The sequence below is a fragment of the Vibrio sp. Vb1554 genome (genome assembly GCF_033344235.1).
Window position 1 is genome coordinate 1 of the sequence record NZ_JAWPOJ010000003.1, and the last position, 57,671, is coordinate 57,671.

A 57,671-nucleotide genomic window follows, 5' to 3' on the forward strand; every position below is an offset into this window, starting at 1 on the left:
ATCTCTGCGTTTTTCATTCTTCTATTTTTCCTTTTCTACACCAGCTCAGGTTTGGTCGCAGGGGGCAAACTGTTTGAGACGGTATTCGGTCTAGATTATACCTACGCTGTTATCATCGGTACGGTGTGTGTCGTTTCTTACACACTATTCGGTGGTTTCCTAGCGGTATCTTGGACTGACTTAGTGCAAGGTCTGCTAATGGCGGCTGCACTAATGATTGTTCCTGTAGCAGTAATGGACGGTGGTTTAGGTCAGCTAAGTTCTGATCTACATGACATCAACCCAGAACTTGCAACGCTATGGAATGACGCGAAAGGCGAACCATTATCTGCGATTGCTATTATCTCTCTAGCGGCGTGGGGCCTTGGTTACTTTGGTCAGCCACACATCCTAGCGCGTTTTAAAGCGTCTCGTTCAAACAAAGATCTAACGACTGCACGTCGTATCGCAGTGATTTGGACGGCACTATCTATGGTTGGTGCAATGCTTGTTGGTCTTGTTGGTCTGGTTTGGGTTACGGGTCATCCGGGTACTCAACTAGAGGACGGTGAGAAGATCTTCATGCTATTGGTTAACGCAGTATTCCACCCTGTCGTTGCGGGTATGTTGTTAGCAGCAATCCTAGCGGCGGTAATGAGTACCGCTGACTCACAGCTCCTTGTTTCATCTTCAGCGCTTGCAGAAGATTTCTACAAGCAAGTATTCAAGCCAGAAGCGTCTTCTGAAGAAATCGTAATGATTGGTCGTATCGGTGTTATCGTTATTTCGCTTGTTGCGCTATTCCTAGCGATGACGCCTGATAGCTCAGTACTTGGTCTTGTATCTTACGCTTGGGCTGGTTTTGGTGCGGCATTTGGTCCTGCGGTTGTACTTAGCCTTTACTGGAGCGGTATGAACCGTAACGGCGCGTTAGCAGGTATTCTTGTTGGTGGTATCACTATCGTAGTTTGGAAGCAGCTAACTGGCGGTTGGTTTGATGTGTACGAAATCGTACCGGGCATCATCTTCTCTACGCTTGCCATCATTGTGGTAAGTAAAGCAACGGGTGGTGCTGCGCAAGACGTGTTAGACCAACACCAGTCATTCGAGAAAAAACTGGTTGAACTAGACTAGTAACTTCCCGTATATGAACACAAAGCCCGCTATTTTAGCGGGCTTTGTTTTATCTGAAACTTAATTAACGTTAATGGTGGTAGCTTGAGATCAAAGCTTAGCATTGCTCGGTTAGATTGGAGTGTTAGTCGCGATGAATTTTGGCGTAAACAACGGTGTTACTCAGCTCTCCCGATGTAGTCAGACGTTCGTTTCTGAGCTCTCCTTCGAACTCATAACCACAGCGCTCGGCTACAGCTCGGCTCTTTTGGTTGGTGCTATCAGCATGAATTGCGATTCTCTTGGCACCCAAGTCATCAAACGCATAGCGCTCAACTTCGAGCACAGCCTCAGCAACATAACCATTGCCAACGGCAGCATTATCTAACCAATAACCTATCTCAAAGGATGGCACATCGGGATCTCGAATCATTAAGCCGACCGCACCCAGTAAGCGATCGCTTTCCTTTTCAATCATGTAGTAACGCAGCTCTTCTTCGAAGTTTTCAAAGTTTGCGATGGCTTTCTCTGTCCCTTCTATCATCGCTTCTAATGTCAGCACATGAGGCACCCACGGCAGATAGACTTCGAGAGTCTTTTGGCTGCGAACGACAGCTTGATGCGCCTCTTCTGCTCGTTCTAAACAAGCAGGGATGAGTTTGAGACGTTTCGTTTCCATGCCGACTCTCCTATGGGTGAAAAATGAACGGAAAATCATTTAAACAGATGTACTTAGAATGATCTAGTCAACGCCGTCATATTATTCACTTGGTTTGCCAGAGAGAAACTGAGAGAATCGAACCGTTATCAAACCAACTAGGTTCATTATGAAACTTTTAGTAAGAAACTTGGCTCGTCACATGACCGAGCAAGATATCCGCAAATTATTCTCAGCGTACGGCAAAGTAGAACTGTGTTCGCTAGTGCTTGATCAAGACACGGGTTTGTCGAAAGGCTTCGGTTTTGTCATCATGCCGGACGAAGCAGAAGCCATTTCTGCTCTTGAAGCACTGAATTTGACGAACGTAGAAAAAAGCAAAATTCGCGTGAAAGTCGCACAAGACTAATACAGAGAAAAGCCAGCGTTATTGCTGGCTTTTTTGTCTTTCTATTTAGAGACCAAATTGGCAACATTCTAGAATGTCTTCTCTTTTCGTTTTAGCGAGATTGATCATCAATTCTTTCTTCAAGTTGTTTCATTAAATCCTTTAACTGTAGAGAATCGAAATTGTCTGAATTCGGCACTTGGTAAGCGTCGTTGACTGTGTAGAGCATCAAACTTTTGCTAGAGAGGAACTCTTTCTGTATTTGGACTTTGACAATGTCATCAAGAGGTAGACGGAAGTAAACCGTTGAGCCCTGGCGGTACTTCAAGGTGTTGGTGCTTGCATCGATATCTAGCGTTTTAGGATTGAACGCGCGGCGCGTGAAGTACGTTGAGAGCAGTTTCAATCCTATTATTGTGAGTGCTACGAGTCCAAACTCGACGATCTTGTCTGCTAGGTAGGAAAAATAGAACAGCGACAACAATACAGTTCCTAGCAAGAAAGGGTTGTTCTTGGACAGATTTTGTGAAGTTTCATGGATGATCATCCGACATATCCCTCTTCTATACGCGGTAAACTCACTGCACCAAGTAACTCCCCAGTGTTTCGCAAGGTAATAGCGTACGCCACGCCTTGATGCTGCTGATACATCGGATCGTGCCTATCTATCCATGCTTGCGCCATCGGTCGCTCATAAGGATGAGGGATGTTTGCTGTCATGTCGGCAATTCGCTTATCTCCAGCGAGTAAAGCCACTTGTTGGCGGTCATCGATATTGAATGGCCGGAGGACGAGTCTTTCGGTAGTGAGAATCGGTTGTATCGTCATGCATTTCTTCCTTGATGAGACCGCTATAGCTGCTAGCAACTGGTTTGCGGGGTAAATCAAGATAACAAGGCGTCTCGAAAGCTCGATCTAGCCACCTGTAAAGTTGTCATGCGCCTTACTAAATAATAAGCCCGAACAATTGCTTATGTGTAATGTGTCGTATTATTACACACATAAGCACGTTTGCTCATATTGATGGTACAAAAGTTGAGGTCTGACCAATGTCTCAGTTTTTTGATACTTTCGTTCAATTTTTTGAAGATAGGGCACAAAAAATTAAAGGAGCTTTTTAATTGTGGAATTATTTTGAACAAAATATGTCAATTGTCAGTAGGACGAAAAAGTAGGGAGAAGAGAAATGCCGGATATATATTGCGCAGCTTGTAGAAAATCAACGCAACATAAAGTGATTATGAAGCGTTGCGAGCCTCAGTCTGTTGACTCGTTAACAGGCAAAATGGTGAGTTTTACACAGCTGATGGCGAAATTTGTATCAGGTGAACATTATTACGAGATGGAGCCTCAATACTACTGCCGTTGTTGTAATCATCGTGCAATTGGAGAGGTTGTTCCACATCCTACACGGCATACATCGGCCGCACTCTAATTCTGAGTGATAGCCATGATTAATGGCTAAATAGGGCAGTGTTGCCCGAACGACATATCTATACAGGCGTGTCATGCGCTTTCAAATTTGCGACTCCGCGGGAGCCGCTAGGTTGCTTTTTCTCTTCATATCACGGTTACTAAGTGAGCGGCAATAATCATAGCTCTTTCCCTCCTTCGTTGTTTTCTGGTTATTCTCTGCTGAATTTCACATGCTGTGCATTTGATGGTTTGCAATTGTTTGAGCAACGATTAATGTGATGCTTTCTAAGTGGTTACAAGGAAGTGGGTTAATGAGTTATCAATTGGACCGGATTGATTTACATATTTTGAGAGTGCTTCATTCGAGAGGCAGAATTCCAGTTGTAGAACTAGCAAAGCTGATTAACTTAACGACTTCTCCATGTTCTGATCGTGTAAAGCGGCTAGAAAAAGAAGGGTATATCAATGGTTATCATGCGGAGTTGAATGCGGAAAAGTTGGGGCTGGATGTGCAAGTATTCATCCATATTCGTTTAGACCAAACCAGTTTTTCTATTTTTGAAAAGTTTGCGAAAGCGGTGGAATTGATGCCTGAAATTGAAGAGTGCTACTCGCTCTCTGGAGATTTCGATACCATGATAAAAGTTCGTGTTAAGAGCATGAAAGCGTATCAGGAGTTTATGTCGAGCAAGTTAGGCACGCTTCCGGGCGTGATTCAAACTCGTAGTGAAGTGGTCATAGAAGAACATAAAACGGGATTTGGTGTTAATCCCGAGCTCCTTGGTTAGGCGAGGCATGTGTTGAGCCTCCTTATTTAGCGTGGCTTGGTATATTACTTTTTCACGATTAAAAAAGGAGCCGAAGCTCCTTTTTTAATAAATCGGTGAGCGATTATGCCCCGATAAAGGTGCTGATGACGCCAATTAAACCACCAAAAACACCGCCCCAAACGACTAGCCAGCCAAGGTGTTGTTTAATCATCTTTTGCACCATTTCTTTAACTAATGCCGGTGTTAATTCGCTTAAACGTTGATCGATGATACCTTCAATGTTCTGCTTTATCTCATCCATCATTGCAGGAGATTCGAATTGCTCTTTCAGTGCTTCTTTGATGTTATCGCTCTTGCTCAACTCAATGATGGATTCTTGCATCTTTTCGACGAAAGGTTGGCGCATGGGTTGTAGCGCTTCCGAGCCGCCAAACATCGCTAGCATGCCACCAAACTGAGAGCCTTCAATTACTTCCACTAGGGAATCAAATGCTGGATTTAAATCTACTTTCTCAATTACTGGTTGAAGATCGATGTTCACACCGCCCGCCATTTCTTTATTCAAGAATCGGTCAATGTTCGCTTCAGTAAAAAACTGTTCCATCATCAGGTTTTTGATAGCCAGTTTAAACTCTTCAAATCGCGCGGGGATCACGCCAGAACCGTATAATCCAGGCACTTTCTCAAACAGCATATGGATGGCAAGCCAGTTGGTGATGGCGCCTGAGAACGCAAACAGCCCTGCATACCAAAGATAGTCGTTTTGTAATTGATGACCTCCAGCCATCAAAGCGATAGCGAGGACATTCGTTAGCAAACTTTTGTTCATAGTGACCAGTTATATATGAATATCGGAAAGAATAAGTGGGCCTGATTCTATACCTAAGTCACATTAAGATGCTAGGTTTTGCCGTGATGAGTAGTCTTGTAGCGAAGGGAAAAAAATGAATGCTCGGAAAAACAAAACCCGACAATCATTGTCGGGCCACTGCTTTTTCTTAGAAAAACTAAGATTCTATTTTTAATTTTAGATGCGGTAGATCTTACAACAAAGTTGGCATTTCCATCTTTCTGAGTAGCCGAATAGCTTGTCAGCCCAACTTGGTTTGAGTTGTACTATCTGCATTGAACCACATTTACACATAAGCTAATTACCTTATTGTTAATATAATAACTAAGCCATCTATTGAGTATAGCTGTTTCTCAAAAAGTGAAATGACAAATGAAGACGGCTCAATACTCTGTATTGTGTTCATTGCAATGGATACGCAACGAGGCGGTATATTAGCAGAAAAAGTGTGAGCTTTATCATGGAGAGTGTTTCATATATGAGAAACCACAATGGCTATATGAGCATCTAGCCATGGATTAAAATAAAAAACGGCGCTTAAAGCGCCGTTTTTATTGAGCTTATCACTCGTTAAGAAGCGTGTTGATTGTCTAGTTCTTCAGCGATAAATCCGCCAGTTTGATGCGCCCAAAGCTGGGCGTAAATGCCGTTATTCGCAATGAGTTCTTGATGAGAACCTTGTTCAACGATGCTGCCTTTATCTAGCACGATGAGGCGATCCATTTGTGCGATGGTCGATAATCGGTGAGCGATAGCAATAACCGTTTTCCCTTGCATTAATTCATTCAAGCTTTCCTGAATCGCCGCTTCGACTTCTGAATCCAGAGCCGATGTTGCTTCATCCAATACCAGCAATGGTGCGTCTTTGAGTAGCACACGAGATATTGCGATACGCTGACGTTGGCCGCCAGACAGTTTCACACCACGTTCACCAACTTGCGCATCGTATCCGACATTACCAAATGGGTCGGTCAGAGTTTCGATAAACTCATGGGCATGCGCTTGCTTAGTGGCTTTCAGCAAATCTTCTTCTGTCGCATCTGGATTGCCATACAAAATATTGTCACGAATTGAACGGTGTAGCAGAGAAGTATCTTGGGTCACCATACCGATCTTTGAACGCAAAGAGTCTTGTGTGACTTCTGAGATGTTCTGTCCATCGATCTTAATGCTGCCGTCTTCGACATCGTGGAAACGAAGTAACAAGTTCACCAAAGTCGATTTCCCGGCGCCGGAGCGCCCAACCAAGCCTACTTTCTCTCCTGGTTTGATGTTGAGATCGAGATGGCTAATTACGCCTTTGTTCTCGCCGTAATGGAAGCTTACGTTATCAAAGTGAATGCCTCCTTCAGTGACAACCAAGTCTTTTGCGCCTGGTTTATCTTTAATATCAATAGGCTTAGAAAGCGTTTTCATTCCATCGACAACGGTTCCCATGTTTTCAAAGAGGGCGCCAACTTCCCACATAATCCACATCGACATACCGTTTACGCGCAATGCAAGACTAACAGCAATCGCAATCGCGCCAACGCTGATGGCACTATCCAACCACAGGTAAATCGATAAAGCAGCAACGGAAAAGACCAAAATATAGTTTGAGATCTCTACAGCGACGTCGAAGCCGGTCACTAGGCGCATTTGACGATAGACCGTATTTAAAAATCCTTTCATGCCTTGCTCGGCATATTGGGTTTCGCGCTGGCTATGAGAAAACAGTTTGACGGTTTGAATATTGGTATAACTGTCGACGATACGCCCTGTCATTGTCGAACGTGCATCGGCCTGCGCTGAAGCGACGTCTTTGAGCTTAGGGACAAAATAGATTTGGATAGCGATGTAAGCGAGTAGCCAGACGATCATTGGGATCATCAAACGCCAGTCTGCCGTCGCTAACATAATGATCATGCTGGTAAAGTAAACCGTAACGTAAACAAACACATCCATAGCTTTCATTACGGTTTCGCGCACAGCTAATGAGGTTTGCATGACTTTCGTTGCGACTCGACCTGCAAAATCATCTTGATAGAAGTTCAAGCTTTGATTGAGCAAATACCGGTGTGCAAGCCAGCGGATAGACATTGGGTAGTTGCCCAATAACGTTTGATGAACGAGCAACGAGTACAAGATCACCAATATAGGCATGACAACCAGCAATAAGGCTCCGTAGAAAATCAAATCCGATTTATTGTCTTGTAAGAACGTTTCTGGATTGCTGGTAGACAACCAATCAACCAGTTGTCCCATGGCGCCAAACAACATTACCTCAACAACAGCCACAATTGTGGCCATCAAAGACATGATGATCAAAGGCTTTTCATAACCACGAGTGTAATAACGCAGAAAAGCGAACATCCCTGAAGGAGGCTGATCCGGTGTAGATTTGGGGAACGGCTCTGTAAAGCCTTCAAATCGTTTAAACATAACTCATCCTAAAGTTAAAACAGTGCCATTTGGGGTGGCTAAATCCATCGATTCACGCTGCTTTGGACGAAACCGCGTGTATGAGAGTTTCTTGCCTGCTCCTCGATAAAGCAGACCGATTGACGAGAGGGGCGAAAAAATAGTCTAACCGATTGTGTCTTAAATGTAACTAGTTGGTTATGAGTGTGATTGTCTATGGTTCTGATTCTTATGATGAATTCTTATCATGTTCATCACGGTGCCATAAAATCTTAAACCTGCAAAGTGACAATAAAATTTAGGGAAAAATAAACTTAATGCAGCAAAAAACACTTTTGTGCAATTAAATTAATTGTCAAAACAGCAAAACTGAAGTTAACAATAAATTTACAATCTCCTCATTCTAGTGATAAGGAATATATTGGATGCTATTACACGAATCAGTGACCCAATTTGCTAATGGGAAAGAAGAAAGCACGCAAAGTGCTCAGCGCCAAACCGCAAACTGCGTAGTGATGGTGCCACCGAAAGAGTTTCGTTTTAATGAAGAAACCGCACAAGATAATGAGTTCCAACATAAAGTGTCACTCAGCCAAGAAGAAGTCTCACGTCGAGTAATGGCCGAGTTCGCGAGTATGGTTGCAACGCTGCGTCAAGAGGGCGTTCAAGTTGTTGAGTTTGATTATCCAACTTCAGATGTTGCGACGCCAGACGCGGTATTTCCAAACAATTGGTTTAGCACTACGCCAGATGGCACGTTGTACACCTTTCCAATGGCCTGTGAAAACCGTCAAAAAGAAGTACGTCCCGATGCGCTTGTGGCAGCACTAGCGCAAGCAGGGCGAGAAGTTCATCGACGCAGCAGTCTAACTGAATATCTTGACGAGCAAGCGTATTTAGAAAGCACGGGTGTGATGGTGTTTGACCACCTAAATAAAACGGTCTATGCCGCACTCTCACAACGTTGTGATCGTCTGGTTTTAGAAGATTACGCCGATCGTATTGGCTATGAACGAGTGATTTCTTTCCAAACTCGTTTGCCGTCTGGTGCGCCGATTTATCACACCAATGTGATGATGGCGGTTGGCGAACAGTTTTGCGTGATTTGTGACGAAGTGATCCCAGAATTTGAGCGTCGTTTTGTAATGAAGTCACTCGCCAAAGACAAGCAAGTCATCTCAATTTCGCTTGATCAGATGAACCAGTTCTGCGGTAACATTCTGCAACTGGAAACGATCAACGGCGACAAGGTGATTGCGATGTCGCAATCGGCGTACGATGCATTCTCACCAGCACAAAGAAACCAATTGGCGACGCACGGTAAATTGCTGCCATTCGACGTTTCTACCATAGAATCTATTGGTGGTGGTTCGGTTCGTTGCATGTTGGGTGAAGTGTTCTTACCGAATCGTAAAGCTGTGCTTTAATAAACTGCACATTTCTTTTCAGCCGCAGTGAAAGGCTGATGAAGCGTTCTCTTCAAGGGTTTTTAGCCGTTAGCTCTGTGGCAGTACAGACTAACGGCTTTTTTGCGCTTTTTAGTTTTCTGACGATTTGCGTAGGCGACGCTTGGTTTAAGCGCCTAAAATAGGATGGTCCACCTAGCAGATTGTGGTAAAGTCCGCGCCTGCGTTTTACCGCATCTTCATTATTTTTATTGCTTCTTCAACCCAAAGTACAAGGTTTTCGTTAATGCCATTTTCTACTCTCTCATTGAGTTCTGAGCTGATTCACGCACTGCCAAAAGACTTCAAGAAACCGACCGATATTCAAGCGTTGGCCATTCCTGAGCTGTTGGCTGGTCAAGATCTATTGGCTTTGGCAAATACAGGCAGCGGCAAAACCCTTGCTTATGGTTTGCCTTTGTTGGAAAAGCTGGGTGTCAATCCAGAGCAAAAAGCGCTGATTCTTGTGCCAACTCGTGAGCTGGCAATGCAAGTGAGTGAAGCAATTAACCAAGTTGGTCAAGTTCTTGAACTCAACGCAGTGTGTTTGTGTGGCGGCGTTGATAAAGAGCAACAACAGCAGGCGCTAGCGACAAATCCTCATATCCTTGTCGCGACGACAGGTCGTTTGGTTGATCTGGCAAACAACGGTTTAGACTTAAGCAATATCCATTACCTAGTGTTGGATGAGGCCGATCGTCTGTTGAATATGGGCTTTTGGCCTGACGTGCAAAATATTGCGGGGCTGATTTCAAACCAGCGTCAAACCGCAATGTTCTCGGCGACGTTTTCAGATGATTTGAAGGGTAAAGCGAAGCTGCTTATGCAGGCACCAAAGCAAGTTGCAGCGCATCAAGAAAACAGCACGAATCAAGACATCGTTGAAACGTTGTACATGGTCAATAAAGGCAGTAAAACCAAGGCATTGATTGAACTGATTCAAAAAAACGCGTGGACTCAGGCGTTAGTCTTTATTGGTGCGAAAGAGAACGCCGATGGCTTAGCGAAGAAGCTAAACAAAGCGGGCATCTCAACCAATGCGCTGCATGGCAATAAGAGTCAAGATGAGCGAGAAGAAGCATTGGCGCAGTTTAAATCTGGGCAAATTCAGGTGTTGATTGCCACCGATCTACTAGCGCGCGGCATTCACATTGAGCAATTGCCTGTAGTGATCAACTTTGAACTGCCAATGCATGCAGAAACTTATGTTCACCGAGTGGGGCGTACCGCTCGCGCTGGCGAGCAAGGTGTGGCGGTGTCATTGGTTTGTCATGGTGAAATGGACGCACTAAACGCGATTCGTCACCTGACTCAACGTGCATTACCAGTGCAAGATCTGGCAGGTTTTCCAGTAACGGATAAGCCATCAACTGGCGAGAGCAAACGCGCGCCACGCGATAAAAAAGCCAACCGTCGAACTCATGCTAAGAAGAGCATTAAGCAGTTTCAAGGTAAGTCGAAACGCCCAGCCCCGAGTGCGAAGTAAAACAAAAAACACGCTCTTGACGGCATAGTCGGTTCAGAGCGTGGCTTAAATTTTACTTTGGGGTGTTAACCCACAGTTGGGCCAACCAAGCGCATTTCCCAATCTTCAACTTCGCCGGTTTCTAGACGGCGCTCGACTAACTTGCCCCAAGACTCGACTAACGGCAGCTCAGACAGCTTAGTGAGTTCTTTTCTATCTAAACAGCCAGTGAAAACCGCACCCATGATGCGAGCCAGTGGCCATTCTGGATAAGGTCTTTCACACAGAATAATCTCGTCACCTGCACCGATATCGCCTTCTTCCAACACTCGGAAATACCAGCCTGTTCGAAGCGTATCTTGCAGTCTTCTCGCCATATCGTGTTGGTCAAAGCGTACGTTAAGTTTCCAACAAGGCATACGACCTTGCGACACTTCCAGTAGTGTTGAGCCGATGCGAATTTTATCTTTCAAGCAAATCGTGGATTCGGTGACGCCTTCGGAGCTGATGTTTTCGCCAAAGCCGCCGGCGGATTGGAAAATTGGTCTTTTGCCTAATTCTTGTTGCCAGATTGGGTAGTGCTCGCTTGGGTAAATATGAAGCGCTTTTTGAATGCCACCGTGAAAGCGCGGATCACCTTGCTCATCACTGGTAAAACCAAGCTCTGTTGCGTGCTGGCGCTCAGGTAGCACTTGTTTGTTGATTGCGCTTTGCGCTCCATGAGCATAAGGGACGGTTTTCCCTGCTAGCACAGCTTTTACGACGCCGATTTTCTTCATATAACCTCCTTATTATTTGATTGAATGAGAGATAAAGTGTTTACCTTCATTCGCGATGCGGAGCATGATAGCCTAGTAAACGTGTGTCGGAGTAGGGATGAAAAGACAACTAACAATGCTAACTCGCCAAATTGATTCGAAGTCAGGCGTCGTCACCTCCAATGAGATGATGGCCGCGAATCCCCATTCTCCTGTTTTAGTGAAAACCATCGACATGCCAAAAGGTCACATTGATTCGCTGCATCAACACACTTGGCATCAAATCATCTTTCCTATCAAAGGGTTATTGCAAACACAAACGGAGCATTATCAGCATTTGGTTCCGCACACCTCTGCGTTATTTGTTCCTGCGGGTGTTCAACACGAGTCGATTGCTCTAAGCAATACGATATTTGTTGGTATTTACCTCAACCCTGAGTTTGGTGCGACGTACAAGCCACAAGTGAGAACCATTGCTTTAACGTCGTTTTTAAATGAGCTTTTACAAGAGATCCGCAGACTGTGTGAAGGTGAGACAAGCCACGAAGAAGTGTTGCATTTGCTGGCGGTGCTGCATGATCAAATTTTGAAGCGCAACGTGCAGACATTTCAGTTATTGCTGCCACAAGACAGACGACTAAAACTGATTTTCGAGCGACTGACTGACGAGCCAGCGTTGAGCTGTTCGCTAAAAGAGTGGGGGGAGAAAATTGGGGCGTCTGAGCGTACTTTATCACGGCTGTTCGCCAAGGAATTCAACACTTCATTTCTACTTTGGCGGCAACAAATCCGGCTAATTTACTCGCTTTCTTTGTTAGATGAATCGTTGCCAATCCAAGCCATTGCAGACCTAGTGGGTTATCAAAATGACTCATCCTACATCAAAGCATTTAAAGCCTATTTTGATATGACGCCACAACAGTTTAGAGTGAACGGCGCATCGCGCAGGTAGAAATACAGAGCTTCGACTTCACTTAATGCTTTTGAGTAGAAGTCGCGAAACTTCCTTTTTGAATTTCAATTACATGGTATGAATAACAATGGCACCAACGATAAATACTCGAGTGAATCAATTCTGTTTTGGTCAACCCAAAACGTCGCTGTCGTTGGAAAAAGAGCCCCTCAAACCGCTTGAACAGGGCAAGGTTCGGGTGAGACTCGAAGCTACAAACATTAACCCAAGTGACTTGCTTTCCATTCATGGTGTTGGGCAATACCGCCGCGTTCACGTACCACCTCGCGTGCCAGGATTTGAAGCGGTTGGGCGTGTGGTGGAAGTCAGTGCAGTTGGTCAAACTGACCTTCAAGTTGGGCAAAAGGTGTTGGTGGCGATGAGTGGTACTTGGCAATACTACATAGATGCCTCGCCTGAGAATCTTTTTCCGCTACCTGAGAGTTTGGAGAACGACTATGCCTGTCAGTTGTACATCAACGCGTTAACCGCGTGGGTGATCACCACTAAAGTAGCTAAGTTGAACAAAAACGATGTGGTGATCATCAATGCAGCAGGGTCAGCGATCGGTAAGATATTTGCCCAGCTCGCCTATTCACTGGGTTTTACACTGATTGCTGTGACCTCAAAGCCAGACGAGTATCCGTACGATACTATTCCAGTCTTGGACGCGAAGAAAGACTTACAAGCGCAGCTGCAAACGCGCCAACTGCCACAACCAACGGTCGCTCTGGACGCGATAGGTGGTGAGGCTGGCACGGATCTCATTCGTACCTTGAAAGAAAACGGCCAATACATTAACTACGGAACATTGTCGTTAACGCCTTATACGCCTGAGTTTTTTGAATCGATGAAGGCCAACAACATCGACTTTAGTACATTCTTTTTGCGGTATTGGGAAGAATCGGTAGGTAAAGGCGGGAGAAAGACGGTGTTCGCTGAAATGTTAGAACATTTTATTAGCAGCGACATAAAGTTAAACGTTGCATATTATCTGCCGTTAGAGGACTTTCAAACAGCGATTGAAATGGTTGAGCGACGCTCGTCAGCAGTGTCAGGAAAAATCATTTTGACGCTGTGAATTACAGTGAGCCTGTTGAGAAAAGGGAGGATAAAATCCTCCCTTTTTTATGGGTTTACTTGTAATGATTGGGCTATTTTAGATGGAAGATTTGCTCTGTTTCGAGCGATGTCATCGCACGTACTTGACGCCAAATGTAATAAAAAATACCGAACATCATCAACATACTTGGGATGGCAATCATTGGGTAACTGTACAGCGTCATTTTCCCTAACTCTTCGTTAAAGGCAGCAGTACCAGAAGGGCTAGTCACAATCCAAGTCGCAAGGAAGTAGTTCATTGCAGATGAGAACGCAAAAGTACTTGCAAACAGGTAGTTAGAAGACATAAGGCAACGTTCGAACGCATCGGTTTTACCATTTTCTTTTAAACGTTGGTTAATCAACGCGAGATTCAACACTGTGTCATTCAGTACTAACTTCTGCATCAGTGGGTAGCGGGTAAACGTTGAACCCAAAACCGCTAAACCGATCAGGCCAGGAATCAGGGCTTCTTTTAGTGCTAACCAGCGTGTATCAAGCTCTAACAAGCCGATGCCACCAGTTAGTAGAACACTGATAAAGCCCAGAGCAGAAATAAAGTTAAATTTCTTGTTACGGACAAGGTCCATACCGCCATAAATGATAGGAAATAGCAAAGCGACAACCAGCGCCATTGCTGTCCCTAGATGCTCATCGCCACTAAACTTCATCAAAATGAAGGAAGGGATAAATACGTTGAAAAGGATTTCAAATAAGGGATTCGGCTTTTTCGCCGTCGTGTTACTCATAATGTTTTACTGACTCTACTCTATGTCGGCTGTTATTGTACTTTGACAAGAAGTGTTCATCTAGTCGCGCTTGATGTAAAGCGTTAAAGCGTCGAGTTGTGTAACGACTTATGAAATAGACCGGAGCATAGCCAGTTAGTTTACATGGTTGACTACTTTTTGTGTCTTAATGACTCTCCTTCTGTGCGATGATCTGATTACGCGCTCTGAATAATCGAGTCGCCACTGTGTTGTGGTTGAGCCTCAAGGCTTGGGCAATTTCATCATGATTCAACCCAGCGACTAAGCTCAAGAGCAACGGTTCTCGGTATTTGGGTTCGAGAATCATCATTTGTTTTTGAAGCCAATCTTGGGCCATGTCGTAGTCACTGCCAGGGTAGGTTTTTGTCTGTATTGCACACTCATCAATGTCGACAAAATCATACTGTTTTCTATCAAAGCGCCGAGCATTCTCACGACGCAAAATAGTAATGAGCCAAGACTTCGCGGCGTTGGGGTCATTTAATTTATCAAAGAATCGCCACGCTTTCAGAAAGGTTTCTTGCGCTAAATCTTGAGCAAGGTGGTGATCTTTGCATAACCAATACGCGAGACGGTAGATCTCTTGGTATCGCTCTTTCGTCAGTGCTTCGTAACGTTTACGTTTTTCCATAGCATTAAGATAAAAAGTTTGGAGAGCACGTTGTGTCTGCCAGATGAACGACAACCCTTTTATCGCTTTTACAGTGATAAAAAGGGTTGTTCGATTAGGAAGATAAATTCGAAGAGTTAACCTTCGAAATATCGAAGGGTGGCTCTGATTACTTTCTTACACGCTTAAAATGGTTGGTTGGAAAAACGTGAGTACTGGATGGCATCTGCGACTTCCTGAGCTTTAGACTCTGAAGTCATAAGGTGAAGTAGCTTAAGAGCAGCTTGATAGCTAACTAGGCTACCGTTCGAAGTGATAACGCCATCATCAATGACAAAATTCTGGTCGACTTGTACTTTGACTGCTGGGTAATCTCTTTGAAAGCCGTTTTCACCTCCGGCCCAAGTTGTTGCTTTTTTGCCGTTTAAAAGGCCAGCTTCGGCTAACAAATACGCGCCAGAGCAATTACTTGCCATCCAATCTGCCGCCTTTGAGGTAGTTTTAATAAAGTGAATGAGATCTTTATTTTCGATTAGTGCATCCATGTCATAGCTGGATGTTAAAACCAGTACGTCGAGTTCCGGCAGATCACCAATCCAAGCATCCACACCAATTTTTAATCCTTCTTCAGTGGTGATGGTTTTCTGATCGGAGACGGAAATGGTGAGCACGTCATAATCGCTAAACCAAGTGAGACGACTTGCGACGCCAAAAACCTCTAAAGGCGCAGTAACATCAGAGGTCAGTACGCCATCGTAAACTAGAATACCAATTCGTTTATCTTCGGCATGTGCTGTTTGAAGCACCCCAAAGAATAGGACTAGTGTTGCTATCAATAGTTGTAGTGCATTCTTCAATCCGTTTTTACCCATGGTCTTTTCCTCGCTAACAGAGCATCAAGTTATTGAGGTTCATTATATTTAGGCTAATTAGTGATTGAAGAGCCACTTGGTCTTTACTAAAGTGAATAAAATTCATGAATAGAGTTCATTGGTTATATGGATAAGATACGGTCCCTACGATTTTTTATTGCCACTTTAGATGGCGGTAGTTTTGCTGCGGCTGCCAAAGTGTATGGCACTGACCCTTCGACCGTGAGCAAAGCCATACATCGTCTCGAAAGCGATTTGGGTATACAGCTTTTTCAACGTTCTACGCGACAGAGCCGCCTGACAGAAGCTGGTCGTCGGTACGCAAATACTGCTAGGTTTGTACTGGAAGAGCTGGCGGCATGTGAGGATTCATTAAAAAGTCACAATGATGCACTTTCAGGGCAGCTTAAGATTAATGTGCCTGTCTCGTACGGTCGCCTCTATATTCGTCCTTTGTTAAAAGAGTTTTGCCGCCGCTACCCTAACATCACTATCGATATTCATTACGATGACGCCTACGTTGATATTATTGAGCAAGGTATTGATGTGTCGATTCGCTCTGGTGTCGCTCACGATAGTCAATTGATTGTGCGTCAGCTCAGCCCTATCGATTTTATCATTTGTGCCAGTCAGGATTACTTAGCGCGCCATGGTGTTCCGAGTAGCCCGGATGTATTCAATGACCATTCTTGGGTTCGTTTTCGTTTTAAACAAACGGGGAAACTGTTGCCGATTCGGATGCCAGAACCAGACGGTGCGAGTGAATATGACCCCGAAAGAAACTATATTGTAAATGACGGTGAATCCATGGCAGAGCTTTGCGCAGAAGGCTTAGGATTAACTCAGATTCCTCATTTTATCGCGAGAGACTGGCTTAAAGCGGGGCGTTTAGTGCCGATATTTCCGAGCATGCGCCAAGCAGGAAATGGCGTGTATCTTCTCTATGCCAACCGGGAATATGTGCCTGCACGAGTTAGGGTGTTCATCGATTTTATCACTCAAGCAATACAGGATATGGATGAAACGCCATTCCATACTTGGGCTGAAACGTTGCCGATTTATCGACCGAACCAAGGTGATTGAAAACTTCATGTGAGTCTTTGGTTAAAAACCCCTAAGCTATATGGTGCTTTTATTGGTTTTTGTTAGTTTATTGGGCGTTATTATCGAAAAGCGCAGTTTGCTCTTCGTCACTCATAAAGGAAAGACAATGCCAACTAAGATCTTAGTGCCTGCTTTGGCCCTACTTCTCAGCGCATGTGGCGGCGATGGGGAGTCGTCAGCCCCAGCAGAAAGCGGCTCACAAAACACAGGTTCCACATCGTCACAAGGCACATTTGCCGAGCAGATGCTTGCAGCGGTCAACAGCGCCCGCTCTACTACACAACAGTGTGGCGCAACCACCATGCCACCTGTTGGGGCCCTGACTTGGAGCTACGATTTGGAAAGCGCCGCTTATCGACATTCAAGCGATATGGCGAACAGCGATTTCATGAGCCACACAGGCTCTGATGGCAGCAAAATGTCAGATCGAGTTAACGCAACGGGTTATGCTTGGAGCGCCATTGGTGAGAATGTCGCCGTAGGGCAAAGCAGCATTAACGCCGTCATTAATGCTTGGTTATCGAGTGAAGGTCACTGCCTTAATATCATGAGTGCGGATTTTGATCAGATGGGCGCGTCGCTTGTCGAAAATCACTCTGCACGCTACGGATATTACTGGACTCAGGTTTTTGCCAAACAGCGCTAATGCGATAAAGAAGCCTGATAGATAAAATAAAACGCCAGCAGTCACTATCTGCTGGCGTTTTATTATTTACATCTCTTTTAGCTTGTCAGGTTACGAAGTTTTGGGTCATCCGCCAGGTATTCAACAAATTCAATCTCAAAACCGGCAGGGTCAACAAAATACACATTTTTGCGGTATGGTTCATCAGCACCAGGTTGGGCAATCGGATAACCTGCATCGGTTAGTCTTTTGATGATTGCATCGACGTTGTTGGTCACATAAGCAAAATGCGCTAGCCCAACTTGGTGCCCGCTCAACTCGCGGTTTTCTCCTTCGCCATGGTCACTCATGGCTATGTATTGATACTCGTCGCCAAAATGTAGCCAGTTTCTTGGTTTGCCACTCCATTCGCCTTTACCTTCATCACGCACGTACCAATGTGGAAATGCAGTTTGGTAAAACTTCAGCATTTCAGGGATATCTTTCACGACTAAGTTAATATGTTCTAGTTGGATCATGATGTGCTCCTTTTTGTCATTTTCTAGCCAACGATGAATATGCTAAAACCTCAAGTTAAGTTTAGGTAAAGGGCTTTTTTGATTTTATTTGTAGACGCCATGTATAAAGGTCAGGCCGCTGACACTGAAGAGTTGGCTCACACAGAAATCATTGAAACCTTGTGCAAGATTGGAAAGATGTTACATGATGGGGACTTCCAGTTAACCGTTTGATTTAAGTAAGCAAAAGATGAAGGTTTTTACACTTAATCATGATGTTGAGAATTTCCCTTTGTTACAAGAAACTCAACTAGAGATTTCTATACAATACTCGGATGGCGATTTGCGGGAGTTATATGGTGAGCGTGTCGCTGATACTTGGATGATTATTGATTTGGAGTGGGTGAGTGATAACCACATGCTTACAACAAAACCTGATTTTGCAATCTGGCGTGCAGGCGAGTTTGCTTGTTCTGAGTCCGCATATAATCAAATAAACGAAGCTCTTGATTCCAGTTGTGAGTTTTTGCCATTACGCGTCGCTGGCGAGCGTTGGTATGCCATAAACATACTCAAAACTTGCGATGCCATTGATAAGGATCGCACTGTGTTAAATGTAAGAGCTAATGGTAAGCCAAGTCGTGTAAAGCGGTTTAAAAAATTAGTGTTGAGTAGTAAATCAATCAAATCCGGAGGCTTGTTCAGGATTGAAAATAACGGAAGCGGTGTTTACTGCAATGATGAATTAGGTGGTTTGTATGAAATTTACCATCGTTGTCAGCTAAAAGGTCTGATATTTGAAGCAGTAGAAACGAGTTAAAGCCCGCAATGTTTCACCCTAAGTGTATTTCGGCAGCTTTATTTTACTCTGTTATTTCTAGTAATAATTTGTTTCCCCCCCCCCCAAAAAAAAACCAAAAAAGCCAGCAGTTAATACCTGCTGGCAAAGTCTTTGGGCTTCTAGGTTTTTTGATTTTATTTCTTGTTACTCATCGCTGTCACGGTGCCCCGATTGGTTTTCCGGGGAAGAAAACACAGCACCGTGCGCTTTGTGTTCAAGAAATTGGAGATTAACCTTGCTTACGGATTAGGTAGTCAAATGCGCCCAAGCTTGCTTTTGCACCTTCACCCATTGCAATGATGATCTGTTTGTAAGGAACGGTTGTTGCGTCACCCGCTGCGAACACACCTTCTAGGCTAGTATCGCCACGGCTACCGACTTCAATTTCGCCGCGCTCGGATAGCGCTACTTCTGAATCTTTTAGCCATTCTGTGTTTGGCACTAGACCGATTTGAACAAAGATACCTGACAGTTCAATCTCTTTGATTTCATCTGTGTTGCGGTCTTTGTACTTCAAGCTTGTTACGCGAGTACCGTCACCCACTACTTCAGTAGTTTGCGCCATGGTGATGATGTCTACGTTTAGTAGTGAGTTCGCTTTGTCGATAAGCACTTGGTCTGCGCGAAGTACGTCTGCGAATTCAAGAACTGTTACGTGTTCTACGATACCAGCAAGGTCGATAGCGGCTTCGATGCCTGAGTTACCACCCCCGATAACCGCAGTTTTCTTGCCTTTGAACAGTGGGCCGTCACAGTGTGGGCAGTACGCGACGCCTTTGTTGCGGTACTCTTGCTCACCCGGAACGTTCATTTCACGCCAGCGTGCACCAGGGCTAAGGATTACACTCTTACTCTTCAGCGTTGCGCCGCTTTCAAGTTGGATGTGAATCAAACCATCTTCTGTGTGTGCTGCGCCCATTAGCTTCTCAGCTTGTTGCTCAGTCACAACGTCTACGTCGTATTCTTTTAGGTGTTCTGCTAGGTCAGTCGCCAGTTTTGGACCTTCAGTGCGTTTTACCGAAATGAAGTTCTCAATTGCCATGGTGTCCATCACCTGACCACCAAAGCGTTTAGCAACCACACCAGTGCGAATACCTTTACGAGCAGCGTATAGAGCAGCTGCGCTACCGCCAGGACCACCGCCGACAACAAGTACGTCGTATGGGTCTTTTTCGCTCAGTGCTTTTGCGGCTTTCTCGCTCGCGCCGTCATCCACTTTGTTTAGGATTTCAGTCAGAGACATACGACCTTGACCGAATAGCTCACCGTTCACGAATACACTTGGTACGGCCATGATGTCGCGTTGTTTTACTTCATCTTGGAATAAGCCACCGTCGATCATGGTTGCTTTTACTTTCGGGTTGATCGCCGCCATCATGTTGAACGCTTGAACCACGTCCGGACAGTTTTGACACGACAGTGAAATGAAGATTTCTACGTCTAGATCTTTGTCTAGTGCTGCGATTTGCTCAATCACTTCTGGTTCTAGTTTGATTGGGTGACCGCCCGAATGAAGCAGTGCCAATACTAGAGAGGTAAATTCGTGACCCATTGGCAAGCCTGCAAAGCGTAGTGCTGTGCCTTTTGCTGGGTTAGTTACCGCCATCACTGGTTTACGTGCGCTTGCGTTGTCGTCACGTTCAACAGTGATTAGGCCGCTCATCTCTGCGATTTGGTTCGCTAGAGACAAAATGTCATTCGATGCTTTGCTTTCATCTAGACTAACCACTAAACGAACTTCTTCTTTTACATTAGCCAGATATTGTTTGAGTTGTTGTTGGATCGCTTGGTCTAACATAGTTGTTACTACCTTAATTAAAACTAAAAAGTGGTTACTGTAGATAAAACCTGAGGGGGAGAGAGCAAATCAGGCAGAAGGTCGTCAAGGTATCTAACCTGAAGTGCTCTCTAATTCAGTTCTAATCAGAAAAAGGAAATCGGGAACTGATTAGAACTTAAATTTCAGTGGCTTAGATTTTGCCAACTAGGTCTAGTGATGGAGCTAGTGTCTCTTCACCTTCTTTCCATTTAGCTGGGCAAACTTCGCCTGGGTGTGCTGCTACGTATTGAGCTGCTTTCACTTTGCGTAGTAGGTCTTCTGCGTCACGACCGATACCTTCAGCAGTGATTTCCATTGCTTGGATAGTACCTTCTGGGTCGATTAGGAACGTAGCGCGGTCTGCAAGACCTTGACCTTCACGCATCACACCGAAGTTGTTTGTGATGTTGCCTGTTTGGTCGCCAAGCATGTAGTACTGAATCTTACCGATTGTGTCTGAGCTGTCGTGCCATGCTTTGTGAGTGAAGTGTGTGTCAGTTGATACTGAGTAAACTTCTACGCCACGTTTTTGTAGCTCTTCGTAGTGGTCTGCTAGGTCGCCCAGTTCTGTTGGACATACAAACGTAAAGTCTGCTGGGTAGAAGAAGAATACTGCCCATTTACCTAGAACGTCTTGTTCTGTTACTTCAACGAATTCGCCGTTTTTGTACGCTGTAGCTGCAAATGGTTTGATTTGAGTATTAATCATAATTTACTTTCCTTTGAATGTTTTAAGCTGAGCTGTTGTTGCTTTCGGAAAGTATATTCTCATCGGAGTGTGTTTAAGGAAAATCGCTTGTAACTATCCTATTGATAGCCATTTCCTATTTCACTTGATAGGGAAATCCGATGTAAGTGAGTTTGCTTTGATAGGTTTTATTGAAGATGAACGCAGATTAGCAATAGAGAATACCGATGATTACTTTGAGTAGATCTTCTCGCTAAGATCGAAAGAGCCTGCATCTCGGCAGGCTCTTTCTAATAGGAAGTGGTGAAGCGGATGCTTCTATCTTGTTAGCTCAGATTGTCGAGCACTTTGCCACACAACTTCTTCAGCATGATCATTTCATCTAGCTCTAAGGTGATTTTACACATCATGGCGTTTGGCACTGACTTGGCTTGTTCTTTAAGGTCACGACCTTGTTCTGTTAGGTTGAGTACGCGAACGCGTTCATCGGTTTCACGGCGCCCACGCTCTACATAACCTTTTGCTTCTAAGCGTTTAAGTAGCGGCGTGAGTGTGCCTGAGTCCAAATGCAGTTGAGACCCCAATTCTTTTACGCTGGCACCGTCTTTTTCCCACAGCACCATCATCACTAAGTACTGCGAATAAGTCAGATCAAGCTCGTCCAGCAACGGGCGGTAAGCTCGGATCACTGCATTTGCTGCGCTGTAGAGCGGGAAGCAAACTTGGTTTTCGAGTAAGAGTTTATCGTCGTCGGTCATGGTGTTGTCGGTGTAACACTGGCTCATTGGTGTTGCCTACCTGCTTACAGAGAAAGAGAGTTATAAAATAAATTGTGCACAATATAGTTGCAAACTATCTTCACTTCGATATAAGATTGTAAGCAATTAAATTGTGCGCAACTTAAATTAAGAAGGACACTCGCATGACTACTCTATACAAAACTCAAGCTACCGCTTTGGCTGGTCGTAATGGTCAAGTAAAAACTGATGACGGTCTTCTCGACCTAGAGCTGTCATACCCGAAGGAAATGGGCGGCACAGGCGCAGCAACTAACCCAGAACAGCTTTTTGCAGCGGGCTATTCAGCATGTTTTTCTAACGCGATTCTGCACGTAGCGCGTGAAGGTAAAGTAGACCTGAAAAGTGCACCCGTAACAGCGCAAGTGGGCATCGGTCCTAACGATAACGGCGGCTTTGCACTGACAGTGAGCCTAGCGGTAGAGCTAGATATGCCACAAGAACAAGCATTAGAGCTAACGCGCATCGCACACCAAGTTTGCCCATATTCAAACGCAGTTCGTGGCAACATTGATGTCGCAGTAACGGTAAACGGCGAAGCAATTTAAGCGGTTCTTATCACTGCACAAAGACAAGAAAGCCTGCAAGTACGCAGGCTTTTTTGATTGGTATGAGTCGAGAATACTTAACGCGACTCTAGCGGGTAAGAGCGGTAGCTCCACATGCCGTATGTACGCAGTGCATCGCGGTAGATACCAAGCAGTTCGCTATCGCTGGCTTTGGCTAAGTCTTTAAGTGGCTTGTCTGGGTAGCTCACAGTGTCGAAAGTGATGCCTTGTGGGCCAGTTTGCCAGCTTGCGATTTCAAACAAGGTTTGACCACGACGTACGTGGCTCGCTGAGCTGATGATGGTCGCGTGCTTGATGTTATGACGTGCCAATGCGTAGCTGCTGAATAGGGCGTTACCTACCGTGCTGGTGGCGTAGTTTTCTTCAATGATGCGATCTTTGCTGATGCCTTTTTCAATCAGCCAATCCGCCATTAACTTGCCTTCGGTTTTGTGGTTCTTCGGTACACCACCCGTCAATACGATCAACGCGTCTGGGTTTGCTTTTGCCATGGCTAGCGTGGTTTCCAAACGCTCAACCAAGATTTGATGCATTGAACCATCTGGGTTCAGTGCGTATCCCAATGTGACGATTGCGCCTTTGTCATCCAGTTTGCCTTTATCGGCTTTCTCTTTTAGTGGCGTTGCAAGTACGCGGTCTACGGTGTCGAAGATGCGTTGGATATCTGCCGCTTTACCTGCATTGAGTTTAGTGAGCGTCGCCATGTGTTTTGCTGATTCCGCTTGGTTGCCCTCAAAGCGTTGCCATACCGCTAAGTAAGCGTGCAAATCCACATCGTCTGGCGCGACAGAAAGAGCTTGTTCAAACAGTTCAATCGCGCGGTCTGCATTCTTGTTGTAGATCTGCGCGTTTGCCGCAGAAATCAGTAGGTCAGTGCGGTACGGCTCAAGTTTGTAGGCTTCTAGTAAGCGGTCGGTAACAATCTCCATGTTGCTCGGCATTTTGGCGGTAAAACCTGCATGCGAGATACGCGCAGGGGATTTGAATGCTTGTAACGCGTCATTCAGCAGTTGGTCGACAACCTGACGTTTGGTGACGATCTGTGAGTAGTCGGCGGAAGATTGGACGGCAGCATCGTTAGCCGCGATAGAGTATGGGGCAGCAGTCAGCGCAATTACGCTACCAAGAGCAATGGCAAGTAAGTTCTTCTTCATGGAATGTCCTAGAGGTGCTGTAGTACCTAGTTTTTATTGTGCCTAGCGTTGTAGGTCGAACGGGGTCGATGGAATTTTTTCAGTCTAGGTTCGCTTCATGAATAATCTGTGAAATGAATCCCAACTCAGCCGAGCGAATGAGCGCGCGTGGTCAAAACGCGAAGTAGGATCACGAAAATATTGAGGTATTCGTCGTGTTCTAAGTAATTGGATTAAAAGATAAACAGCGTTTGGAAGAACGGATTTAAGCAACCAGAGTAAGAAATGACAAAGCCTGCAACGATGCAGGCTTTTGGTTTATTTGATGGCAGTGCAGAAGCTAACGTCTGCATGATGCGTTTGTGGGTCGAAGCTGTGGTAAAGCTCAAAGCAAGGGCGGTCGTCGTTCTCAATACCGGATTCAATCACTTTGCTCATGACATCATCCCATGCTTTTGAGTATTGACTCGGGTCAGTAATGTGCTGGCGCATCACTGCATACTGACCTCCAGGAAAGTCTTGCAGCTCAATGCCTTTCGGAACTTCGGTGTCTTCTGGCACCATCAAGCAGATATCAGTGCGACACTTCTCGTCTGGCGTGATTTCAGGATTGTCATGGTAGATGAAGATGCAGGTATTGCCCGCCAAACCTTTCATTCCTGCCCATTGATACAGGCGACCTGACGGCTCTTCATAGCCTTGGCCGTAAGGGCCGTTTACACGAATGTAAGCCAGTTTTGCTTTTTCAAAGTTTTGCGTTTCCATTGTCATGCTCCATTTGGTGAGTTCAGAGCCAGTATATGAATCGCTTGGTGTTACTTCGTTTCCATTCTTGCGCAACGTGTGTCCAATCTTGCTGTTTCGTGCTAATTCAGAAAACTGCTGGTAGTTCTCACAGTCACGAAAGGCCGTAGGTGTAACGCCATAATGTTGTTTGAAGGCTTTGGCTAAGCTCTGTGAACTAGAAAATCCGTACTCTAGGGCAATGTTCAATACCGGTTGCTTGGATTTGAACAAGTCATCGGCGGCGGCTTCTAGACGTAAACGTCGAATGAAGTCGGCCAGTGTTTCGCCTTGCACGGCTTTGAAGGTGCGATGAAAGTGATAAGGGGAAAGGTTCGCCAGCGCGGCCACTTCTGGCAGGTTGAGTGGCTCATTAAAGTGTTGTTCTAAATAACGAATCACAGGAACCAGTCGTTGGTGGTAGTCGACGCGCATCGTGGTATTTCCTTGTTCTTTTCAGCTTGTATTCTCTGCTCAAAGCCTACCGCAATCCAACAAGCTTGCAAGGGATCAGGGTGAGAAATGCGTGGCGAGATGCGCGTCAATCAGTCACACTCAACGAGCAGATGTTTAAGCAAATACGTTGCGCTCATTATCTTTACTAACCACTAGGACAATCATGATAGCTTGGAAACAGTCTCTGTCAGAGTACGAATGGCTCATTCATCAAGTTTGGTACTTGGAAGTGCCAGAGGGTGAAGTCATTGACCCCAAGCCGCACCTTATCCCAAACCCGCGTGCTCATTTACTCTTTACGCCACCAGAGCAAGGCTACAGCTACGACACGGGACACACAAAGCTTGCTGGCAAAGGCTGCCACTTGTTAATGGCTAACGAACATTTACTGTTGTTGGAAGATACGGCTCCCATCAAGCGTATTGGTATCACCTTTCGCCCAGAGGGTTTTTATGCCATTGAATCACGGTTTAGTGATGCATCCCAAGTAGCTGCAATTAACCAATGCGAATGGTTTGATTGGCTTAACGCGGCGTTTGATGTGCGCTTTCAACAAGGGTTATGGCAGCTAGAGTTGCAAGATTCACCGCAATGTTTGCTGGAATATATCAAGCGACATTTAGATGCGTTAGATATCGAACCTTGCCGTACCAAACCGTTTTTGGCATCGAAAAAAGCGGTATCCGTGATGGACGCTCAAGCGCTACGTTCACCTGAGTTAGCGATGGATATTGATGAGATAGCCAAACAGTGCGCCTGTTCTCGCAGAACGCTTGAGCGCAGTTTCAAACAAGTGGTGGGGTTGAGCGTTAAGCAGTATCAACAAATGGCGCGTCTGGAGCAGATGATTTTGACTCTCTACAAGCAACAAGAAGCGATTGATTGGGCGAGTTTCTCACAACAATTTGGTTTCAGTGACCAATCGCATTTGATTCGTACCCTCAAACAGCAGCTAAGAAAAACGCCAAGCAAATACTTGAAAAAGCGCGACTTAACCATCGATATCTATGGCGATTTTGAGTCGTAATACATTGCTAATCAGCCCGAAAGTTGTCGCAAAAATCCAATTTTTCTCTTATCCGCTGGGCTACTATCTTCAGCAGATAACGAGGTAACACATGTCATATCAAAAACTAAAACAAGGCGAAGCCATCCCATTTAATGAATCGTTGACTATCCAACTGATTCAAGGCTCTGATTTACAAGATATTATCGAGATGTTGAACGACGATAAGGTCAATCAGTATCTGTTCTTCGCACCTGCTGACAACAGCCTATATGAGGGTTTCTTTGGCCCTATTATTGAAAATACGGCACAAGCGATCAAAGAAGGTGTTTGGCCAGACAGTCCAACGTTCGTGATTCGTGGCCAACAAGGTCAGTACATGGGAATGTGTGCAGTGACCGCAGTGATGTTCTTAACTGGCAACTACGAAGTAGGTTATCAATTACCAACTTGTGCATGGGGTAAAGGCGTTGCGACTCGCGCTTGCCAAATGATGACCGAGATTGGATTTACTGAGCTAAACGCTCATAAAGTCAGTGCCGATTGCTACGCTTCTAATGTTGGCTCTTACAAGACGTTAGAGAAAAATGGTTTTACTCAAGAAGGCCGTCAGAAAGACTACTACAAACTAGAGCAAGGTTTTGACGACAAGCTCTACTACGGTATGACCGCAGAACAATTCGCGTCTTTAAATCGCTAATAATTAGCTAACAAAAAAGGCTGTTAACCCACATGTTCGGGGTAACGGCCTTTTCTATATTCAGCGCTAAATGGCTAAGACTTAGTTGCCTTGGTTTTGGCTTTGAAGCTTCTCTTTTGCTTCTTCAACCTTTGAGAAATCCAATCCCAACTCGTCTACGGCTTCTTTAATTAGCGCAGGGTTTTGCATCACTTGCGCCATCAGCATTTGTAGCTTGTCTTGTGGCAAACCTAGTTGGCTGATTGTTGCCATTGCCGCTAGAGGGTTTTGCGTCAGAGTCTGAAAAATCTCGTTGATTTGCTCATCGCTGATGTTGTTCTCTTTTAGCAGCGCAATAATCGGGTTCATCGCATTTCCTTTTAATCATTCATTGGATGACACTGAGGTGCAGTGTATCACTCGGTTACCTGTGTTTGTACTAGCTGAATAATTGGGGTAATCATTCAACTTTTCAATACCCCGTTAGTTCCATATAACCAGTCCCAGAATGAGAGCCCTTAATTCGCACTGGACCTTCCCAGTAAGGCACCGAAAGTGGCATTTTCGCGCTCGGGTTGAGTGCCGAAACCGTAAGCTCGATTTGCTGGTTAGGAATCGACACTTGCCACTGGGTTGGATACTTTCGCCCTTGGATTTCTGTTTGCTTGGTCGCCTTTAACTGAATGTCTTTTTGTGGGATAGCGATACCAGAGCCATCTTGCTGCATCAGCCTTGCGCTGGAGTAACCGGCTGCTCCGGTTTTAGAATCCCGCAATTGGAACACCACCAAACTGGTCTCGTCACTCAACCTTAAGGCAAACCAGTCCCAGCCTTGTTGTGAGTCGAGTAAGAATTGCGAGCTCCACTCTCGATCTATCCAACCTTTGCCGGATACTTGATGGGTTTCTCCGTCGATAGTGACCTCACCGGAGACTTCAATAAACGGTTGGCTGTAATAATACGAAGCCACCTGACCATCGGCACTTTTGGTGCTGTACCCTTGCTCGCCTTGCTTTTGATAAGGTGCGCTGCTGGTAAGGGTCAGCGCATAGCCAAACTGTTCGGAGTTCGCCTTCAATGTGGCAGGGAAGAGGTCGTTGGTTGAAGAGGTCCACTGCCAATCATCGAGATAAACTCGAAATGGTGAAGTGTCGACGCCAGCGAGGGATGTTTGATCGCGCGACCATTTTTCATCGGCGTAGTGTTTGTCCGCGGTCGTGACTGCGCTGTGCGCCATGTAGATTTGTTGAGCTTGCCACTCGGTTTTCTTCACGTCATCTTCGTCCGTTGGCGGCGCAGCAGCAAAGCGAAATTGTGTCCATTGAACGCCAAGTGGGTTGCCATCTTCATCAATTACGTTAGCGGTTAAGTACCACCATTCATGACGAAAGTTTGGGTGCGCTTGATGGTCTGCTGGGAAGGTGAGTTCAATCCCTTTTTCTACGGGAGTGAATAGGTTGCTCTCGCTTTGCGTATCTCCGCTTCCCAGCAACGTGCCCATATTTTTTTGTTGGGGGTCTTCACAACCGAACAGGAATAAGCTGCTTATAAGTAGAGTAAGTTTGCTTGCCAATCGAACCATCACAACACCTCGCTTTGCAAACTGGACACGACAGGCTTGCTGACCAATCGCCACAGTGGAATCAAGGTTGCGATCACTGCCACCAAGATGGTGATTGCCGCAATGCTCAGCGCATCACTCCAATTCCACAGATAATTTAAGCTCCAACCAAAAGCGCGTAGGGTGACGATGTCTGTCAGCACATAACCCACCATGGCTCCGAGGGGCAGGGCGATAACCAGAGTAAAACTGACCAAAGCAACGATCTGTCCGACCACCATGGTCATTAATTTGCGACGACTAACACCAAGTGCGTACAGCCTTGCAATGGCGGCTTTGCGCGCGTCGAGCAACATAAAACAAGCACTGAACAAGCCAATCACCGCGACCATCAACGTCACGCCGTTGAGCGCACGCGTAATGGCGAAGGTCTGCGAGAATATATCCAACGCGATGGATTTGATTTGCGCCTGATCGTAGAGCTGACTTGGATGCAGATTCAATTGCTCGCGCAGTTGCTCGTAGACGATTTGTGGGTCACCCGAGACTTTAATGCCGAGGCTTGTTGGCAGGTCGGTAAACCCGCTCTCTTGCCATAACTTTGGTGCTAATAAGACTTCACCGTTGGGTGAGCCGTAATCATGGAATACCGCGCCCACAAGTAGGTTCTTATTTGGAACGGCATCAAGCGTGAGCTCGCTACCCAGTGATAAACCCAGTTTGACCGCGGTTGGCTCACTGATAGCGACTAACTCACCTTGGTAAAAGCGCGGCCAGAAGTTCTCCAAATGCGATTTGAACACCATGGTTTGCTCTAAGGTGTCTTTGTCTTTGGTGCCAAGCAAAATCGGTAAGCCTTGCAGATTATCGTCGACGTAGTATTGCTTGTAGACGGTCTCAACCTTGTCGAACTGCCCTAATGTTCGCTCTACATCAGCGATTTCTCCTTGGGCAGGGCTGACGTAAATGTCGGCGTGTAGCCTTTGTTCTAACCACTGTTTTAGGGTGGATTCAAAGCTGCCAACTAGCGTGTTCATCCCCATATTGGCAGTAACGGCGAGTAGCAGCGCCATCATGGCGAGAGAAAGCGGAGAAATCAGCTCGCGCAGCTCAGCAAACAGATACTGCATCAAACCGGAATTGGTGCGCTTTTCACACCAATTGGCTAACACGCTGAGTGTTTTGGGTAGGTACAAAGGAATCGACACCACAAGCACGCCGAGCCACGCCATGGTGAAGCGGTGATGCTCACTCAGCCATAACCCTGCGAGTGCGAGAGTCGTCAACGCAGCACCTATCACGAACAATTGGTTTTCGTTAGAAGCTTCAGGTGCTTGATAAAATCCGCCATGAGAGGAGAGCGGCTGGCGCACTCGCTGTTTAAAGTGCTGCCAACACGCCAACAGGGTGGCGGCTAACGTGAGCAGCAGGGCTTGCGCCCACCATTGCCACTGCCAAGTGCCGGGCAGCAGTGTCGCGCCATAAAGTTGTTCTAATGTCAGCGCCACGGTCGGGTGCAACCAATGGCTAAGCTGCATGCCCAAGACAAAACCGAGGGAAGCACCGATGGTAACGAGAATAGTGAGTTCAACTAACAGCGCAGAGAACACAATGCTCGGCGCAACACCCGCTTGTTGAATTTGCACTAACAGCCGATTGCGTTTCAGCAAGCTGTACTTTACGCCGTTGTAAGCGATGAACAGCCCGACTAAAAACGCGAGTAAGCTCATTGCGGTGAGGTTGAGGTGAAAGCTGTCGGTCAGCGAACCAAGGTCTGTACTTTGGTTATTGGAAATCCATTGCCCTTGATCGCTAATCAGCTTCTGCCAATTTGCCTGCGTGTCTTTATCCCCTTTATCACCCGAATGGAAAACTGCAATGTAACTGAGCTGCCCTTGTTTATTGAGCAGTTGCTGGGCAAAGCCAATGTCCATCAACATTCGGCTACCTAACTGCCATTCGTCTGGTAGCACCACCACTTGGGTTGGAATGTCATCCAGAGTTAGGGTTTCTACTTCCCCTAAGTTTTGATGTTGAGATTGGCTCATCATCACGATCGGCTTACCGGCCAAAAGCTCAGGTAAAGGTAAAGCACTGTCGAACAAAGACACGTTTTGTTGGTTTTCTGACGAATAGCGCGAACGTGAGGAAATTGCGGCAATCAACTCACTACCTTGCACTGACCAGCGACGCCCTTGTTCGTCTCTCACTCGCCCTTCGATTACAGGTAGTGCTGCACTGAGCCCGTTTTGTCTAAGGGTGAAATAAAGAGACTCGGGCAGATAGTTTTGCCCTGCTGGTGGAATAATTAAGTTCTGAGCTTGTGCGCTAAGCTGCTCGGTAGATTCCGCATAACTTCGTTTGGCATTGAGGTTGATGGCTTGCACCGCAACGAATAAGGTCACAGCCAACACGATACCGATCAGAATCGCGGCGGCTTGCAGTGGCGCCTGCCGATAGTGCGCTGCAAACAGATTCAGGGCGAGTCGAGTATGAGTGAATCTGTTGTTTGATGGCTTAGTTTGCTTCATGGTGAAGCTCATGTTTGTTTACTTGATGGCTGTTCTGTAGCTGACTGTTATCCAATCGCAGCCGTGTTTTCATAAACTCAGCGCATTCAGGGCTGTGGGTGACTAACAGCACTGCCGTATTGCCTTGGGTGGTGATTTCACTGAGTAGCTTCATCACTTCTAACCCCGCTTTTTGGTCGAGGTTACCTGTGGGTTCATCAGCAAGTAGCAGTTTAGGTTTGTGTGCTAAGGCGCGCGCAATAGCGACTCGTTGTTGTTGACCACCGGAAAGGGCAGAAACATGTCTATCGAGCAGTTGGCTGATGCTCAGAGTCTCGACCAAATAATCGCACCAGTCGTTCCATTTCTGTTGATTCAAATGCAGAGGGAAGGCGATGTTTTGCTGCACGTTGAGTGGCGTTAATAGGTTGAATTGCTGGAAGATAACACCGAGTTTTTGGTGTCGAAATCGGCTCCATTGTGGGTCTTTCCAAGCCGCTGTGTTATCACCATCTAACCACAACTCGCCGTCGGAAAGTGGCTCAAAGCCAGCGATGACATTGAGTAAAGTACTTTTGCCGCTGCCACTTGCGCCTGTCAGCGCAACACTCGCTCCTGTGTTCAACGTGAAGTCGACGCCTTCCAACACGCGATGTGTCTCTTTACCATCAACAAAGCTTTTGCTGGCGTGTTTGAGTGTGACAAGTGGGCTTTCCATTTCCTCTCCCTGTATTAAAAAGGTGTCGTTTCTTTTGGCAATCGCTATTGCAGTTCGTTCTTTAGAAACTTTAGACAACAATCAGATAAAAACAGCGATTTACATCGATTTCTTAATAACTTGTACTGAAAAGAAGAGGGAAGAGATTAAATGAGGAAGGGATATGACAGGCATTAAAAAAGCCCGAGTCAAACTCGAGCTTTCAAATACATTCAGCGTGGTCAGCTTACACGTAGTACGCTTCAACTTCGCCTTTAAGCTTGATTAGCATTGGGTTACCGAAACGGTCTTTTGCTTTAGGAGAAGCAATTTTTACCCAACCTTCGCTGATGCAGTATTCTTCTACGTCAGTACGCTCTTGGCCGTTGATACGAATACCGATTTGGTGCTCGAAGCATTCTTTGATGAAGAATGGGCTACGTGGGTTACCCGCTAGGCGATCTGGTAGAGCTGGTTTAGCTGTGTCTGTCATTTTGTGTGACCTAAATTCCGTAAAAAGTGCGCTATTGTAGTCAGTGCACTGTGTGTGTTCAAGATATGTTGAGAGTCGATGCGTTGTTTAACTTTCAAGTAACTCCTACAACCCCTTCAAATACTGCGCGTTGGCTGTTGGTTGAATCATGGCATTCAGCGTTTGGACGGCTTGTTCACTGTGATCTTCAAGTAGAGCTAAGAACGCGTCAATCAACTCAGGTTTGCTTGCTGAGACTTTCGTTTCGGTCTGGATATCACGCAGATCGATCAACACATCGGTAAACAACTGCGGCAGATCGTGCAGCACTTGCAGGTTTAAGACGTTGTGCTCGCTGTAGATTGAATTGTGGCTGCCTTTCTGTTTTTGCACCACGTAAGGATTGTCTTTTAAGTTGATGATAGACGTGCGTTTATCACAGCGTTTCAAACAACCTTTGTTGACCTTCACCTTACGGCATCCTTCGGTTTGTTGGAACAAACATTGGCGGCTCGTGAGTAGGGTATTTGGATGATAAATGCTGTAGAAGCTGCGCATGTTTTTCGGACGCTTGATATGGCGCATCTGCTTCATATTCAGCTCGTTAGAAACAAACGCGCCACTTGCCGCGAACTCGTCTTGAAGGCATTTAAACGCGTATGAGTTCACCGTGTTCATTTGTGGGCCTGCCACCCAGCCTAAGCCGAGCTCTTTTGCGATCATGCTGACGCCTGAGTTGTTGGTGATCGACAACTCAGGTTGGATGGTTTCCAAAAATACGCGCGCGGCTTGGTAGTCTTCGCCAATCAAAATGGCAGGGAACCAAGGTTTGAGCATTGGGTTGGCTTGGAACAATTCAATCATCGCGCTCAGTTCACCAGACAATCCCATTGGCAATTGATAGTAAACATCAATGTCGTGGTATTCGCACAGCATGGCTTCTTGTGCTGACGAGATCAGAACCGATAGTTTTGGCGCTCCTTGGCGAGGTTCTGGTTGAGGTAACGCTGGCAGAGTTGGCACATCAATCGACCCTTTCAAGCTGCTGCCGGATACTTGTGTCGAAGTGACATCGAACGACTTAGTTTGCTCTGCCACTTTCTCAATGATCGCGGTTTTGTCGTCGTAGAGTTTCTTTTTCACCGCTTGCACATCATCAGCAGACTGGCATTGATAAACCTTCGAAAAATGCTTTACAGCGTGGTCGCGCGGGTTGTCGATGTACATCGCCTTGCCGAAATCACCTTGCAAAAATGCGTTGGAGAAATCGCGGTTGAACACCGTGTACAACTCGGTGGTGTCTTCAGAGAGTTCCAAACCCTCGCACAAGCGATCGATTTGCTGACGCCAATTATCGACCACGGTATAGACGTAGTGCGATTTCTTGATTCGTCCTTCCACTTTTAATGAATACACGCCAGCATCGGCAAGCGCTTTCAAGTCCCCAAAGGCGGAGTTGTCTTTCATATTGAGTGGGTAGTTGTTGCCCGTTTTGGTCGTTTCGTACTGTTCGCGACAAGGTTGGCTGCAGCGTCCACGGTTACCTGATGCACCATTGCGAGCGGAACTTATGTAGCAAATTCCGGAGAATCCGATGCAGTATGAGCCGTGGACAAACACTTCCATCATTACGTTGTGCTCGCGACCAAATTGCGCCAGATGTTTTATTTCATCGATGTTAAGTTCGCGAGATAAGTTTACTCGGCTTACGGTGAGCTGGTTGAGAAAGAGGATCTGGCCTTCGTTATGCGTGTTTAGTTGCGTTGAAGCGTGCACATCCAAATCGGGAAAGTGATGTTTGAGAATGTAGGCCAGACCGAGATCTTGCACGATCACGCCATCGATTTTGGTGGTGTTCAGTTGGCTGAGTAAGCGAACAATCGCTGGAATTTCACTTTCTAAAATCAGCACATTCAACGTTAGGAAAATCTTACAGCTGTGCTGATGGGCCAACGTTAACACGCCATTTAAGTTATCTAAGGTGAGGTTGGTCGCTCGGTTACGAGCATTGAAGCGGTCGAGCCCACAGTAAATTGCATCGGCGCCAGCGGCAATGGCGGCTTTGATGGAATCTAAATCACCACCGGGTGCTAATAACTCAAATTGATCGCGTGTCACTACTTTTCTCTTTCTTACTAAAATAGGCTGCAAATGTTACGTATTTCACGCTTTTGATGCTCGGCTAGTTAATGCTTTATTAATCTGAATCAATTAATCTGTGTTACACGGTCGACTCTTGAGTGGGTAGAGTGCAATTCGCGATAGCGGAATCTGACTTCTATAGTTTTCCTACACTTGGTTTTTCTATATCTAGTTTTCGACTCAGAGAGAGGAAGGGACGACAAATGAAAAAAGTAATCATCGGGTTGATCGTGGCGTTGACGTCATTGAGTGCGTTGGCTGGGGAGGGTGTGGTAACCGTTGCGAGCACGCATTCAGCAAAAGATACGGCGGATAAATTTGTCGCTATCGCGCAAGAAAAAGGGTTGAACGTCTTTGCGCGCATTAACCATCAAGAGAATGCCACGAAAGTCGATATGACGTTGCGACCAACTGAAGTTATCGTGTTTGGGAACCCTAAAGTGGGCACGCCACTGATGATCTGTGCGCAGGAAGTGGCGCTCGATTTACCCCAAAAAGTGTTGGTGTATGAAGATGCTGAAGGTAAAACGTGGTTAGCTTACAACGATCCTATGTATTTAAAGCAGCGCCATCATATTGAAGGCTGTGACGAGGTATTGAACAAAATCAGCGGCGTGTTGGGCAATTTAACCAACGCGGCGGCGAAGTAGGGCTGGTTATTGGCTTCGCTTTTTTTACTCCGAAAACGAAAAAGCCAACCTCACAAGGAGGTTGGCAAATCTTACCTATATTGGGGGAGGTAAGATCAGGAGGTGGCGAGTACGCTGTGCACCTCTGACTTAATTGAGTCAGACTGCGTACCGAAAATCGCTTGTAAACTGTCGCCAATCACTAATACATCTCGCGCGCCAAGTGCTTTTAGCTTAGCAACATCAACGTTGGCAATGTCTTTTACCGAGACACGTAGACGAGTGATACACGCATCGACTGACTTGATATTGGCTTTACCGCCCAATGCAGCGACTACATCTACCGCGATTTCATCAGGCTGTCCGGCGATCTTCACTTCTGCAATGTCGGTTTTACGGCCCGGCGTTTTTAGATCCAACTTCACAATTAGAAAGCGGAACAAACCGTAGTACAGCGTCGCCCAGATTGGACCGATGATGATGAACATCCACGCGTTGGTCGACATTGGGTAGTAAAGGAAGAACTGGATCGCGCCGTGCGCAAAGTCCGTACTGTGTTTGATTTCCAAAAATGCAGTGATCGCAAACGCAATACCAGTTAGGAAAATATGGATTACGTACAGCACTGGCGCGACGAATAGGAAGGTAAATTCGATTGGCTCTGTGATACCAGTTAACCAAGAGGTCAACGCCGCAGACATCATCAAACCGCCGACGATTTTCTTACGCTCAGGAGACGCGCAGTGGTAAATCGCCAATGCCGCTGCTGGTAGCGCCCACATGGAGTACATAAAGCCACCAGACAGATAACCTGCGGTTTTATCGCCTGCGAAGAAGCGAGTGAGCTCACCGGTAAGCTCTTTGCCTGTTTCTGGGTCTACATAGCTGCCGACTTCAAAGAAGAACGGCGCATTCCAGATGTGGTGCAAACCAACCGGGAGTAAAGAACGTTCGCCCGCGCCGTAAACCGCCCACGCAAGTACAGGGTTTTGGTACGCTGCCCAATGAGAGAATGCATCAAGAAGTTGTCCGACAGGTGGCCATGCAAACGCGAGAATCGCACCAACGACGATCGCCGATAAACCGGTGACAATGGGCACAAATCGCTTACCCGCGAAGAAGCCCAAATATTCCGGCAGCTTGATATTGTAGAAGCGGTTGTACATGATTGCCGCGACCGCACCGATAAAGATGCCGCCAAACACCCCGGTTTGCAGCGTCTCAACGCCCATGATAGTGGCGTCAGTTTCTAGGCCGCGCAGGCCAGTCACGATACCGAGCGATGCGTTCATAATAATTAGGCCAACTAAGCCTGCGAGCGCAGCCGCACCGTCATTGCCTTTTGATAACCCGAGCGCTACGCCGACCGCAAACATCAACTGCATGTTGCCGAACACGCCTTCACCGGCGGCGAGCATCACTTTGTTGACCGCGTCTGGAATAAACGCAAAACCCGCGTTACCAATACCCAGCATCAAGCCGGCCACTGGTAACACCGCCACAGGCAGCATCAACGACCGCCCTATTTTTTGTAGTTGTCCAAATATACTTGCAAACATGGTTTCCTCCTGACGAATGCCAGTGTTGTAGGACCTGATTCCTTCAGGTCATGTTGTTTCACGTAAGGTCAGGATGATCATAGCGAGCAAGGCGGCGCCTAAGGTTACAAAAGGCAATCAGTTTGTAAGTGGCCGCTTACAAATCTCTTACACTGAGAAGTGAAAATTGTAATCGGCTCGATTGTGCATGGGCGTTTAAGAATGCATCATATTGGCCAGCGCCAAACGCAGGGGCAGGTACAGGGAAGGACACAGGGAAAGTAGGATGGAAAACAAGCAGATACTGGTCGTCGATGACAACCTCGACCTTCGCGAAGCGTTGTCGGATTACCTTGGTCGCGCTGGGTTTGAAGTGCTTTGCGCGGAAAACGGCGGCGTGATGTGGCAACTGCTCAACGAGCACCATCCTGATTTAATCATCCTCGATATTATGATGCCCGGTGAAGACGGCTTTACCCTGTGCCAAAAACTGCGCAAAAACTCCGATATCCCGATCATTATGCTGACCGCCGTCACTGAAGAAGCTGACCGAGTCGCAGGGCTAGAAATGGGCGCTGACGACTACATCACCAAATCATTCAGCCCGCGTGAACTGCTCGCACGCATCAAAACCATTCTGAGACGCAGCCAATCGACCGCCAATAGCAAACTGACGCGTAAAGTGCGTTTTGACGACTGGTTGTTAGATACGGTAACTCGGCAACTGACCCACGTTGCTAGCCGCGAGGTTAAGCAACTGAGTGGCGCGGATTTGTCGCTGCTCGGTTTGTTCGTCAACCACGCGCAATCGATATTGTCTCGCGATGACATTGCGCGCGAGATCTGGGGACGCGATGCTGACCCGTTTGAACGCGGCATCGACGTGCAGATCAGCCGCTTGCGTCATCACCTTGAAGATAAAGACCGCTCGCTGATCCTAACGGTGCGCAACAAAGGCTACATGCTAACCACGGACGTGCATTATGAGAATTAAACGCTGGACGGGATCACTGGTCGTTCGCACCAGTGTGTTCCTGTTGCTGGTGATCATTTTGGCGCAGGTATTATCCGGGATTATCTGGTATCAACACGCCAGCGAACGCGATAAAGAAGGCCTGACCACCACGGTCAAAAGCTTAGCACTGAGCGCTTCTTCCACCATCGCTTTCTTTCAAACCCTCCCTTCGGAATATCGCCACTTGGTGCTCAATCAACTACGCAACATGGGTGGTACGCGCTTTTTCGTCTCACTCAACAATCACCAGATTGACGTCGACCCACTGCCAGAGAGCGAGCGCAAAACGTTGGTCATCAACCAAGTTCGCGAGGTATTAGAAAGCGAGCTGAGCGGCATTCCTAATATCGAGGTGGAGTTCACCCAGCGCGACAAACTCAAAGTGTTCAACAACGAGCTACCTATCGACGAACTGCCGCTATTGTGGGCGCATTATTCGCTTTCGTTTGGTGACCTCAATCCGCCTATTCTGGTGATGCAAGTCGAAGTCGCACAGAACGAATGGTTTTATCTCGCGGCGGTGCTACCCGCGCCTTACATCAACCTAGAGACTAACTATTTTGAGCTGCGCCAATGGCTGACGCTATTGCTGTCCGCACTAATGCTCTTGCTGTGTACCTGGTTTATCGTTCGCAAAGAAATTCAACCCATTCGAGAGCTGGCAAAAGCCGCAACCCTGATGTCGAGCCGATTAGACGTGCCCGAAGTCTCTGAGCGAGGCAGCAACGAACTGAAAGCAGCGGTACGTGCGTTTAACAAAATGAATCGACGCATCGACAGCCACATTAAAGACCGCGAGATGCTGTTCAGTGCCATCTCCCACGATCTGAAAACGCCAATAGCCTGCCTAAAACTACGGGCGGAAATGCTGGATGACGACGCCGACCGAGAACGCTTTATCCGCCTGAGTAACGACCTAGATTTGATGGTCAAAGGCGCATTGCAATGCATTAAAGAGACCGATATCCACGAGGAAATCGAGCCGATCAATTTCACCCAACTGATTCAGCACATTTCCGCCAATATCGCCGATGCGCCGGACACAATTCGCATCCACGGTGAAATCCGCACCCACTTTGCTGGTAAACCGTTAGCGATTAAGCGCTGCATTCAGAATCTGGTCGATAACGCGCTCAAATACGGCCATCAAGCGGACATTACGCTGAGTGAAAGCCCAGAGTCGATCCAGATTGAAATTGAAGATCACGGTGACGGTGTTGACGATTTATTACTTGAAAAGCTCTGCCAGCCATACTTCCGCGCTAGCAACGATAAAGAAGGCAGCGGGCTGGGGTTAACCATTTCACAGAGTATTGCAAAGGCTCATGGCGGCAACTTGTTGCTGAGCCATTCTCAGTTTGGCGGCCTCTGCGCCACACTGACTTTCCCGAGAGACTGACTATGAACAAACTGGCATTCTTGTTCCCACTGTTGCTCGCCCCTTGCGTCGCTCGCGCTGAGTCGCCACAAGGGGTAGAGTTTTTACATTGGTGGACTTCTGACGGCGAGCAGCAAGCGCTGCAAACACTTAAAGCTCAGCTAAAACAGCACGATATAGAGCTGCTGCAAAGCCCGGTGTTAGGCGGTGGTGGAGACAGTGCGATGACGGTACTGCAAGCTCGCGCGCTGGCGGGCAATCCACCAAGCTTCGCGCAAATCGAAGGGCCAAGTATTAAAGCATGGGATGCCATCGGTATTTTGCACAACGTCAACGCAGTTGCCGATGAGCAGCGCTGGGACGAGGTGCTCTACCCGCTATCTATCGAAATCAATAAAACACAAAACGGCTACATCGCCCTGCCACTTACGCTGCACCGTTTGAACTGGCTGTGGGTCAACCACAAGCTGCTTAAACAACTGAATCTATCCGCGCCGAAAAACTGGCAAGAGATGTTCGCCGCCATGGAGCTTGCGAAGCAAAATGGCATTGTACCGATCGCGGTCGGTGAGCAGCCGTGGCAAGTCGCCCAACTTTTCGAGAACTTAGTGATCTCCACTGGCGGCGTTGAGTTCTACACCAATGCGATGGTCAAACTAGAACGCGACAGCATCGACAGCGACACCCTGCGCCAAGCGTTGACGCAATTTCGTCGCCTCAGTTTGTTGATCGACAACCAATTACCCGACAGTAAGTGGGATACCGCTACCCAAGCGTTAGCCGACGGTCAAGCGCTGTTTCAAATCGGCGGTGATTGGATTTTGGGTGAGCTGCTCGCCAATCAAGTCTCGGTTCCGCAAGAGGTCGGCTGTTACCCAACGCCTGACAGCGATGGTGTATTCCTCTACAACATGGACAGTTTGGTGTTTATGTCGAGCAAGTCGTTTTCTGCCGAGGCGGCTCAGCAAACCGCAAGCGTGCTGGCAGACGTCGAGTTTCAAGCTAAGTTCAATAAGGTAAAAGGCTCGATTCCGGTACGCACTGATATCGACATCAGCGATTTTAATCCGTGTCAGATCCAGTCATATCAAGACTTTCACTACGGCGTTAAACACAACCTCGCTGTGCCGAGTATGATTGATTCGATGGCGGTCAATCCGGTTGCCCAGCAAGCGATAAACTCGGAAATCTTCCGTTTTTACCGCAATCCCAAAATGGAACCCGACGAGCTGATAAAACGCATTATTGCTATTTCGCAAAGCGGTTAATGGCAATGAATTTGTGCCGAGATGGAATAAAAAAGCCCCAATGATTGGGGCTTGAGTAAAGCGAAGTATGCCGTTTAAAAATAGTGGAAGATCGGCGGTTCATGCATCAAGAAGTTTTGATGGGAGATGTTCCATGCATAGGCGCCCGCTAAGGTAAACACAACATAATCACCAATATCGACGTGGGCGACGTGTTGATTGCGTGCCAGCACATCTTTGGGCGTACAAAGCTGACCGACAAAGGTCGCTTGTGTATGCTGAATTGGGTGAGAAATTTCGTGGTGTTGCTCGCTTTTCAGGATGACGAATGGATGATCATGGCTCTGCGCCGCTGGCGTGCGAAAATGGTGGGTTCCTCCGCGCGCGATGACAAAGTTTTCGCCAAGATTTTGCTTAATATCCAGCACTTCCATTACGTAATAACCGCATGCCGCCGTGATGAAACGTCCGCATTCAAAACGCAGTGTCCAGTCTTGCACTTGCTCTTTAGCGATGAGGAATTCCAACTTGTCGCAAAACTCCATCCACGGAAAGTGTTGCTCAGGGTTTTGGTAGTTAATCCCCATGCCGCCGCCCAAGTTGATCATCAGCTCACCGAGTTCAAACTCTTGTTGCCACGCTTTCACGACTTGGAAATAGCGCTGCATTAACGCTAAGTGACGTTCAACATCGAGCTGATGCGACATCAAGTGAAAATGGAATCCTTTGAGTGACACTTGCGGGAAATCGCGCAGCAACATCAAAGCATTGCTCAGTTCGGACTCGTCAAAACCAAAAGGGGTTGGCTTGCCGCCCATCGCCAACTTGCTGAGCGTGATGTCGCCGATATCAATGTTCATACGCAAAAAGATCGAAGCAGGGCGGTTGAGGCGCTCGGTTAGTGCTCCAATGCGTTGTAGCTCGGTGAGGCTTTCGACATGAATTGCATCGACATCAAGCTCAATCGCTTGTTGCAATTCACTTGGCATTTTTCCTGGGCCACCGAAGATCAATGGCCTATCGAGTTGTTGCTGGTGGAGGTGTGCCAGCTCCCCGCCAGATGCCGCTTCAAAACCATCGACATACGGCGCGAGCGTTTTGAGAACAGGGCCTGATGGATTGGCTTTGGCTGCGTAAAATAGCTCGACATTTTTCGGCAAAACATGACGCAGTTGTTTGATGTGTTCTTCTAAGGCGTTTAGGTCATACAAGTACGCGCACAAGGGTTGATTTTGCTGCTGTGCGAGCGTGTGAACTTGCTGGCTAACGCGTGTCGGTAGGGAGAGTGAATTAGACATGTTGCGCTCCTTTTTCGTGTTGCTGCCAAGGCGCGGCGACTTGGGTATAGCCCGACTCCTTATCGGCTTTTTGCATCAAACGCGTGGTGAAATTATTTTTGCTTGGGAAGTGACCGCCATTCAGCAACGCTTCTAGTTCCGGCTGTTTTCCATTCACTGATTGCCAACGCACAATGGCACTTTGCACCGCATTCCACAGCGTTTGCTCTAGTGGCTCATCACCTTCTGCGATGAAGAAAATCGCTTCGCTGATGTTGTTGATAAAGGTGCAGTATCCGATGCGATTCCAGCCTTGTTCGCGACTGTAGTAAACCGATTGTCGCGCGCGTTCAGACAAATCAGTTAATGTTTCTGCTGGCCAGAACTCTGGCAGTAATTTAGTGCCTTCCAAATCACGAATCCAAACACAACACGGCATCTCTTGCTCAAAGCCAATCAAGGTGTTTTGCAAATGCGGCTCAAACGCTACCCCGTGTTTGAAGTAGTAATTAAACACGCCCGGAATTAGGCAATGCAAATAGCGTTCAAACCACAGTGTCGCGATGTCGGAATAGCGATTTTGCGTAGTACGCGCTTTGTTTTTAAGGCGTTGAGCAATGCAACTGTTGCCGTTTTTGTCGTAAGCAAACAGAGCGCCAGCGAGGGTTGGTTTTAAGATATCGACTTCGCTCAGCGAGAAATTTTCGCGATACAAAATCCCAAACGATTCGCGCGCTTTGGTGTTGTCATCCCAATTACGCTCAGCGACACTTTCTAGATTTAATGTGGTGGCGTAAGGCTCTGTCATCACTTTAAATACAGGGTTGTGCAGCTGTTCGTTTTCTCGAATCGGTTTGAGAATCGACGTGAGTTGCACGGCGCTGTCGAGTTCGTACCACGCGTTTTTACGCACGCAATTGGTTAATCGTACGTTGATGGAGAATTTCGCAAACCAGTCCATATCTGGGTGGTAGAGGGTACGAACTGAAGAGGTCGGCTGCATCTTTTCACCACCTAAACCCAGTGGCGTGATTTTGCCTTGTTCAATGGAGCGCTTCACGCTTGGGTTGCTCAAAATGGTGTAGCTTTCCCAAGGATGGCAAGGGTAGAGGGTCTTCCCATTGCTGGTGGTGTGTTGTGGCGCGAGCTGTTGTAGCATGCGTTGCGCAGGGTTAGCGTCTCCGTCGGAACTCAGCACATCAAGTAAGGACGTATCCACTTCAAACCAGTACAGCGGGACTTGCGCGCCGACTTCTGGAGAAAACGCCAAGAGATCATCCATGGTGACGCCCGAACGACTTTTCGGGGTCGGATGGAAAGTATGCCCCCAAATCAGAGACTGTTCCGAAGCGATAAATTCGTTGTGATGCGATTTGGGCGCGACGTTGAGAAACTGCTCGGTAACCAGCACGCTATTTTCCAGTTGTTCGATCAGCTCATGGTTAAACGGGATAGCCAATACCTGCATGAGATAGTTAAGCAAAAGCGTAAGAGTTTGCGTGGCATCCAATTTCGCCCAACCAGATCCCGGCATTTTCGCCCAAGGCAGTTCTGCCAATTTGATTTTGCCCAGTTTGCTCGCGTAGTGAATCGGCAAAACCAACACGCCATTTTGTTGAGAAAGATGAACGGCTATCCGCTGTTTAGCGGGATAGTTGCGTTTTAACGTTTGGGGTAGCGATGTTGATTGGTAGTACCATTCCACTTGTTGATTCGGCAGTGCAAATTCACGTAAGTAACAATTAAGAACACCCATTATCGTGTTGAGTTGGGCTTTCTCACGATTGAGCTGCACATCATGCGCGTGCAACTCGCTAGTCTGAGAGGATTGAGTTTGTAACATGTTGATTTCCAAATTTTGAATGGAGAACCAGCGCGATCAAGGTGATTACGCTGACTATCGCAGAAAGTAGGAAAGGAACCTCAAGTAGCCCCAAGCTAGAAATGAAAGAAGCGCAAAATCCCGCTGCCACACCACCCCATTTGGACATGGCATCAAAGCGAGAAAATATTTTGCCACTGAGTTTGCGATCCAGATTGCTCGCAAGATGCTGATGCAATCCGTGATAACAACACACCATCGCGATGCCGAAGATAATTCTCGCAGCAATGAGTGTGGTTTCGGACGCAATCAAATGCAAGGCAGAGCTCAAGGCAAGCAATGCAAACCCGAGCCACAACGTGCGCAGCGGTTGATGGCGATTCAGCCCATCTGACCACACGTGGATTTTGCCTGCCAGCAACAGATAGACGCCATGCGGCAGTGCGTACAAAAAACCGATCCATGCGTGGTGAGTGATGCCATATTGCTGCACAAACGGCGAGAAATAAGGAAAGGTCACCACCATAGAAAACGCAAACCCGAACTGAGCAAAGAAGATCCAGCGAATGGCATGCATTGCGTTTTTCTTTGCAACAGGTTGTTCTTGCTGAGATTCTGAGTCTGGCTTTTCGAGGTTTTGTTCGGCGGGTTTATCCGCTGGCAGTGTTAGCGTGATGCCCATCGCAATTAAAGGCAAAACGCATAACCAAAGGTACGCGTTGAGCGGGTTGGTCTCTGACAAGCTCCAGCCGAGCCCAATTGGCGCAACGATCAGCGCCAAGCGAGCAGATAGTTGGGTTTTATTAAGTGACTTGCCGAGTGTTTTGGCTTCTTTAATTTGACTAGATAAGTAGCTGTTCGAGGCGGCCATGGTGCCGCCAAAGGTTCCTTGAACAATAAGACCAAACACAAACATGGCGAGGTTGTCTGCCAAGCCGCACAGCGCAAACCCTGCTGCAAGGCCAAGTTGTGCACGCAAGAGTGAGCGGCGGCGACCGTAGCGATCGGCAAAGTTGCCCCAAAATCGCGCCGCCAACGCAGTACAAAACGTAGGTAGGATAAACAATACCCCTGCCCAGTCCGCATCAATGCTTGCGCCTAACGTTGGCAACACGACGGGTAGAAATAGCGGCATACCTAACGCGGCAAACGCAGCGATAAAGTGGCACAACAACACACTGTAGATGAGTTTGGTCATAATCGTTTAACGTACGCTTTTTTTGATGGCTTCTAAGTAGGCGCGTTGCGCTTCTTCGTTAGAAAGCAGCAAGAAGTTCGGAGCCGACAAACCATAGAACTTATTGATGTCACTCGCGCCGGAGGCTTCTTTCGAGAGCAAACTGCCAGAGCTCAACAAGTACTTGGCGTACAAATCAGGCGCCTCTTGCAGTAACTCGCGTGCCAGTTTTGTCTCTAACCCTTCGCCTTCCAATCGGTTGAGTTGCTCTGCAATGCTTTTGGCCACGATGGCGTAAAGCGATGCTGAAGAGGCAATGCCCTTCGCTGCCATAGATTCTACAATCGCTGCGATATCCAGTTGCAGTGTGATGGTGGTAAACATCTGACCGAGCGCCAATTCATTGTCGACTTTGATGCGTTGGTCGAGCAGTTCATCGCAATCCACTGGAATTGTTTTTGCGCCGTGTTTTTCGGCAGCATGGTCTGTTGCAAAGCGGAAGCGCTCTGGCCAAACTCGCGCCGCGTCGTTGTCTTTCATCGCGAGCGTCATTCTGCCCTGTTGATCAAATGCAACGATGGCGTTTTGCTGGTTGGACTCCAATGCGATGCCATAACGAAGCCACAAGGTGAGGTGCACTTGGCATAATAGATCGACGTAATCTTGGAACCACGCCAGCGTATCTTGTTGATAGTAATGTTCTGCCAAATGTTCTAAGAACAAGCGGTCGTCAGGCATTGGGCTTGCTAGTGCTGCAACCGGAACTAACGCTTTGTCTTCGCAATGAGTAAGTGGGTACTCACGTACGATGTACGCGAAGGTTTTATCCTCGCCGATGTGTCCACCGTGTTTTTCGTTGCAATGGAACAAGCGACTGTTTAAGTCGGCGTCCGTTTGTTCAAGGTGGCTGAGTAGGCGTTCAAACCAGTGGCCGTCATACAGTGTTGAAGGCTTGATTAAGCGAATATTTTTCGTGCCTAGCGATCGCATGATCAGCGGAACCTTGATGTGAATGTGCGGTGCCTCGTTGACGACCACAGTACGAACGGAAAGCGTCGGCGTCACGTCTAGATACGTTAAAGGCGCTTCTATCACACCTTCGGGTAAGGCTTCTAAAGATCGCAGGGTGAGCGGATGTGCAGGGAACAGAACGTGGCTCAGTGCAAAATCAGCAGGAAGCCCCACTTGCTCCATTGTTGGCCAGCAATCAGGTTGTCCGCTGGTTAATGTCACCAGTGATTTTTCAATCGCAATCCAATGCAGAGCAAAGCTTTGTGCGAACTCGGGCGCGTACTTAGCAAGGTCTTCATCGCTCAGGCCAAACTTCGCCCGCGCAGTTGGATAGTACGGGTGGTCAAGGTAAGAAGCGATCTGGTCGGCTAGCAGCAGTTTTTGATGCCAAGAACCAAGCTCGGATATTGGTTGAGAAATGTGGTCTGCATGATGATGAAACGCTTGGTCACACAGCGCTTTGTGTTTCTCTGCACATTCCAGTTCTTGAAGGTATCCCGCCAGCAACTCGTGAGAGCTCTCGTGCGCCAGTGTCGTTAGTAGCGCAATCCACTCTTTGTAATGCTGTTGATGCTCGACTTGGCCATTTTTCTCCACCCACCAACCTGGTGGTGTTTCGTCATTGGCGTGACCGTAGCGCCAGTGCTGCATGTAATACGTTGGCGCAACAGGTAAATACAACGTGAAATCAGAGTTGGCAAATATCAGCCAGACTTGCTCGTCTTGAGGAACAATTACCCCTTTTGGCGCGTCTCTACTGAACTTGGCCTTCGACAAAATGCCAAACATGTCTTCGCGCAAGCAAGTGTCGATCAATCGTTGCGTTAGATACAAAGCGTTGTCATTCATGCTGCCACCTCACGAGTCGGAGCGAGATCGAAATTGCTAAGCGCGTTCTGCAGCGCTTGGTCGAGGTTTCGCCCTGATGGTGAGACAATCGAAATTCGGGCGAGATAATCCTTATTGGAATAACTCTGTTGGAAGTGTTCTCCAGCGGTTTTTAGTACCTGTTGCTGGGTGATGATATCGTCATCGTGTTGGATGAACGACGTCGAACCTCCGTCAATCACACCACTGTGTTCCGCAACTACGTAGTGCACGTGCGCTGACCCATGAATTTGGTAATCGCCGTCCAATCTTCGACCCAGATGCAGACCCAAAATCGTGCTAAACCAACCGAAGGGAGCGAGATTGTTGAGCAAGAATTCGCGGCCATCTCCAATACTGCGGTAGTTAATTTCCACCAGAACCGGGCCATTTTCCGTAATAATAAATTCGCTGTGGCAAACTCCAAAACCAACGCCGAACGCTTTCAGTTGAGCCAAGCAAGCTTCTCGGTGAGCAATGCCGTTTGGTCCGTTCCAGTCTGCGGCGGTTTCGATAAAGTAAGGCGGCTCAGAGAGCGACACATCAAAACCGCCCACGGCGATAAGTTGGTTACCGTCTCCTAAAGTTTCGAGCGTAACCAACGGTCCTTGAAGAAACTGCTCCACCAGAATGGCGGCGTTTGGGTGCTTTTGCCAAAACGCCTCGCAGTAAGCATCGAGCTCGCTTTGGGAGTCACAGCGCTGTACATCTAAACTTGCCACGCCTTCTTTGGGTTTTGCTACGACAGGGAAGGCCATGCCTAATGCCACATTCGAATGGCGATGCAGCAAACAGCTTTGTGTGTTGGGTAAGGATTTTTCATTTAACACTTGTCGAGTTAAGTGTTTGTTTTTGGCCTTTAACGTGACAGACCAATCTTTGGATGGGAGGCCAAAAAATTGCGCGCAGATGGCGGTGGAAGTTTGTAAGTGATCACTATTGCTAAAAATAGCGTCTGGCTTTAAGTCATGCTCCGTGATGGTTTCGATGAGTTCTAATGGGTTGAAGACATCACATTCTAGAATGGTATCCGGATTAAAGTGACTATCACGACTCGCCAGCTCTAAATGGCTGAGCTTATGGTCGGTGATAAGAACGACGTGAAGGTCCATCGCTTTAGCTGCAGGCACGAAGCCGTGAGTGACTGCATCGTTAACGACATGACTTACGATAATCATCGTAGATTTCATGAGCTTTCCTAATTTTCTAACATTTTCTTCTAACGTTGATAAAGTCGCTCACGGTCGTCTTCCAATGTGCCTCTCGCGAGACGGAGGGCAGAAGTTTTAGTATTTATTGTTATGATGTTTGTTTTTTTTTGTTGTTAGTTGTGTTTTTAGGGTAAATAAATATAGAGCATAAAATTAATATTGCAAATAGAAATAATATTTGTTCTTATTTCCATCCGTTGGCTTTATAACAACTAAACGGAATTATGGAATGAATAAATTATTGGCCCTGACCCCCTTGGCGGTCGCGATTGGTTCTTCACTAGTAGCACCAAGCGCAGTGGCTTCAGAAGAGACGAACTCAACCTCATCAGCAACTGAAACGATTCAAGTCTTCGGGCATCAGTACGAAGGTTATGCTGAACACATGCCTCAATCAGGCACCAAAACCGATGTGGAATGGCTTGATGTGCCACAAGCGGTATCCGTAGTAACGAAAACAGAAATGCAAGACCGAGGCGCGGTGCGCTTAGTGGATGCGCTAGATGGGGTAGCCGGGGTCAATAACACCTTGGGCGAAGGCAGCCGCGATCAGTTCATGATACGTGGTTTTGATTCACTCAACGATATGTACCGTGATGGCTTGCGAGATGACGGTACGTTGCAGTCTTACCGCAGCTTAGCGAATGTTGAACGCGTTGAAATTGTGAAAGGCCCTGCGGGCGCTTTGTATGGCCGTGGCTCGGCTGGGGGCATCATCAACTTGGTGACGAAACGCGCTAACGGTGAGAATTTTACTCACGTAAACGGCAGTGTAGGTAGCAACAACCAGTATGTCGGTCAGGTCGACAGCTCAATGGCGTTTACAGATAAGGTCAACGGGCGTATTAACTTGGAATACCGTCAAGCCGACTCGTACGTTGATCATGTTGATTCAAACGATTTCTTCATTGCACCGACCATTCGTGTGTTACCAGCGGAAGGTCACACCATTGATGTTGACGTGGAATACGCCCATCAAGAACTAGTGCCGTATCGTGGTGTGCCATCAAAAAATGGCAAGCCAGTTGATTTGCCAGTAAGCACTTACTTTGGCGGCACAAACGACTATCAGGAGTCAGACAGTCTCCGTATTGCGGTGGATTACGAATGGCGTCTGAATGATCAATGGGTATGGAACAACCGAGCGGCATTCAACCATATCGAACTTGAGCAAAAAGGCACGCGTCAGGGCAAAGTGACGGGTAATGAAGTGTCTCAAACCGTCAACAACTTTGGTTACGATCCACGTACTACGACCACTTTACAATCTGAGTTGGTTTGGGAAACCAGGGACAATCAATTGATGGTGGGTGCAGATTTCAACCAGATCGATATCGACCTAACGTTGGCAAGTGACAAAACGCTTCCTCCGCAAAATATATACGACCCAGTCGTTGGTCCAACGCCTGATCCGGGCTTTAAGCCATTTCGTGACAATACCACCACCACGACAGGTTTGTATGTGCAAGACGTCTATACGTGGGGCGACCTTTCTTTGATCGGTAACGTGCGTTACGACTCGATGGAGCTCGAACAACAAAAAGCGGGCTCAGATAAGGAAAAGTTGGATGATGACAAAGTCAGCTACCGTGCTGGTTTGGTATACCGCATCAATTCCGACACATCCGTATACGCCAGTTTAGCGCGCTCTTGGCAGTTACCGTACGCTGGTATCTACATCAATCCAAAATTGGCGGAATTCTTCCACACCGACTTAAAAGAGGTGGGTGCGAAAGCGTACCTTTTGGATAACGCATTAATGTTGAATGCGGCACTGTTCCAGATTGATCAAGAGCAACCACAAACTAACGTGGACGGCGATGTGATCGATAAAATTGAAGTGCGTCACCAAGGCATTGAATTAGAGGCTCGCGGCCAAATCACCAAACAGTGGGACATCTCTGTTGGTTACAGCTACTTAGATGCGGAAGACAAAGCCACAGGCAAAAAGCCTAACGATGTATCAGACCACTTGTTCTCTCTTTGGAGCACTTACCAATTGGATGACAACTGGCGTTTAGGCGGTGGTGTGAAGTACGTGGGCGACCGTTACGCAGGTAACGACGAAGCCGTCGCACTTGGCGATTACACAACGGTGGATTTGATGGCGGCGTACACCACTGGTCGTCACAAAATCCAAGCGAACGCTTACAACATTTTGGATGAGAAATACATTCTTGGCGCAACAAACGGCACGTCTGGCTTAAACCAGATTGGCTACGGCGCACCAGCCGAGTTCATGCTCAGCTACGGATATCAGTTCTAGGCTTTTTGTGCGTAGTTAGCGCCTGTTAGCCGATTTTTTCCTCATATTGAGGATGTTTAGCCCCTAGAGCCTACGGGATGTATTCTGCCCGAGGCTCAATTTCTCGCAAAGGAGATCTTAATGTCTTACCAGAATTTGGATGGTAAAGTGCGTGTACGTGCTGGTTTGTCTACCACTTACAGTGTGCTTGCGATTGCAATCGCTTCTGCCACATCCATGAGCGCGGTTGCTGCTCCTGCTAAAAAAGAACAAACTACCACGATGGAAACCGTCGTTGTCACTGGTAGCGTGATTGGTAAATCTGAAATTGAAGACGTCAAAGAGTACCCAGGTGCTCGTACCGTCATTACCCGCGATCAAATCGAGAAAACCGCCGCAGGCTCGATTGATAACGCGCTACAGCGCGTGCCGGGTATTAAAGTTCAGGATGAAAGCGGAACGGGCGTATTGCCTAACATTTCCGTACGTGGTTTGAAAGCAAGCCGTAGTGGTCATGCTCAGTTCTTGATGGATGGTGTACCGCTAACACTTGCGCCATATGGTCACACTGGTCAGTCTATCTTCCCAGCAACACTGTCGATGCTTGATCGTATTGACATTGTACGCGGTGGTGCCGCAGTACAGTACGGCCCAAACAACGTCGGTGGTGTGATCAACTTAGTGACCAAACCGATTCCACACACGTGGCAAACTGAAATCAGTAACCGCCTTACCGTGTTTGATGGCGGTGATGCGCCGCTGAATGATTTTTACCTACGCACGGGCGGCTGGTTAAGCGACACATTTGCACTACAGTTGGAAGGTAACTTCCTAAAAGGTGAAAGCTTCCATGAACATTCCGATACGGACGTGAAGAACTTCCAAGCCAAAGCACAGTGGCTACTGAGTGACACTCAAGAGATTCAAGCATTCCTGCAACGTTACGATGCTGAAACGCAAATGCCGGGCGCACTTTCGCCACAAGACTACGAACAAGATCGTCACCAATCGAAACGTCCTTACGATGATTATGAAGGTAAGTCGACGCGCTGGAGTGTTAAGTACATTCACGATTTGCCATTTGCCGACAGTGCCGAGCTAGAAGTGCTAACGTTTGGCCATAAGTCAGAGCGTCTTTTCAAGTGGGGCTTTAACAGCGCGGGTGGCCATTGGGCGGATCCGGCTCTGCCAGCGACGGACGTTCGTACCTCTCCACGTGAATTTACCGTGTATGGTATAGAGCCAAAAATGGCGATGTACTTTGGCGAAGGTAAATCCGTTACTCAAAACTGGATCGTGGGTACCCGTTATGTTAATGAAGACATTGACTACAAACTCACTCAGACTCCAATCGCCGGTGGTGCAACCAGCGTTCCGCGTGATTGGCATCTAGATACGGACGCGTTTGCTGGATACGTTAGCAACGAAATTGGTTTGTTCAATGATACATTGAAGGTAACGCCTGGGTTGCGTGTTGAGTCGGTTCGAATGACGTTTACCGATCGTGGTAAAAAACAAACGGCAGACAACACCGTGACGGAATGGTTGCCAGGTTTGACGGTGGCATACAACTTAACTGACCAGTGGGTGACGTATGCGAACGCGCAAAAATCACTTCGTGCGCCACAAATTGCCTACATCCGAGGTTTGGGTGAAGAAGGTAGCGAACTGGCTTGGAACTACGAAGTCGGCGCGCGTTACACCCAAGATGCGACCAGCTTTAACGCTGCACTTTATCGCATCGACTTTGAGGATCAATTGCAATGGCAAAGCTCAACGCAGACCTTCGATAACATCGGAAAAACACTTCACCAAGGCATAGAGCTTTCTGCTCGTTACGTGCCTGAAGCACTACCTGCACTGAGTTTAGGCGCAAGCTACAACTATCTAGACGCTACGCTTGAAGAAGAAGGCGCGAATAAAGGTAATCAACTGCCTTACACCTCTAAGCATCAGCTTGGTTGGGATGCAACCTACGCATTTTACGGCATGGACACCACGCTATCGGGCTTATACTTCAGTGACTCGTATACCGATAACGCAAACACCAGTGCCGAAGATGCAACAGGCGCAACGGGTAAAGTACCATCTTACATGGTGTGGAATTTCAATTTGGGGACGGATTTATACAAAGACGACAAAGGCAAGTTACGCATGAATGTTGCGGTGAACAACTTGTTTGACGAGGAGTATTACTTCCGCGGGATTGATACAAGCCCAGTTGGTCGGTACCCAGCTCCGGGACGCTCTTACACACTGGATCTGAACTATCAGTTTTAAGCGTTTCGTTCACCGAGTTTGAAAAGAAAAGTCGCCAATTTACCTTGGCGACTTTGCCGATCTTAGATAATGGAAAACTCTTAGCACTGGAAAAAGCAAGATGAAAAATAAAAAACAATTTACGATCAAACACTTTTCAACCGTTTTGCTGATGCTGTTGAGCTCAGCTTTGATGTCATTTAGCGCATTTTCTCAGGCGCGCAGCGTGCAAGATGAGCAAGGCACTTTTGAGCTAGAAGCGATACCTCAACGTATTGTGGTTTTAGAATTTTCGTTTGTCGATGCATTAGCGGCAGTCGATGTCTCACCTGTAGGCGTCGCCGATGACAACGATGCCACACGAGTCATTCCTGCTGTTCGTGCCAAGGTTGGTCCTTGGCAATCGGTCGGCATGCGCTCGCAACCGAGTTTAGAGGCGATTGCGGTGCTCAAGCCGGATTTGATCATTGCTGATGCAGAACGTCATCGCGCGATTTATCAAGATTTGCAGCGAATTGCGCCAACTTTGCTGTTAAAAAGCCGTGGTGAGACATATCAAGAAAATCTCGAATCCGCACACAAAATCGGCGTGGCAATTGGCAAACAAGCGAAAATGACACAACGCATTGAGCAGCACAAACAGACAATGGCGGAGTTCAAACAGCATTTTGCAACACAAGAAACCATTCAGTTTGGTGTGGTTTCTGACAAAGGGATGTGGTTGCATAGCCCGGTTTCTTACGCTGGGGGCGTTTTGAGTACGCTGGGCATCCAAAGCCCGCTGGCTCCATCTGAGCAAAAAGCGTATATCCCAACCAGTTTCGAACTTTTACTAAAAACCAACCCTGATTGGTTACTAGTTGGACTTTACTCTCAGCCAAATATCGTGGATGAATGGCGCAAAAATCCATTATTTAAGTTGCTAACTGCGGCGAAAAAGCAGCAACTGGTCGAAGTCTCTCCGGAACTGTGGTCGTTAAATCGCGGCATGTTGGCTGCGGAAGAAATTGCCCGCAATCTTGAAGCGTTATTGGAGCGCTCATGAGTGCGGCGATAAGCTCGGAAAGCGCGTCTTCGGTTAGCAAATCGCATTGGAAAGCGAGCTTGTTTGTCTGTGCTATGGCCTTGTGTACGCTCTCAGGCTATGCAGCCTCAATGATTGGCTGGTCCAACTTTTCTTTGAGCGTTAATGATCTGACAAGCTATTGGTTTGCGTTTGATGAGGGCAATATGCTGCATCAAATCCTCGCGACGCTGCGTGCGCCTCGTACCTATGCTGGGTTATTAATTGGCGCTTCGCTTGCGGTATCCGGAGTGCTGATGCAAGGATTGACTCGTAACCCTTTGGCGTCGCCATCCATTCTCGGCATTAATGCTGGTGCGGCTTGTTTTATGGCCTTGGCGTCCATCGGCGTACCATTCTTTAGTCAATTGAACCCAATCATCAACGCAGTACTCGGCGCGCTACTAAGTGGTGGTGCGGTCATGTTGTTGGGCGGTTTTTTCTCCGCGCGTTCTCACCCATTGCGCTTAGTGCTAGCGGGCATTGCCATCAGTGCGTTGCTGATAGGGTTAACTCGTGCGTCGGTAATTTTGGCGGATGACATGGCTTACAGCGTGTTGCATTGGTTAACGGGTTCACTCTCTGCGGTAGATTCTGAGCAGTGGCAGCAACTGTGGCCTTTTGCGACTTTAGGTTTGGTGCTCGCCATGGGCTTAGCGCGAAACTTAAATTTACTCGCGTTGGGGGACGAAGTTGCTGTTGGGCTAGGTGGTAACATTCGTCTTACGCGATTTATCAGTGGTTTATCGGTTGTGCTGTTGGCAGGAACTAGCGTAGCGATTGCTGGGCCAATTGGCTTTGTCGGGTTGTTAGTGCCGCACTTGGTGCGCCCGATTGTTGGTCACAACTATCACATTCTCATTCCGGTTTCCGCCTTGTGTGGCGCGACATTAGTGACGTGGTCAGATGCTTTATCACGCGCGATTGCTTTTCCGGCTGAAACGCCAGTGGGCGTGATTACCGCGCTGTTGGGCACACCTTGCTTTATCGCGATTGCAATGAGGAAATCATCATGATGAATCAAACCAAACTGTTTGCATTAGTTGGATTGTTGCTGATTACGTCTTCTCTCACGCTGTTTGTTGGCGCGGCGAACATGTCGGCTCAACAGGTTTTTGCATTACTGTTTTCTTTCTCTGACTCGGACTTTGTGATTCACCAATATCGATTACCGAGAATGTTGCTCGCCATTGGCGTGGGCGCTGGGTTGGGGCTGTCAGGCGTTTTAGTTCAAGGCGTCATCCGTAATCCACTTGCCTCACCAGATTTAACGGGGATAAGCGCCGGAGCAGGACTGGCGGCTACCGCTTGTTTGGTGCTGTATCCGAATGCGCCAGTGGCAATGTTGCCGATGGTCGCCATGGCGGGAGGCTTGCTTGCTGCTGGCTTTATTGCTGTGCTGGCTTACTGGTCGAAACCAACACCAGCACGTTTGGCGCTGATTGGTGTTGCTGTCAGCGCATTTTTAGCCAGCGGTATCGATTTTCTTCTGATTGTGCACCCTATTGAAATCAACACGGCGATGGTATGGCTAACCGGCAGTTTGTGGGGACGAAACTGGCAACAAGTGCCGTTTATTTGGAGTGCTTTATTGCTGCTACTGCCATTGGCGTTTTGGCTGGCTTGGCGGCTAGATGTTATGGGACTGGGAGAAGAAAGCGCCACTACACTTGGCACGAAACCAAGACAGATCCAAATTCTTGCGCTGATTGCTGCCGTGCTATTGGCGAGCATCAGTGTGTCTGTGGCAGGCACGATCAGCTTTGTTGGCCTGCTTGCGCCGCATCTTGCGCGTTTGCTGTTTGGCCACAACCACAAGTTGTTGATTCCAGCCGCTGCAACCCTTGGCGCTTTGTTGGTGATTTGCGCCGATGGTTTAGCGAGAGGCTTACAGCCGCCAATTGAGCTACCAGCGGGAGTGCTAACATCTGTTATTGGCGCACCATATTTCATTTTTCTTTTGTATCGTTACAGAGGTTGGTAAGCATGTTACGAACGCAGAACTTATCCGTCGCGTACGGCAAACAGACCATCATTCCAGATCTCTCTTTGTCGATTCCTCAAGGTAAAATTACCGCACTAGTTGGTCCAAATGGTTGCGGTAAATCGACACTATTAAAAACCTTGGTACGCATCAATAAACCTGCTTCTGGCCAAGTGTTGTATGACGACAAACCACTAAGCAGCTACGGTGATAAACGCTTGGCGCGTTCGTTGTCTTTGCTGCCGCAGATTCTTGTCAGTCCTGAAGGTATTACAGTCAGAAAACTGGTCGAATATGGCCGCTCGCCTTATCTCTCTCATTGGGGCCGGTTAAGTCAACAAGACAAGACCTTAGTCGAGCAAGCAATGCAAGATACTGGCGTGATTGAGTTTGCTGACAAGCCAGTTGAATCGCTGTCTGGCGGTCAAAGGCAAAGGGCGTGGATTGCGATGGTAATGGCGCAAGATACCGACGTAGTGATGCTTGATGAGCCAACCACTTACTTGGATCTCTCTCACCAAGTTGAGCTGATGAAACTCATGAGGCAGATGAACGACAAAGGCAAAACAGTGGTCGTAGTGCTGCACGATCTAAACCAAGCGTGCCGTTACTGCGATCATTTGGTGGTGTTGGAAAAAGGTCAGTTAGTCACGCAGGGAACACCGCAAGAGGTACTGACAGAAGGTATGTTGGCATCGGTGTTTGATTTACAAGCGAGAGTATTTAACGACCCAATCTCAGGCACGCCGATGTGTGTGGCGGTGTAGGTTTACGTCTTTCGAAAGCTATCTGCAGTAAAAACGTCGATCCATAAAAACAAACCCCGCTAGTAACAAAGTCGCTAGCGGGGTTTGTTGTTTTTAAGAGCGTCCTTAATGTGGCGTTTAAGCCAGTTTAAACGTTGCCACTTTCGAGTTGAGATCCTCAGCTTGCGATTTCAGCTCAGCAGATTGATTCATCGATTCTTCGGCACCAACTACCAAGTGATCGGTCACATCTTTAATGGACGTGACGTTTTGCGTGATTTCATTGGTTACGTGCGTTTGCTCTTCGGCGGCTGTCGCAATTTGCGTTGCCATATCGCTGATCAGCGCAACGGCCGCGTTGATTTCATCCAGAGCCAGTGCTGCGCGATCTGCATCTTCCACCGAACCTTGCGCGAGCTGAGAGCTTGTATCCATGATGGTCACTGCGCGTTGTGTGGTTTGCTGCAAGGTCTCGATCGTCGAGCGAATCTCTTCGGTTGAGGTGTGTGTGCGTTGTGATAGCACGCGAACCTCGTCTGCAACAACGGCAAAACCGCGACCTTGCTCTCCTGCACGCGCCGCTTCAATCGCCGCATTCAGAGCCAGTAAGTTGGTTTGCTCTGCGATGTCTCGAATCGTTGATAGCACGGTTGAGATGTCTTGCTCGTGCTGGTTGAGCTCACCGATGACAACGCTCGCTTGGTTGACTTCAGAAGACAAATTATTGATGGACGATTTGGAGTTGATCACCAACTCATGACCGTTTTGTGTGCTTGCTGAAGAGTCTTGAGCGGCTTTAGCCGTCTGCTCTGCATGTGCTGCAATCTCTTGCGTTGCCGATGCCATTTCAGTCACAGCGGTCGCCACCATAGTGATTTCTTGTTGCTGATGGTTCAGATCGGAAACCGATTGATTCGCGCGAGTCGTGCTCAGCTCCGATTGTTGGCTCAGTTCTTCCGCTTGGTGACGAATGTGACCAATAAGTTGCTGCAAACTTTCAACGAACTGGTTGAAGTTTTCAGCCAGCTCACCAACTTCGTCACGGTTTTCTACTTTGATGCGTTGAGTTAGGTCGCCGCTACCGTTTGCGATTTGTGCAAGCGCATTCGAAACGTTGTAGAGCGGACGGAACAAGATGTTACATAGCAGATTAAACAAAGCTACGCAGATAACGACGACGATGGTGGTTGCGATGATCTGATCCCAAACAGCATCGTAGAGTGGGGCAACCAACGAGTTTTGATCTAACACCGTCACTGTTGTGAGCTTGGTACCCTCTATGTGGCGCGCGTAAATCACATATTCGGTGCCGTTAATAGAGACGCGACGCTCTGTACCTGAACGTGCGGCAGACGTAATGTCGTTGTTGTTGAGGCCTAGCTTGCTAACCGGTTGATTCAGCAGTTTACCGTTGTTATGAGTGAAAATATTGCCCTGTTCATTGGCAATAAACATATAACCTTCACCCGGTAGGATCACTTGGTTCAGACTGTTCAGGATATCACCGATCTCTACGTCAGCACCCAGAACGACGGTTTGACCATGCAATTGCAGGGCTTTACCGAGCGACACGACGTTAGCCCCCGTGGCTGCTGCGACGGTTGGGTTATCCATAAAGACTTTCGATGGGTTGGCGATTGCATTGGTATACCAACCCCACTTACGAGGATCGTTATTACCTGGTGGCAAAACCACCCCATTAGCGTTGTCTTGTGACCCGTCCGGGTAAGCGAGGAAAACGTTATCGAACGCGCCAGAGTCTCGGACTTGTTTCAAATGCGTAACCAGAGAACGTTTCTCTGAATCAGAAGAGAGTGAAGTTAGTGCGCGCTCTTTAGAGAGTAGCCAGTCCTTTACGTATTGATTGTAAGATGCGCTAGTGCTTTCTAGTCGCTGTGCGACTTCGATATCGAGCCTATTTAATGAATCTCGAAAAGACAGCCCTCTACCAGCACTCCCCCTAGAATGATGGCGGCACTGGCAGAGATTGCCAGTTTGTTTTTTAATGATAGATTTTTGAACATAAAGCGAATAATAGATCTTTGAATAATAGTTGTTGTGTTTTTATTCTCATCAGTGCTCTCTGCGCTGTTGAATATGCAGCAGAAAGTCAGATTCGAATCTGTTCAATAATTATATTTTATTGCTCAAAATAAATACTGACTCCATGTCGCGAATTTGAGTTTTACATCAAATAAGCAAAAGGATTTGGGACGATATTATTTATGTATTTGTAAAGTAAGGATTTGTCGATTTTTGTAAATGAGAATTCATTT

50 protein-coding genes and 2 pseudogenes are annotated in these 57,671 nt (G+C 47.2%); 24 read left to right on the forward strand and 28 right to left on the reverse strand.

Annotation, left to right across the window (positions count from 1 at the left end; all coding sequences use genetic code 11):
* On the forward strand, positions 1–1,113 hold a 1,113-nt coding region (locus R8N28_RS03565; protein ID WP_318183320.1), incomplete at its 5' end, for a sodium:solute symporter family transporter.
* A gap of 124 nt (positions 1,114–1,237) precedes the next feature.
* Here R8N28_RS03565 and R8N28_RS03570 read toward each other — a convergent pair.
* Positions 1,238–1,771 (reverse strand): GNAT family N-acetyltransferase, encoded by a 534-nt coding sequence (locus R8N28_RS03570; RefSeq protein WP_005374585.1) that lies wholly within the window; start codon positions 1,769–1,771, stop codon positions 1,238–1,240.
* Between the two features lie 148 nt (positions 1,772–1,919).
* Here R8N28_RS03570 and R8N28_RS03575 point away from each other — a divergent pair, with 148 nt between their 5' ends.
* Entirely contained in the window at positions 1,920–2,159 is a 240-nt protein-coding gene (locus tag R8N28_RS03575) for an RNA recognition motif domain-containing protein (protein WP_005374587.1), read from the forward strand.
* Positions 2,160–2,250: 91 nt separating this feature from the next.
* On the opposite strand, the gene R8N28_RS03580 is transcribed toward R8N28_RS03575, so the two are convergent.
* Together R8N28_RS03580 and R8N28_RS03585 are read right to left on the reverse strand one after the other, a co-directional pair.
* The gene (locus tag R8N28_RS03580) at positions 2,251–2,685 is read right to left on the reverse strand and encodes a hypothetical protein (protein WP_065275553.1); all 435 of its coding nucleotides are present in this window, start codon (positions 2,683–2,685) and stop codon (positions 2,251–2,253) included.
* Positions 2,686–2,690: 5 nt separating this feature from the next.
* Positions 2,691–2,966: pseudogene (locus R8N28_RS03585) on the reverse strand (GNAT family N-acetyltransferase); the annotation flags it as partial.
* A gap of 358 nt (positions 2,967–3,324) precedes the next feature.
* Here R8N28_RS03585 and R8N28_RS03590 point away from each other — a divergent pair.
* Together R8N28_RS03590 and R8N28_RS03595 are read left to right on the forward strand one after the other, a co-directional pair.
* Positions 3,325–3,573 carry a hypothetical protein gene (locus R8N28_RS03590; RefSeq protein WP_005374593.1) on the forward strand — a complete coding sequence of 83 codons (249 nt, stop codon included), beginning with the start codon at positions 3,325–3,327 and terminating at the stop codon, positions 3,571–3,573.
* Positions 3,574–3,865: 292 nt separating this feature from the next.
* Positions 3,866–4,342, forward strand: a complete 477-nt coding sequence (locus tag R8N28_RS03595; protein ID WP_005374595.1) for an Lrp/AsnC family transcriptional regulator — start codon at positions 3,866–3,868, stop codon at positions 4,340–4,342.
* Positions 4,343–4,445: 103 nt separating this feature from the next.
* On the opposite strand, the gene R8N28_RS03600 is transcribed toward R8N28_RS03595, so the two are convergent.
* A complete protein-coding gene (locus tag R8N28_RS03600; RefSeq protein WP_005383549.1) occupies positions 4,446–5,153 on the reverse strand; it encodes a DUF445 domain-containing protein in 708 nt (235 codons plus the stop codon).
* Between the two features lie 591 nt (positions 5,154–5,744).
* Positions 5,745–7,595 carry an ABC transporter ATP-binding protein gene (locus R8N28_RS03605; RefSeq protein ID WP_005374597.1) on the reverse strand — a complete coding sequence of 617 codons (1,851 nt, stop codon included), beginning with the start codon at positions 7,593–7,595 and terminating at the stop codon, positions 5,745–5,747.
* Between the two features lie 404 nt (positions 7,596–7,999).
* Between R8N28_RS03605 and R8N28_RS03610 the strand changes: the two genes are divergently transcribed.
* Positions 8,000–9,001, forward strand: coding sequence for an arginine deiminase-related protein (locus R8N28_RS03610; protein ID WP_005374598.1), 1,002 nt, complete (start codon positions 8,000–8,002; stop codon positions 8,999–9,001).
* 265 nt (positions 9,002–9,266) lie between these two features.
* Positions 9,267–10,505 carry a DEAD/DEAH box helicase gene (locus tag R8N28_RS03615; protein WP_065275552.1) on the forward strand — a complete coding sequence of 413 codons (1,239 nt, stop codon included), beginning with the start codon at positions 9,267–9,269 and terminating at the stop codon, positions 10,503–10,505.
* Positions 10,506–10,570: 65 nt separating this feature from the next.
* Here the strand turns inward: R8N28_RS03615 and R8N28_RS03620 are convergent, their stop codons facing one another.
* On the reverse strand, positions 10,571–11,263 hold the full coding sequence (locus R8N28_RS03620) for an MOSC domain-containing protein (protein WP_053307998.1): 693 nt from the start codon (positions 11,261–11,263) through the stop codon (positions 10,571–10,573).
* A 115-nt stretch (positions 11,264–11,378) separates the two neighbouring features.
* Here R8N28_RS03620 and R8N28_RS03625 point away from each other — a divergent pair, with 115 nt between their 5' ends.
* Together R8N28_RS03625 and R8N28_RS03630 are read left to right on the forward strand one after the other, a co-directional pair.
* Complete coding sequence (locus R8N28_RS03625; protein WP_065275639.1) at positions 11,379–12,194, forward strand: AraC family transcriptional regulator; 816 nt, start codon at positions 11,379–11,381, stop codon at positions 12,192–12,194.
* A gap of 88 nt (positions 12,195–12,282) precedes the next feature.
* The gene (locus tag R8N28_RS03630) at positions 12,283–13,275 is read left to right on the forward strand and encodes a zinc-dependent alcohol dehydrogenase family protein (protein ID WP_065275551.1); all 993 of its coding nucleotides are present in this window, start codon (positions 12,283–12,285) and stop codon (positions 13,273–13,275) included.
* 73 nt (positions 13,276–13,348) lie between these two features.
* Here R8N28_RS03630 and R8N28_RS03635 read toward each other — a convergent pair whose 3' ends face one another.
* From R8N28_RS03635 to R8N28_RS03645, 3 genes are all read right to left on the reverse strand, one after another.
* Positions 13,349–14,044, reverse strand: a complete 696-nt coding sequence (locus tag R8N28_RS03635; protein ID WP_005383527.1) for a VC0807 family protein — start codon at positions 14,042–14,044, stop codon at positions 13,349–13,351.
* Positions 14,045–14,210: 166 nt separating this feature from the next.
* Positions 14,211–14,741: a sigma-70 family RNA polymerase sigma factor gene (locus R8N28_RS03640; protein ID WP_254901941.1), complete on the reverse strand. Its 531-nt coding sequence runs from the start codon at positions 14,739–14,741 to the stop codon at positions 14,211–14,213.
* A 119-nt stretch (positions 14,742–14,860) separates the two neighbouring features.
* On the reverse strand, positions 14,861–15,547 hold the full coding sequence (locus R8N28_RS03645; protein WP_064355013.1) for a DJ-1/PfpI family protein: 687 nt from the start codon (positions 15,545–15,547) through the stop codon (positions 14,861–14,863).
* A 126-nt stretch (positions 15,548–15,673) separates the two neighbouring features.
* Between R8N28_RS03645 and R8N28_RS03650 the strand changes: the two genes are divergently transcribed.
* Positions 15,674–16,630: a LysR family transcriptional regulator gene (locus tag R8N28_RS03650; RefSeq protein WP_065275550.1), complete on the forward strand. Its 957-nt coding sequence runs from the start codon at positions 15,674–15,676 to the stop codon at positions 16,628–16,630.
* 127 nt (positions 16,631–16,757) lie between these two features.
* Positions 16,758–17,297: a CAP domain-containing protein gene (locus R8N28_RS03655; protein WP_017634523.1), complete on the forward strand. Its 540-nt coding sequence runs from the start codon at positions 16,758–16,760 to the stop codon at positions 17,295–17,297.
* A 77-nt stretch (positions 17,298–17,374) separates the two neighbouring features.
* Here the strand turns inward: R8N28_RS03655 and R8N28_RS03660 are convergent, their stop codons facing one another.
* Complete coding sequence (locus tag R8N28_RS03660; RefSeq protein WP_005374615.1) at positions 17,375–17,794, reverse strand: VOC family protein; 420 nt, start codon at positions 17,792–17,794, stop codon at positions 17,375–17,377.
* A 229-nt stretch (positions 17,795–18,023) separates the two neighbouring features.
* On the opposite strand from R8N28_RS03660, the gene R8N28_RS03665 reads away from it, so the two are divergent.
* Entirely contained in the window at positions 18,024–18,593 is a 570-nt protein-coding gene (locus tag R8N28_RS03665; protein ID WP_065275549.1) for an imm11 family protein, read from the forward strand.
* 250 nt (positions 18,594–18,843) lie between these two features.
* On the opposite strand, the gene ahpF is transcribed toward R8N28_RS03665, so the two are convergent.
* From ahpF to R8N28_RS03680, 3 genes are all read right to left on the reverse strand, one after another.
* Positions 18,844–20,412, reverse strand: a complete 1,569-nt coding sequence (gene ahpF / locus R8N28_RS03670; RefSeq protein WP_065275548.1) for an alkyl hydroperoxide reductase subunit F — start codon at positions 20,410–20,412, stop codon at positions 18,844–18,846.
* Positions 20,413–20,584: 172 nt separating this feature from the next.
* Complete coding sequence (gene ahpC, locus R8N28_RS03675; RefSeq protein WP_005374632.1) at positions 20,585–21,142, reverse strand: alkyl hydroperoxide reductase subunit C; 558 nt, start codon at positions 21,140–21,142, stop codon at positions 20,585–20,587.
* A 305-nt stretch (positions 21,143–21,447) separates the two neighbouring features.
* A complete protein-coding gene (locus R8N28_RS03680; RefSeq protein WP_065275547.1) occupies positions 21,448–21,906 on the reverse strand; it encodes a MarR family winged helix-turn-helix transcriptional regulator in 459 nt (152 codons plus the stop codon).
* 137 nt (positions 21,907–22,043) lie between these two features.
* Here R8N28_RS03680 and R8N28_RS03685 point away from each other — a divergent pair, with 137 nt between their 5' ends.
* Positions 22,044–22,466 (forward strand): organic hydroperoxide resistance protein, encoded by a 423-nt coding sequence (locus R8N28_RS03685; protein WP_041059168.1) that lies wholly within the window; start codon positions 22,044–22,046, stop codon positions 22,464–22,466.
* A gap of 77 nt (positions 22,467–22,543) precedes the next feature.
* Here the strand turns inward: R8N28_RS03685 and R8N28_RS03690 are convergent, their stop codons facing one another.
* Together R8N28_RS03690 and R8N28_RS03695 are read right to left on the reverse strand one after the other, a co-directional pair.
* Entirely contained in the window at positions 22,544–23,641 is a 1,098-nt protein-coding gene (locus R8N28_RS03690) for a YdcF family protein (RefSeq protein ID WP_065275546.1), read from the reverse strand.
* A gap of 297 nt (positions 23,642–23,938) precedes the next feature.
* A complete protein-coding gene (locus tag R8N28_RS03695) occupies positions 23,939–24,838 on the reverse strand; it encodes an AraC family transcriptional regulator (RefSeq protein WP_009706616.1) in 900 nt (299 codons plus the stop codon).
* Positions 24,839–25,022: 184 nt separating this feature from the next.
* On the opposite strand from R8N28_RS03695, the gene R8N28_RS03700 reads away from it, so the two are divergent.
* On the forward strand, positions 25,023–25,886 hold the full coding sequence (locus tag R8N28_RS03700; RefSeq protein ID WP_065275545.1) for a helix-turn-helix domain-containing protein: 864 nt from the start codon (positions 25,023–25,025) through the stop codon (positions 25,884–25,886).
* A 91-nt stretch (positions 25,887–25,977) separates the two neighbouring features.
* Positions 25,978–26,565: a GNAT family N-acetyltransferase gene (locus tag R8N28_RS03705; protein WP_065275544.1), complete on the forward strand. Its 588-nt coding sequence runs from the start codon at positions 25,978–25,980 to the stop codon at positions 26,563–26,565.
* Positions 26,566–26,646: 81 nt separating this feature from the next.
* Here R8N28_RS03705 and R8N28_RS03710 read toward each other — a convergent pair whose 3' ends face one another.
* The 6 genes from R8N28_RS03710 to R8N28_RS03735 form a co-directional block, all read right to left on the reverse strand.
* The gene (locus tag R8N28_RS03710; RefSeq protein ID WP_004746427.1) at positions 26,647–26,913 is read right to left on the reverse strand and encodes a DUF2999 family protein; all 267 of its coding nucleotides are present in this window, start codon (positions 26,911–26,913) and stop codon (positions 26,647–26,649) included.
* Between the two features lie 103 nt (positions 26,914–27,016).
* Entirely contained in the window at positions 27,017–28,126 is a 1,110-nt protein-coding gene (locus R8N28_RS03715) for a lipocalin-like domain-containing protein (RefSeq protein WP_065275543.1), read from the reverse strand.
* Positions 28,126–30,636: an ABC transporter permease gene (locus R8N28_RS03720; protein WP_064355002.1), complete on the reverse strand. Its 2,511-nt coding sequence runs from the start codon at positions 30,634–30,636 to the stop codon at positions 28,126–28,128. The genes R8N28_RS03715 and R8N28_RS03720 overlap by 1 nt, the downstream gene beginning before the upstream one ends.
* Positions 30,623–31,333 (reverse strand): ABC transporter ATP-binding protein, encoded by a 711-nt coding sequence (locus R8N28_RS03725; protein WP_064355001.1) that lies wholly within the window; start codon positions 31,331–31,333, stop codon positions 30,623–30,625. The genes R8N28_RS03720 and R8N28_RS03725 overlap by 14 nt, the downstream gene beginning before the upstream one ends.
* A gap of 226 nt (positions 31,334–31,559) precedes the next feature.
* A complete protein-coding gene (locus tag R8N28_RS03730) occupies positions 31,560–31,805 on the reverse strand; it encodes a DUF3297 family protein (RefSeq protein ID WP_005374689.1) in 246 nt (81 codons plus the stop codon).
* Positions 31,806–31,910: 105 nt separating this feature from the next.
* Positions 31,911–33,902 (reverse strand): U32 family peptidase, encoded by a 1,992-nt coding sequence (locus R8N28_RS03735; protein WP_065275542.1) that lies wholly within the window; start codon positions 33,900–33,902, stop codon positions 31,911–31,913.
* A 227-nt stretch (positions 33,903–34,129) separates the two neighbouring features.
* On the opposite strand from R8N28_RS03735, the gene R8N28_RS03740 reads away from it, so the two are divergent.
* Positions 34,130–34,576, forward strand: coding sequence for a DUF302 domain-containing protein (locus R8N28_RS03740; protein WP_318183321.1), 447 nt, complete (start codon positions 34,130–34,132; stop codon positions 34,574–34,576).
* A 95-nt stretch (positions 34,577–34,671) separates the two neighbouring features.
* Here R8N28_RS03740 and ptsG read toward each other — a convergent pair whose 3' ends face one another.
* Complete coding sequence (gene ptsG / locus R8N28_RS03745; protein ID WP_082240198.1) at positions 34,672–36,114, reverse strand: glucose-specific PTS transporter subunit IIBC; 1,443 nt, start codon at positions 36,112–36,114, stop codon at positions 34,672–34,674.
* A 265-nt stretch (positions 36,115–36,379) separates the two neighbouring features.
* Between ptsG and R8N28_RS03750 the strand changes: the two genes are divergently transcribed.
* The 3 genes from R8N28_RS03750 to R8N28_RS03760 are packed head-to-tail and all read left to right on the forward strand — an operon-like array spanning position 36,380 to position 39,754.
* Positions 36,380–37,087: a response regulator gene (locus R8N28_RS03750; RefSeq protein WP_065275540.1), complete on the forward strand. Its 708-nt coding sequence runs from the start codon at positions 36,380–36,382 to the stop codon at positions 37,085–37,087.
* Positions 37,077–38,507, forward strand: coding sequence for an ATP-binding protein (locus tag R8N28_RS03755; RefSeq protein ID WP_017634508.1), 1,431 nt, complete (start codon positions 37,077–37,079; stop codon positions 38,505–38,507). The genes R8N28_RS03750 and R8N28_RS03755 overlap by 11 nt, the downstream gene beginning before the upstream one ends.
* Before the next feature lie 2 nt (positions 38,508–38,509).
* A complete protein-coding gene (locus R8N28_RS03760) occupies positions 38,510–39,754 on the forward strand; it encodes an ABC transporter substrate-binding protein (RefSeq protein WP_065275539.1) in 1,245 nt (414 codons plus the stop codon).
* 74 nt (positions 39,755–39,828) lie between these two features.
* Here the strand turns inward: R8N28_RS03760 and R8N28_RS03765 are convergent, their stop codons facing one another.
* Genes R8N28_RS03765 through R8N28_RS03785 form a run of 5 tightly spaced genes read right to left on the reverse strand, consistent with a single transcriptional unit; the run spans position 39,829 to position 47,077 of the window.
* Positions 39,829–41,031, reverse strand: coding sequence for a type III PLP-dependent enzyme (locus tag R8N28_RS03765; RefSeq protein WP_065275538.1), 1,203 nt, complete (start codon positions 41,029–41,031; stop codon positions 39,829–39,831).
* Positions 41,024–42,853, reverse strand: coding sequence for an IucA/IucC family protein (locus R8N28_RS03770; protein WP_065275537.1), 1,830 nt, complete (start codon positions 42,851–42,853; stop codon positions 41,024–41,026). The genes R8N28_RS03765 and R8N28_RS03770 overlap by 8 nt, the downstream gene beginning before the upstream one ends.
* Complete coding sequence (locus R8N28_RS03775; protein ID WP_065275536.1) at positions 42,825–44,030, reverse strand: MFS transporter; 1,206 nt, start codon at positions 44,028–44,030, stop codon at positions 42,825–42,827. The genes R8N28_RS03770 and R8N28_RS03775 overlap by 29 nt, the downstream gene beginning before the upstream one ends.
* Before the next feature lie 6 nt (positions 44,031–44,036).
* The gene (locus R8N28_RS03780; RefSeq protein ID WP_065275535.1) at positions 44,037–45,869 is read right to left on the reverse strand and encodes an IucA/IucC family protein; all 1,833 of its coding nucleotides are present in this window, start codon (positions 45,867–45,869) and stop codon (positions 44,037–44,039) included.
* On the reverse strand, positions 45,866–47,077 hold the full coding sequence (locus R8N28_RS03785) for an ATP-grasp domain-containing protein (RefSeq protein WP_065275534.1): 1,212 nt from the start codon (positions 47,075–47,077) through the stop codon (positions 45,866–45,868). Before R8N28_RS03785 ends, R8N28_RS03780 begins: the two co-directional genes overlap by 4 nt.
* 250 nt (positions 47,078–47,327) lie before the next feature.
* Here R8N28_RS03785 and R8N28_RS03790 point away from each other — a divergent pair, with 250 nt between their 5' ends.
* The 6 genes from R8N28_RS03790 to fecE all read left to right on the forward strand — a co-directional run bounded on the left by R8N28_RS03790 (position 47,328) and on the right by fecE (position 55,416).
* Positions 47,328–49,364 carry a TonB-dependent receptor gene (locus R8N28_RS03790; protein WP_065275533.1) on the forward strand — a complete coding sequence of 679 codons (2,037 nt, stop codon included), beginning with the start codon at positions 47,328–47,330 and terminating at the stop codon, positions 49,362–49,364.
* 120 nt (positions 49,365–49,484) lie between these two features.
* On the forward strand, positions 49,485–51,623 hold the full coding sequence (gene pvuA, locus R8N28_RS03795; protein WP_318183322.1) for a TonB-dependent siderophore vibrioferrin receptor PvuA: 2,139 nt from the start codon (positions 49,485–49,487) through the stop codon (positions 51,621–51,623).
* Positions 51,624–51,723: 100 nt separating this feature from the next.
* Positions 51,724–52,647, forward strand: coding sequence for a Fe(3+) dicitrate ABC transporter substrate-binding protein FecB (locus tag R8N28_RS03800; protein WP_042522223.1), 924 nt, complete (start codon positions 51,724–51,726; stop codon positions 52,645–52,647).
* 74 nt (positions 52,648–52,721) lie between these two features.
* Positions 52,722–53,681: a FecCD family ABC transporter permease gene (locus R8N28_RS03805; protein WP_373920866.1), complete on the forward strand. Its 960-nt coding sequence runs from the start codon at positions 52,722–52,724 to the stop codon at positions 53,679–53,681.
* Positions 53,678–54,649 (forward strand): FecCD family ABC transporter permease, encoded by a 972-nt coding sequence (locus tag R8N28_RS03810; RefSeq protein WP_318183323.1) that lies wholly within the window; start codon positions 53,678–53,680, stop codon positions 54,647–54,649. Before R8N28_RS03805 ends, R8N28_RS03810 begins: the two co-directional genes overlap by 4 nt.
* A 2-nt stretch (positions 54,650–54,651) precedes the next feature.
* The gene (fecE, locus tag R8N28_RS03815) at positions 54,652–55,416 is read left to right on the forward strand and encodes a Fe(3+) dicitrate ABC transporter ATP-binding protein FecE (RefSeq protein WP_054575393.1); all 765 of its coding nucleotides are present in this window, start codon (positions 54,652–54,654) and stop codon (positions 55,414–55,416) included.
* 117 nt (positions 55,417–55,533) lie between these two features.
* On the opposite strand, the pseudogene R8N28_RS03820 reads toward fecE, so the two are convergent.
* Positions 55,534–57,419, reverse strand: a pseudogene (locus tag R8N28_RS03820) (methyl-accepting chemotaxis protein).
* Positions 57,420–57,671: the final 252 nt, after the last annotated feature.

What these genes read in the sequence shown, in the direction of transcription:
- R8N28_RS03570 (WP_005374585.1), bottom strand. Translation starts at nt 1,771, where the DNA reads ATGGAAACGAAACGTCTCAAACTCATCCCTGCTTGTTTAGAACGAGCA.
- R8N28_RS03575 (WP_005374587.1), top strand. Translation starts at nt 1,920, where the DNA reads ATGAAACTTTTAGTAAGAAACTTGGCTCGTCACATGACCGAGCAAGAT.
- R8N28_RS03580 (WP_065275553.1), bottom strand. Translation starts at nt 2,685, where the DNA reads ATGATCATCCATGAAACTTCACAAAATCTGTCCAAGAACAACCCTTTC.
- R8N28_RS03590 (WP_005374593.1), top strand. Translation starts at nt 3,325, where the DNA reads ATGCCGGATATATATTGCGCAGCTTGTAGAAAATCAACGCAACATAAA.
- R8N28_RS03595 (WP_005374595.1), top strand. Translation starts at nt 3,866, where the DNA reads ATGAGTTATCAATTGGACCGGATTGATTTACATATTTTGAGAGTGCTT.
- R8N28_RS03600 (WP_005383549.1), bottom strand. Translation starts at nt 5,153, where the DNA reads ATGAACAAAAGTTTGCTAACGAATGTCCTCGCTATCGCTTTGATGGCT.
- R8N28_RS03605 (WP_005374597.1), bottom strand. Translation starts at nt 7,595, where the DNA reads ATGTTTAAACGATTTGAAGGCTTTACAGAGCCGTTCCCCAAATCTACA.
- R8N28_RS03610 (WP_005374598.1), top strand. Translation starts at nt 8,000, where the DNA reads ATGCTATTACACGAATCAGTGACCCAATTTGCTAATGGGAAAGAAGAA.
- R8N28_RS03615 (WP_065275552.1), top strand. Translation starts at nt 9,267, where the DNA reads ATGCCATTTTCTACTCTCTCATTGAGTTCTGAGCTGATTCACGCACTG.
- R8N28_RS03620 (WP_053307998.1), bottom strand. Translation starts at nt 11,263, where the DNA reads ATGAAGAAAATCGGCGTCGTAAAAGCTGTGCTAGCAGGGAAAACCGTC.
- R8N28_RS03625 (WP_065275639.1), top strand. Translation starts at nt 11,379, where the DNA reads ATGCTAACTCGCCAAATTGATTCGAAGTCAGGCGTCGTCACCTCCAAT.
- R8N28_RS03630 (WP_065275551.1), top strand. Translation starts at nt 12,283, where the DNA reads ATGGCACCAACGATAAATACTCGAGTGAATCAATTCTGTTTTGGTCAA.
- R8N28_RS03635 (WP_005383527.1), bottom strand. Translation starts at nt 14,044, where the DNA reads ATGAGTAACACGACGGCGAAAAAGCCGAATCCCTTATTTGAAATCCTT.
- R8N28_RS03645 (WP_064355013.1), bottom strand. Translation starts at nt 15,547, where the DNA reads ATGGGTAAAAACGGATTGAAGAATGCACTACAACTATTGATAGCAACA.
- R8N28_RS03650 (WP_065275550.1), top strand. Translation starts at nt 15,674, where the DNA reads ATGGATAAGATACGGTCCCTACGATTTTTTATTGCCACTTTAGATGGC.
- R8N28_RS03655 (WP_017634523.1), top strand. Translation starts at nt 16,758, where the DNA reads ATGCCAACTAAGATCTTAGTGCCTGCTTTGGCCCTACTTCTCAGCGCA.
- R8N28_RS03660 (WP_005374615.1), bottom strand. Translation starts at nt 17,794, where the DNA reads ATGATCCAACTAGAACATATTAACTTAGTCGTGAAAGATATCCCTGAA.
- R8N28_RS03665 (WP_065275549.1), top strand. Translation starts at nt 18,024, where the DNA reads ATGAAGGTTTTTACACTTAATCATGATGTTGAGAATTTCCCTTTGTTA.
- ahpF (WP_065275548.1), bottom strand. Translation starts at nt 20,412, where the DNA reads ATGTTAGACCAAGCGATCCAACAACAACTCAAACAATATCTGGCTAAT.
- ahpC (WP_005374632.1), bottom strand. Translation starts at nt 21,142, where the DNA reads ATGATTAATACTCAAATCAAACCATTTGCAGCTACAGCGTACAAAAAC.
- R8N28_RS03680 (WP_065275547.1), bottom strand. Translation starts at nt 21,906, where the DNA reads ATGAGCCAGTGTTACACCGACAACACCATGACCGACGACGATAAACTC.
- R8N28_RS03685 (WP_041059168.1), top strand. Translation starts at nt 22,044, where the DNA reads ATGACTACTCTATACAAAACTCAAGCTACCGCTTTGGCTGGTCGTAAT.
- R8N28_RS03690 (WP_065275546.1), bottom strand. Translation starts at nt 23,641, where the DNA reads ATGAAGAAGAACTTACTTGCCATTGCTCTTGGTAGCGTAATTGCGCTG.
- R8N28_RS03695 (WP_009706616.1), bottom strand. Translation starts at nt 24,838, where the DNA reads ATGCGCGTCGACTACCACCAACGACTGGTTCCTGTGATTCGTTATTTA.
- R8N28_RS03700 (WP_065275545.1), top strand. Translation starts at nt 25,023, where the DNA reads ATGATAGCTTGGAAACAGTCTCTGTCAGAGTACGAATGGCTCATTCAT.
- R8N28_RS03705 (WP_065275544.1), top strand. Translation starts at nt 25,978, where the DNA reads ATGTCATATCAAAAACTAAAACAAGGCGAAGCCATCCCATTTAATGAA.
- R8N28_RS03710 (WP_004746427.1), bottom strand. Translation starts at nt 26,913, where the DNA reads ATGAACCCGATTATTGCGCTGCTAAAAGAGAACAACATCAGCGATGAG.
- R8N28_RS03715 (WP_065275543.1), bottom strand. Translation starts at nt 28,126, where the DNA reads ATGGTTCGATTGGCAAGCAAACTTACTCTACTTATAAGCAGCTTATTC.
- R8N28_RS03720 (WP_064355002.1), bottom strand. Translation starts at nt 30,636, where the DNA reads ATGAAGCAAACTAAGCCATCAAACAACAGATTCACTCATACTCGACTC.
- R8N28_RS03725 (WP_064355001.1), bottom strand. Translation starts at nt 31,333, where the DNA reads ATGGAAAGCCCACTTGTCACACTCAAACACGCCAGCAAAAGCTTTGTT.
- R8N28_RS03730 (WP_005374689.1), bottom strand. Translation starts at nt 31,805, where the DNA reads ATGACAGACACAGCTAAACCAGCTCTACCAGATCGCCTAGCGGGTAAC.
- R8N28_RS03740 (WP_318183321.1), top strand. Translation starts at nt 34,130, where the DNA reads ATGAAAAAAGTAATCATCGGGTTGATCGTGGCGTTGACGTCATTGAGT.
- ptsG (WP_082240198.1), bottom strand. Translation starts at nt 36,114, where the DNA reads ATGTTTGCAAGTATATTTGGACAACTACAAAAAATAGGGCGGTCGTTG.
- R8N28_RS03750 (WP_065275540.1), top strand. Translation starts at nt 36,380, where the DNA reads ATGGAAAACAAGCAGATACTGGTCGTCGATGACAACCTCGACCTTCGC.
- R8N28_RS03755 (WP_017634508.1), top strand. Translation starts at nt 37,077, where the DNA reads ATGAGAATTAAACGCTGGACGGGATCACTGGTCGTTCGCACCAGTGTG.
- R8N28_RS03760 (WP_065275539.1), top strand. Translation starts at nt 38,510, where the DNA reads ATGAACAAACTGGCATTCTTGTTCCCACTGTTGCTCGCCCCTTGCGTC.
- R8N28_RS03765 (WP_065275538.1), bottom strand. Translation starts at nt 41,031, where the DNA reads ATGTCTAATTCACTCTCCCTACCGACACGCGTTAGCCAGCAAGTTCAC.
- R8N28_RS03770 (WP_065275537.1), bottom strand. Translation starts at nt 42,853, where the DNA reads ATGTTACAAACTCAATCCTCTCAGACTAGCGAGTTGCACGCGCATGAT.
- R8N28_RS03775 (WP_065275536.1), bottom strand. Translation starts at nt 44,030, where the DNA reads ATGACCAAACTCATCTACAGTGTGTTGTTGTGCCACTTTATCGCTGCG.
- R8N28_RS03780 (WP_065275535.1), bottom strand. Translation starts at nt 45,869, where the DNA reads ATGAATGACAACGCTTTGTATCTAACGCAACGATTGATCGACACTTGC.
- R8N28_RS03785 (WP_065275534.1), bottom strand. Translation starts at nt 47,077, where the DNA reads ATGAAATCTACGATGATTATCGTAAGTCATGTCGTTAACGATGCAGTC.
- R8N28_RS03790 (WP_065275533.1), top strand. Translation starts at nt 47,328, where the DNA reads ATGAATAAATTATTGGCCCTGACCCCCTTGGCGGTCGCGATTGGTTCT.
- pvuA (WP_318183322.1), top strand. Translation starts at nt 49,485, where the DNA reads ATGTCTTACCAGAATTTGGATGGTAAAGTGCGTGTACGTGCTGGTTTG.
- R8N28_RS03800 (WP_042522223.1), top strand. Translation starts at nt 51,724, where the DNA reads ATGAAAAATAAAAAACAATTTACGATCAAACACTTTTCAACCGTTTTG.
- R8N28_RS03805 (WP_373920866.1), top strand. Translation starts at nt 52,722, where the DNA reads ATGGCCTTGTGTACGCTCTCAGGCTATGCAGCCTCAATGATTGGCTGG.
- R8N28_RS03810 (WP_318183323.1), top strand. Translation starts at nt 53,678, where the DNA reads ATGATGAATCAAACCAAACTGTTTGCATTAGTTGGATTGTTGCTGATT.
- fecE (WP_054575393.1), top strand. Translation starts at nt 54,652, where the DNA reads ATGTTACGAACGCAGAACTTATCCGTCGCGTACGGCAAACAGACCATC.